Origin of the sequence: Biformimicrobium ophioploci (assembly GCF_030270605.1) — a bacterium.
Taxonomy (GTDB): Bacteria; Pseudomonadota; Gammaproteobacteria; order Pseudomonadales; family Cellvibrionaceae; genus Biformimicrobium; species Biformimicrobium ophioploci.
In genome coordinates this window covers 173015-230685 of sequence record NZ_BSYJ01000005.1, presented here as the reverse complement: position 1 = coordinate 230685, position 57671 = coordinate 173015, and the positions used below count along the sequence as shown (strand labels likewise).

The 57671-nt window shown below is 58.1% G+C and carries 52 protein-coding genes and 3 tRNA genes (2 of these 55 running past the window's edge); 34 read left to right on the top strand and 21 right to left on the bottom strand.

Annotated elements, in window-relative coordinates; genetic code table 11:
• The 9 genes from msbA to QSJ80_RS12830 form a co-directional block, all read left to right on the top strand.
• Nucleotides 1-581, top strand: partial view of a lipid A export permease/ATP-binding protein MsbA gene (msbA, locus tag QSJ80_RS12870; RefSeq protein WP_285764867.1) — the end only. It extends 1240 nt beyond the left edge of the window; only the last 581 of its 1821 coding nucleotides appear in the window; the start codon falls outside the window, past its left edge; the stop codon is at nucleotides 579-581.
• A 16-nt stretch (nucleotides 582-597) separates the two neighbouring features.
• Nucleotides 598-1626, top strand: coding sequence for a tetraacyldisaccharide 4'-kinase (gene lpxK / locus QSJ80_RS12865; protein WP_285764866.1), 1029 nt, complete (start codon nucleotides 598-600; stop codon nucleotides 1624-1626).
• Entirely contained in the window at nucleotides 1616-2395 is a 780-nt protein-coding gene (kdsB, locus tag QSJ80_RS12860; protein WP_285764865.1) for a 3-deoxy-manno-octulosonate cytidylyltransferase, read from the top strand. Before lpxK ends, kdsB begins: the two co-directional genes overlap by 11 nt.
• Nucleotides 2396-2398: 3 nt before the next feature.
• Entirely contained in the window at nucleotides 2399-3433 is a 1035-nt protein-coding gene (gene murB, locus QSJ80_RS12855) for a UDP-N-acetylmuramate dehydrogenase (RefSeq protein ID WP_285764864.1), read from the top strand.
• A complete protein-coding gene (locus tag QSJ80_RS12850; protein WP_285764863.1) occupies nucleotides 3421-4107 on the top strand; it encodes an alpha-ketoglutarate-dependent dioxygenase AlkB family protein in 687 nt (228 codons plus the stop codon). The genes murB and QSJ80_RS12850 overlap by 13 nt, the downstream gene beginning before the upstream one ends.
• A gap of 297 nt (nucleotides 4108-4404) precedes the next feature.
• Nucleotides 4405-5058, top strand: coding sequence for a response regulator (locus tag QSJ80_RS12845; protein WP_285764862.1), 654 nt, complete (start codon nucleotides 4405-4407; stop codon nucleotides 5056-5058).
• A 121-nt stretch (nucleotides 5059-5179) separates the two neighbouring features.
• Nucleotides 5180-6937 carry an excinuclease ABC subunit UvrC gene (gene uvrC, locus QSJ80_RS12840; RefSeq protein ID WP_434219184.1) on the top strand — a complete coding sequence of 586 codons (1758 nt, stop codon included), beginning with the start codon at nucleotides 5180-5182 and terminating at the stop codon, nucleotides 6935-6937.
• 86 nt (nucleotides 6938-7023) lie between these two features.
• Entirely contained in the window at nucleotides 7024-7584 is a 561-nt protein-coding gene (gene pgsA, locus QSJ80_RS12835; RefSeq protein WP_285764939.1) for a CDP-diacylglycerol--glycerol-3-phosphate 3-phosphatidyltransferase, read from the top strand.
• 117 nt (nucleotides 7585-7701) lie between these two features.
• A complete protein-coding gene (locus tag QSJ80_RS12830; protein ID WP_285764860.1) occupies nucleotides 7702-8064 on the top strand; it encodes a glutaredoxin family protein in 363 nt (120 codons plus the stop codon).
• A 70-nt stretch (nucleotides 8065-8134) separates the two neighbouring features.
• Here QSJ80_RS12830 and QSJ80_RS12825 read toward each other — a convergent pair.
• Together QSJ80_RS12825 and QSJ80_RS12820 are read right to left on the bottom strand one after the other, a co-directional pair.
• Nucleotides 8135-8221, bottom strand: a tRNA-Leu gene (locus tag QSJ80_RS12825).
• Nucleotides 8222-8259: 38 nt separating this feature from the next.
• Nucleotides 8260-8333 (bottom strand) — tRNA-Cys (locus QSJ80_RS12820).
• A gap of 177 nt (nucleotides 8334-8510) precedes the next feature.
• On the opposite strand from QSJ80_RS12820, the gene trmH reads away from it, so the two are divergent.
• Entirely contained in the window at nucleotides 8511-9194 is a 684-nt protein-coding gene (gene trmH / locus QSJ80_RS12815) for a tRNA (guanosine(18)-2'-O)-methyltransferase TrmH (protein ID WP_285764859.1), read from the top strand.
• Between the two features lie 340 nt (nucleotides 9195-9534).
• Here trmH and QSJ80_RS12810 read toward each other — a convergent pair.
• A tRNA-Pro gene (locus tag QSJ80_RS12810) sits at nucleotides 9535-9611 on the bottom strand.
• A gap of 95 nt (nucleotides 9612-9706) precedes the next feature.
• Complete coding sequence (locus tag QSJ80_RS12805) at nucleotides 9707-10549, bottom strand: acyl-CoA thioesterase (protein WP_285764858.1); 843 nt, start codon at nucleotides 10547-10549, stop codon at nucleotides 9707-9709.
• A 66-nt stretch (nucleotides 10550-10615) separates the two neighbouring features.
• Here QSJ80_RS12805 and QSJ80_RS12800 point away from each other — a divergent pair, with 66 nt between their 5' ends.
• Together QSJ80_RS12800 and QSJ80_RS12795 are read left to right on the top strand one after the other, a co-directional pair.
• Complete coding sequence (locus QSJ80_RS12800; RefSeq protein WP_285764857.1) at nucleotides 10616-11293, top strand: TetR/AcrR family transcriptional regulator; 678 nt, start codon at nucleotides 10616-10618, stop codon at nucleotides 11291-11293.
• Entirely contained in the window at nucleotides 11274-11828 is a 555-nt protein-coding gene (locus QSJ80_RS12795; protein WP_285764856.1) for a DUF1285 domain-containing protein, read from the top strand. Before QSJ80_RS12800 ends, QSJ80_RS12795 begins: the two co-directional genes overlap by 20 nt.
• A 62-nt stretch (nucleotides 11829-11890) precedes the next feature.
• Here the strand turns inward: QSJ80_RS12795 and QSJ80_RS12790 are convergent, their stop codons facing one another.
• A complete protein-coding gene (locus tag QSJ80_RS12790) occupies nucleotides 11891-13513 on the bottom strand; it encodes an electron transfer flavoprotein-ubiquinone oxidoreductase (RefSeq protein ID WP_285764938.1) in 1623 nt (540 codons plus the stop codon).
• A gap of 472 nt (nucleotides 13514-13985) precedes the next feature.
• Here QSJ80_RS12790 and QSJ80_RS12785 point away from each other — a divergent pair, with 472 nt between their 5' ends.
• From QSJ80_RS12785 to QSJ80_RS12710, 16 genes are all read left to right on the top strand, one after another.
• Nucleotides 13986-14735, top strand: coding sequence for an electron transfer flavoprotein subunit beta/FixA family protein (locus QSJ80_RS12785; RefSeq protein ID WP_285764855.1), 750 nt, complete (start codon nucleotides 13986-13988; stop codon nucleotides 14733-14735).
• On the top strand, nucleotides 14735-15664 hold the full coding sequence (locus QSJ80_RS12780) for an electron transfer flavoprotein subunit alpha/FixB family protein (protein WP_285764854.1): 930 nt from the start codon (nucleotides 14735-14737) through the stop codon (nucleotides 15662-15664). The genes QSJ80_RS12785 and QSJ80_RS12780 overlap by 1 nt, the downstream gene beginning before the upstream one ends.
• 149 nt (nucleotides 15665-15813) lie before the next feature.
• Entirely contained in the window at nucleotides 15814-16485 is a 672-nt protein-coding gene (locus QSJ80_RS12775; protein ID WP_285764853.1) for a type II secretion system protein N, read from the top strand.
• Nucleotides 16486-16548: 63 nt separating this feature from the next.
• On the top strand, nucleotides 16549-18534 hold the full coding sequence (gene gspD / locus QSJ80_RS12770) for a type II secretion system secretin GspD (RefSeq protein WP_285764852.1): 1986 nt from the start codon (nucleotides 16549-16551) through the stop codon (nucleotides 18532-18534).
• Nucleotides 18531-20012, top strand: coding sequence for a type II secretion system ATPase GspE (gene gspE / locus QSJ80_RS12765; RefSeq protein WP_285764851.1), 1482 nt, complete (start codon nucleotides 18531-18533; stop codon nucleotides 20010-20012). Before gspD ends, gspE begins: the two co-directional genes overlap by 4 nt.
• A 3-nt stretch (nucleotides 20013-20015) precedes the next feature.
• Nucleotides 20016-21224, top strand: a complete 1209-nt coding sequence (gene gspF / locus QSJ80_RS12760; RefSeq protein ID WP_285764850.1) for a type II secretion system inner membrane protein GspF — start codon at nucleotides 20016-20018, stop codon at nucleotides 21222-21224.
• A 52-nt stretch (nucleotides 21225-21276) separates the two neighbouring features.
• Nucleotides 21277-21708 carry a type II secretion system major pseudopilin GspG gene (gene gspG, locus QSJ80_RS12755; RefSeq protein ID WP_285764849.1) on the top strand — a complete coding sequence of 144 codons (432 nt, stop codon included), beginning with the start codon at nucleotides 21277-21279 and terminating at the stop codon, nucleotides 21706-21708.
• Nucleotides 21709-21717: 9 nt separating this feature from the next.
• The gene (locus QSJ80_RS12750) at nucleotides 21718-22332 is read left to right on the top strand and encodes a type II secretion system protein (protein ID WP_285764848.1); all 615 of its coding nucleotides are present in this window, start codon (nucleotides 21718-21720) and stop codon (nucleotides 22330-22332) included.
• Nucleotides 22322-22777 carry a type II secretion system minor pseudopilin GspI gene (gene gspI / locus QSJ80_RS12745; RefSeq protein ID WP_285764847.1) on the top strand — a complete coding sequence of 152 codons (456 nt, stop codon included), beginning with the start codon at nucleotides 22322-22324 and terminating at the stop codon, nucleotides 22775-22777. The genes QSJ80_RS12750 and gspI overlap by 11 nt, the downstream gene beginning before the upstream one ends.
• Nucleotides 22777-23430: a type II secretion system minor pseudopilin GspJ gene (gspJ, locus tag QSJ80_RS12740; protein WP_285764846.1), complete on the top strand. Its 654-nt coding sequence runs from the start codon at nucleotides 22777-22779 to the stop codon at nucleotides 23428-23430. Before gspI ends, gspJ begins: the two co-directional genes overlap by 1 nt.
• Entirely contained in the window at nucleotides 23427-24518 is a 1092-nt protein-coding gene (gspK, locus tag QSJ80_RS12735; RefSeq protein ID WP_285764845.1) for a type II secretion system minor pseudopilin GspK, read from the top strand. Before gspJ ends, gspK begins: the two co-directional genes overlap by 4 nt.
• Nucleotides 24519-25697: a type II secretion system protein GspL gene (gspL, locus tag QSJ80_RS12730; RefSeq protein ID WP_285764844.1), complete on the top strand. Its 1179-nt coding sequence runs from the start codon at nucleotides 24519-24521 to the stop codon at nucleotides 25695-25697.
• A gap of 14 nt (nucleotides 25698-25711) precedes the next feature.
• Complete coding sequence (locus QSJ80_RS12725; protein WP_285764843.1) at nucleotides 25712-26203, top strand: type II secretion system protein M; 492 nt, start codon at nucleotides 25712-25714, stop codon at nucleotides 26201-26203.
• A gap of 105 nt (nucleotides 26204-26308) precedes the next feature.
• Nucleotides 26309-26578, top strand: coding sequence for an acetyltransferase (locus QSJ80_RS12720; protein ID WP_285764842.1), 270 nt, complete (start codon nucleotides 26309-26311; stop codon nucleotides 26576-26578).
• 81 nt (nucleotides 26579-26659) lie between these two features.
• On the top strand, nucleotides 26660-26863 hold the full coding sequence (locus QSJ80_RS12715) for a DUF2788 domain-containing protein (protein WP_285764841.1): 204 nt from the start codon (nucleotides 26660-26662) through the stop codon (nucleotides 26861-26863).
• Nucleotides 26864-26899: 36 nt separating this feature from the next.
• Nucleotides 26900-29128: a hybrid sensor histidine kinase/response regulator gene (locus QSJ80_RS12710; protein WP_285764840.1), complete on the top strand. Its 2229-nt coding sequence runs from the start codon at nucleotides 26900-26902 to the stop codon at nucleotides 29126-29128.
• 54 nt (nucleotides 29129-29182) lie between these two features.
• Here the strand turns inward: QSJ80_RS12710 and xthA are convergent, their stop codons facing one another.
• The 5 genes from xthA to QSJ80_RS12685 form a co-directional block, all read right to left on the bottom strand.
• On the bottom strand, nucleotides 29183-30004 hold the full coding sequence (gene xthA / locus QSJ80_RS12705; RefSeq protein ID WP_285764839.1) for an exodeoxyribonuclease III: 822 nt from the start codon (nucleotides 30002-30004) through the stop codon (nucleotides 29183-29185).
• A 212-nt stretch (nucleotides 30005-30216) separates the two neighbouring features.
• Complete coding sequence (locus tag QSJ80_RS12700) at nucleotides 30217-32346, bottom strand: carboxy terminal-processing peptidase (protein WP_285764838.1); 2130 nt, start codon at nucleotides 32344-32346, stop codon at nucleotides 30217-30219.
• A 336-nt stretch (nucleotides 32347-32682) separates the two neighbouring features.
• On the bottom strand, nucleotides 32683-34143 hold the full coding sequence (cls, locus tag QSJ80_RS12695; protein WP_285764837.1) for a cardiolipin synthase: 1461 nt from the start codon (nucleotides 34141-34143) through the stop codon (nucleotides 32683-32685).
• A 16-nt stretch (nucleotides 34144-34159) separates the two neighbouring features.
• Complete coding sequence (locus QSJ80_RS12690) at nucleotides 34160-34747, bottom strand: DUF411 domain-containing protein (protein ID WP_285764836.1); 588 nt, start codon at nucleotides 34745-34747, stop codon at nucleotides 34160-34162.
• Nucleotides 34748-34923: 176 nt separating this feature from the next.
• Complete coding sequence (locus tag QSJ80_RS12685; protein WP_285764835.1) at nucleotides 34924-37548, bottom strand: TonB-dependent receptor; 2625 nt, start codon at nucleotides 37546-37548, stop codon at nucleotides 34924-34926.
• Between the two features lie 309 nt (nucleotides 37549-37857).
• Here QSJ80_RS12685 and QSJ80_RS12680 point away from each other — a divergent pair, with 309 nt between their 5' ends.
• On the top strand, nucleotides 37858-40227 hold the full coding sequence (locus tag QSJ80_RS12680; RefSeq protein WP_285764834.1) for a penicillin acylase family protein: 2370 nt from the start codon (nucleotides 37858-37860) through the stop codon (nucleotides 40225-40227).
• Nucleotides 40228-40283: 56 nt separating this feature from the next.
• Here QSJ80_RS12680 and QSJ80_RS12675 read toward each other — a convergent pair whose 3' ends face one another.
• From QSJ80_RS12675 to QSJ80_RS12640, 8 genes are all read right to left on the bottom strand, one after another.
• A complete protein-coding gene (locus tag QSJ80_RS12675) occupies nucleotides 40284-40550 on the bottom strand; it encodes a hypothetical protein (RefSeq protein ID WP_285764833.1) in 267 nt (88 codons plus the stop codon).
• A 94-nt stretch (nucleotides 40551-40644) separates the two neighbouring features.
• Complete coding sequence (cysG, locus tag QSJ80_RS12670) at nucleotides 40645-42036, bottom strand: siroheme synthase CysG (protein ID WP_285764832.1); 1392 nt, start codon at nucleotides 42034-42036, stop codon at nucleotides 40645-40647.
• Between the two features lie 82 nt (nucleotides 42037-42118).
• Complete coding sequence (gene serS, locus QSJ80_RS12665) at nucleotides 42119-43396, bottom strand: serine--tRNA ligase (RefSeq protein WP_285764831.1); 1278 nt, start codon at nucleotides 43394-43396, stop codon at nucleotides 42119-42121.
• Between the two features lie 18 nt (nucleotides 43397-43414).
• The gene (gene crcB / locus QSJ80_RS12660) at nucleotides 43415-43789 is read right to left on the bottom strand and encodes a fluoride efflux transporter CrcB (RefSeq protein WP_285764830.1); all 375 of its coding nucleotides are present in this window, start codon (nucleotides 43787-43789) and stop codon (nucleotides 43415-43417) included.
• 3 nt (nucleotides 43790-43792) lie between these two features.
• On the bottom strand, nucleotides 43793-45136 hold the full coding sequence (locus QSJ80_RS12655) for a replication-associated recombination protein A (protein WP_285764829.1): 1344 nt from the start codon (nucleotides 45134-45136) through the stop codon (nucleotides 43793-43795).
• Nucleotides 45136-45753, bottom strand: a complete 618-nt coding sequence (gene lolA / locus QSJ80_RS12650) for an outer membrane lipoprotein periplasmic chaperone LolA (protein ID WP_285764828.1) — start codon at nucleotides 45751-45753, stop codon at nucleotides 45136-45138. Before lolA ends, QSJ80_RS12655 begins: the two co-directional genes overlap by 1 nt.
• 113 nt (nucleotides 45754-45866) lie before the next feature.
• Nucleotides 45867-47828: an acyltransferase family protein gene (locus QSJ80_RS12645; RefSeq protein ID WP_285764827.1), complete on the bottom strand. Its 1962-nt coding sequence runs from the start codon at nucleotides 47826-47828 to the stop codon at nucleotides 45867-45869.
• 120 nt (nucleotides 47829-47948) lie between these two features.
• A complete protein-coding gene (locus QSJ80_RS12640) occupies nucleotides 47949-50276 on the bottom strand; it encodes a DNA translocase FtsK (protein WP_434219182.1) in 2328 nt (775 codons plus the stop codon).
• 333 nt (nucleotides 50277-50609) lie between these two features.
• On the opposite strand from QSJ80_RS12640, the gene trxB reads away from it, so the two are divergent.
• The 4 genes from trxB (at nucleotide 50610) to infA (ending at nucleotide 53389) form a co-directional block, all read left to right on the top strand.
• Nucleotides 50610-51563: a thioredoxin-disulfide reductase gene (trxB, locus tag QSJ80_RS12635; protein ID WP_285764826.1), complete on the top strand. Its 954-nt coding sequence runs from the start codon at nucleotides 50610-50612 to the stop codon at nucleotides 51561-51563.
• Between the two features lie 30 nt (nucleotides 51564-51593).
• The gene (gene aat / locus QSJ80_RS12630; RefSeq protein WP_285764825.1) at nucleotides 51594-52295 is read left to right on the top strand and encodes a leucyl/phenylalanyl-tRNA--protein transferase; all 702 of its coding nucleotides are present in this window, start codon (nucleotides 51594-51596) and stop codon (nucleotides 52293-52295) included.
• Entirely contained in the window at nucleotides 52288-53010 is a 723-nt protein-coding gene (locus QSJ80_RS12625; RefSeq protein WP_285764824.1) for an arginyltransferase, read from the top strand. The genes aat and QSJ80_RS12625 overlap by 8 nt, the downstream gene beginning before the upstream one ends.
• 160 nt (nucleotides 53011-53170) lie before the next feature.
• A complete protein-coding gene (infA, locus tag QSJ80_RS12620; RefSeq protein WP_285764823.1) occupies nucleotides 53171-53389 on the top strand; it encodes a translation initiation factor IF-1 in 219 nt (72 codons plus the stop codon).
• A gap of 94 nt (nucleotides 53390-53483) precedes the next feature.
• Here infA and clpA read toward each other — a convergent pair whose 3' ends face one another.
• Complete coding sequence (gene clpA, locus QSJ80_RS12615) at nucleotides 53484-55760, bottom strand: ATP-dependent Clp protease ATP-binding subunit ClpA (RefSeq protein ID WP_285764822.1); 2277 nt, start codon at nucleotides 55758-55760, stop codon at nucleotides 53484-53486.
• A 38-nt stretch (nucleotides 55761-55798) separates the two neighbouring features.
• A complete protein-coding gene (gene clpS, locus QSJ80_RS12610; RefSeq protein WP_285764936.1) occupies nucleotides 55799-56146 on the bottom strand; it encodes an ATP-dependent Clp protease adapter ClpS in 348 nt (115 codons plus the stop codon).
• Nucleotides 56147-56526: 380 nt separating this feature from the next.
• On the opposite strand from clpS, the gene cspD reads away from it, so the two are divergent.
• Nucleotides 56527-56802 (top strand): cold shock domain-containing protein CspD, encoded by a 276-nt coding sequence (cspD, locus tag QSJ80_RS12605; protein ID WP_285764821.1) that lies wholly within the window; start codon nucleotides 56527-56529, stop codon nucleotides 56800-56802.
• 97 nt (nucleotides 56803-56899) lie between these two features.
• Here the strand turns inward: cspD and icd are convergent, their stop codons facing one another.
• Nucleotides 56900-57671: the 3' portion of an NADP-dependent isocitrate dehydrogenase gene (icd, locus tag QSJ80_RS12600; protein WP_285764820.1), read on the bottom strand. The gene runs 485 nt beyond the window's last position; the window shows 772 of its 1257 coding nt (coding positions 486-1257); its start codon lies beyond the right edge, outside the window; it ends in the stop codon at nucleotides 56900-56902.

Genomic DNA, 57671 nt, shown 5'->3' with positions numbered 1-57671 from the left:
TCGCGCGTTTCTATGAGCCCGATGCTGGTCGTATCCTGGTGGACGGCAAGGACATCAGTCGTATGCCGGTGAAGGATTATCGCCGCAATATCAGCCTGGTCTCGCAGAATGTGATCCTGTTTAACGACACAGTACGCAGGAACATTGCCTACGGCGAATTGTGTGATGCCAGTGATGAGGCGGTAGAGAATGCAGCGCGCCTCGCGCATGCGGACCGGTTTATTGAGGCATTGCCGGACGGTTACCGGACTGAGCTGGGCGATAACGGACAGTTGCTGTCTGGCGGCCAGCGTCAGCGCCTTGCCATTGCGCGGGCGCTCCTCAAGGATTCGCCAATCCTGATTCTGGATGAAGCGACTTCCGCTCTGGATAATGAATCAGAGCGCCACATACAGGCGGCGCTGGATGAGGTGATGAAAGGGCGCACAACCTTTGTGATTGCCCATCGCCTCAGCACCATCGAAAAAGCGGATCGCATCCTGGTCATGGAGCAGGGCGCCATTGTCGAATCCGGTACCCATACAGAGCTGCTGGAAAAGGGCGGGCGCTATGCTGCCTTGCACCAGCAGCAGAGCCATTGAACGGAAGCATGCCACGGTGTCACTAGAGAGCTGGATCAACAGGCAGTGGTATGAGAGCAAAAGTGGCGTTCGCTGGATGACGCCGCTCGCCGCGCTATATCGCAAGGTAGTGAACAAGAAGCGCGCACAGTATCTGGAGAACCCGCCCCTGCCATTGCGGGTGCCGGTGGTTGTGGTTGGGAACCTCACTGCCGGGGGCGCAGGCAAGACACCGCTGGTGGCGGAAATTACCCGACAGTTGCAGGCCCGTGGACACCGCCCGGCAATCATCAGCAGGGGCTACGGCGGCAAGGCGCCGAGTTACCCTTATGCCGTTACAGAGCAATCCCACCCGCTGGAATCCGGTGATGAACCGCTACTCCTCCGGGTCGTTACCAGTGCGCCGGTGTACGTGGACCCCGAGCGGGCTCGCGCGGCGGAAGCGGCCATCGCGCACAGTCAGTGCGATGTTCTGGTCGCCGATGACGGCCTGCAACATTACGGCCTGTGGCGTTCGGTTGAGGTTTGTGTTGTCGATGGCAGTCGCGGTTTCGGGAATGGCAAGCTGATTCCCCAGGGACCGTTGCGGGAACCACTGGAGCGCCTGGACAGCGTCGACTTCATTGTGGTCAATGGTGCCCCGGAAGCCTCAGTCGCTGCGCAGCTCAGTGGCAGGGAAACCCACGAAATGCATGTCGCGCCGGCGCGCTGGCATCAGTTCAGGCTCGACCGGGAAAGTGACATCGAGATTGAAGAGGGCCCACGCCCCGGGCGCTGTCATGTGGTTGCGGGCATCGCGAACCCCGGGCGGGTTTTCCGTACGGTAGAGCAGATGGGCTTCGAGGTAATACCCCATCCGTTTGACGATCACCATGAATTCACCGCCAACGACCTGAAGTTCGGCGACGACTACCCTGTAATTATGACAATGAAAGATGCGGTGAAGTGCCGTGCTTTCTGGCAGCCGCACTGGTGGGCGCTGGAGATCAAGGCGGAATTGCCGGATGCCCTGCTGGAGGAATTGATGGCCGCCATTGGGATTACGAAAGAAAGCGATGAGCAATAACCAGTTTGATGTAATTATCCCGGCGCGTTTCAGCTCCACGCGTCTGCCGGGCAAACCGCTTGCGGATATAGCCGGCAAGCCGATGATCCAGCGTGTGTACGAACAGGCCGGCAAGAGCGCGGCGCGCTCTGTCATCGTTGCAACCGATGACGCGCGTGTGGAAGAAGCTGTAAAAGCATTTGGTGGTGAGGTCTGCCTGACATCGCCGGATCACGCATCCGGCACGGACCGGCTGCAGGAGGTTGTACAACAGCTGGGCCTGGCACCCGAGGCAATCGTCGTAAATGTGCAAGGTGATGAACCCTTCATCCCGCCACAGGTAATCAACCAGGTGGCTGCCAACCTTGCCGCCAACCCCACTGCGAGTGTGGCAACACTGGCTGAGGAAATACTGCATACAGAGGACTTCATCAACCCGAATGTGGTGAAGGTGGTCTGTGATCGGCATGGCATGGCCAGGTATTTCTCACGGGCGCCGGTACCCTGGCCGCGCGATGCATTTGCGGTCGAGCATGCACTCATGCCAGCGGGATTGCACCCGAGGCGACATATCGGCATCTATGCCTACCGCGTCGCACTCCTGAACCGCTTTGTTACCTGGGACATGGCCCCCATCGAGAAAATGGAAGCCCTGGAGCAGCTGCGCGTTCTTTATGAAGGTGAGCAGATCCATGTGGACGATGCCTGCGCGGAAGTGCCCGGCGGTGTTGACACCCAGGCGGACCTGGAGATGGCACGCAACCTGATCAGTGCCGGCGAGGCACCATAACGCATGCCATTTTTGGTCCAGGAAAATGTGAACCTCGCGCCGCTGAACACCATGGCGGTGCCCGCGAGGGCGCGCTGGTTCGTCCGGGCGACAGACCTGGAGTCCCTGTCCGAGGCACTGGCCTTTGCACACCAGCGCGATTTGCCGCTGCTTGTCCTGGGTGGCGGCAGTAATATGCTGCTATGCGAGGATTTCCCCGGGCTGGTCGTACAGGTTGCCAACGCAGGCGTGAAGCAGGTGCGGGATGCCTCCGGCTGGCGGGTAACCGCATCCGCCGGTGAAAACTGGCACAGCCTGGTGATGGAGACTGTCGAGGCTGGTATCGGTGGCCTGGAAAATCTGGCGTTGATTCCCGGTAATATCGGCGCGGCCCCCATCCAGAACATAGGCGCCTACGGCGTTGAGCTGGAGTCGGTTTTCAGCTCCCTGCGCGCGATGGAAGTAAGGACCGGTGAAATGGTGACCTTCTCGCGCAATGATTGCGACTTTGGTTATCGCGATAGCGTCTTCAAAAACGCTGCGCGTGATCGCTATATCATCACTGAAGTCGAAATGCATTTGCCGGATCAGTGGGTGCCGCGGCTCGGTTACCCCGCACTGCAGGAAGCCGTTAGCGGTGTTGCAGAGGATATTTCCCCTGCAGCCGTGGCGCAGGCGGTTATCAAGGTCCGCCAGAGCAAGCTGCCGGACCCTGCCACCTTGCCAAATAGCGGCAGTTTCTTCAAAAACCCGGTGGTGTCGGACACTAAGTACAGGGCCCTGAAAGAATCCTGGCCGGATCTTGTCGCCTACCAGCAGGAAAACGGCTGGAAGCTTGCCGCGGGCTGGCTGATCGACCGGGCCGGATGGCGTGGTCGCCGGCGCGACGGGGTAGGTGTGCACGAGGCGCAGGCGCTGGTGCTGGTTAACCCGGGGCATGCTCCCGGGGCAGAAGTTGCGGCGCTTGCTGCAGAAGTGGCCGCAGATATCGATGCGCGCTTTGGCGTGAGGCTGGAGCCGGAACCGCGGTTTTATCCCGAACAGCCGTGGATGAAGTAGCTTTTGGCGATGCCATCAGTGGTCTGGCGGCATGTCATGAGGGGGCGACCACGCCGGGCCTGAGCCCCGGTAAGGCCCTCTATATCCCGCACTGGGTTTCGCCCCATGAAGCCGGGGTGCTGCTCCATGCCCTGTTGCAATCCCATCTGCAGCCCGGTGCATCTGGTCCTGAGTGGAGTCAGCCCGAGCTCCGCCTGTTTGGCAAGTCCCACCCAATCCCCAGGCTGCATGCGTTTGTGGGCGATCAGGGCGTCAGTTACCGATGGTCCGGGTTGGTCCAGCGCGCACAGCCCTGGCCGGCAGCGCTGGTTCCGCTTCGTAGCAGGCTTCAGGCAGCCGGATTCCAGTTCAATGCTGTGCTCCTGAACCTCTACCGGGACGGTGTAGATAGCATGGGGCTGCATGCGGATAACGAGCCGGAGCTGGGCGCATCTCCGGTTGTGGCCACCGTCAGCCTTGGTGCGGCCAGGCCACTGCGTTTCCGGCCAAACCCCTCAGCTTCAGGCGCCGGGCGAACGGCCGACGGTAGCCGTTATCTCGACCTGGATCTGGATCATGGGTCACTGCTGCTCACCTCCGGGCTGGTGCAGCAGGCCTGGAAGCATGAGTTGCCACGGCGCAAGAGGGTGGGGGATCCGCGGATAAGCCTGACTTTTCGATATATCTGCCAGTAGGGGTCAGAGCGCCAGCTCTGACCCCTTTAATCCGAGCCCTGGGGGTCAGAGCTAGTGCTCTGACCCTTGCAAATCGATTCCGGGGGTCAGAGCCTTGGCTCTGACCCCACTAATCCGACCCAATGTCACATATTTGGCATAAACCTCGCGTATTTCTGTGACTAGGCAGAGTACCTATTGTTTGGTATGTTTCTGAGAGGGCTCTGAAATGGATCTCCGCTGGCTGCTTACGCCGGCGGGTTTGGGCTGTAGTAAGAAAAATCAGAAAAGCATTCCATTGAACGGGTCGGGTGAATTGTGATTAATGTACTGGTAGTCGACGATCACGACTTGGTAAGAACCGGTATCGTGCGCATGCTTGCGGATATCCCGGATATCGATGTCGTGGCCGAGGCAAAAAGCGGCGAAGAAGCGCTCGATAGAGCGAGGGACCACGAGCCGCACGTCATCCTTATGGATGTGAAGATGCCGGGCATGGGCGGCCTTGAGGCTACCCGTAAGCTCCTGTTGCGCAACCCTGAATGCCGCGTTGTCGCGGTCAGCGCGCTTGAAGACGACCTTTACCCTGGCCGCCTGATGGGCGCCGGCGCCAAGGGGTACGTCACCAAGGGCGCAGATATCGATGAAATTGCCACGGCAATTCGCACTGTATTCAAGGGCGAAATCTACCTGAGCGCACAGATCGCCAAACGTATCGCCTTGCGGGTCATACCGGGCCATGCGCCAAAATCCTCACCATTCGACAGTTTGTCGGAGCGTGAGCTGCAGACGGCCATGATGATCGTGAACAGCCACAAGGTGGCCGAGATTGCCGATACGCTTTCGGTGAGCCCCAAAACCGTCAATAGTTATCGCTACCGCATTTTTGAAAAGCTCGACATCAGCAGTGATGTCGAACTCACGCTACTGGCCATCAAGCACCAGCTACTGGATCCGGAATCCGTCGTCTAGGTGCTGTAGGTATGCCGAGGTTCTGTTGAGCAAACCGGAAGCCGCGCCTGATGCCGAATCCGGTGCGTTCAACTACAAGCGATTCCTGCAGACGGTTACGCGCAAGCCCGGTGTCTACCAGATGTTCGACGCTGAAGGGCGGATCCTTTACGTCGGTAAGGCCAAGAACCTGAGGGCGCGCCTCTCCAGTTACTTCCGGGCCAGTGGTCTCACCACAAAGACCATGGCGCTGGTCCAGCGCATCGTCAATATCGAAGTCACTGTCACGCGCAGCGAGACGGAAGCGCTGATTCTCGAGCAAAGTCTGATCAAGTCCCAGCGGCCACCCTATAACGTGCTGCTGAAAGATGACAAAGGCTACCCCTACATATTTGTCTCCACCGCGGATGCGTACCCCAGAATCGCGTTCCATCGCGGCGCCAAGAAACTCAAGGGTATGTATTTCGGGCCATACCCGAACGCCTCCTCGGTGCGTGACAGCCTGAACTTCCTCCAGAAGACTTTCCGTATCCGACAGTGTGAAGACAGTGTCTTCCAGAATCGGTCACGGCCCTGCCTGCAATATCAGATCCAGCGTTGTAGCGGCCCCTGTGTCAACCTGATATCTCCGGAGGAGTACGCGGAAGACGTGCGCCACACCGAGATGTTCCTGAAGGGCAAAGGCAATGCGGTGATCACGGAACTGGCCGATGAGATGGAAGCCGCTTCCGCCGCCCTCGATTTTGAGCGTGCGGCCATTTTGCGGGACCAGATTGCGGCGTTGCGCCGGCTGCAGGCTGATCAGGTAGCTGAGGGTACCAGCGGTAATGTGGACGTGCTGGGTATTTCCACGAGTGCGGGCATTACCTGCGTGCACGTACTGTTTATCCGGCAGGGACGAATCCTGGGTAGTCGCAGCTATTACCCAACTGAAAAACTGGGCATCGACGAAGTGCAGCTGCTGTCCGCATTCGTGCCGCAGTTTTATCTCGCCGGTGACAGGGAAATACCGCGCGAGGTGCTCTGTGCTGCGCCGGTTGAAGATACCGAGCTACTTGAAGGCGCGCTGGCGGAAAAGTCAGGTCACGAGGTACGCCTGCGTCACAACCTGCGCGGTCATCGATCCACCTGGGTGGAGATGGCCAGCCAGGCTGCGGACCAGAACCTGCAGAGCCGCGTTGCCACTCGCAAGAAGTTGCTGGACCGTTTCCTGGATCTGCAGAAGGTCCTCAACCTTGAAGAGCTGCCGGACAGACTCGAATGTTTTGATATCAGCCACAGCGCCGGTGAGGAGACAGTGGCCTCCTGCGTAGTGTTCGATACTGGCGGTGCGGTGAAATCAGATTACCGGCGCTTCAATATCAAGGACATTACTCCGGGCGATGATTTCGCGGCCATGGCGCAGGCACTGAAACGGCGCTATACGCGCCTGCAGAAAGGCGAGGGCAAGTTTCCCGGTGTACTGTTGATTGACGGCGGCAAGGGCCAGGTTTCCCAGGCGGTCTCGGTGCTGGGTGAGCTGGGTGTTGTCGGGGTGCAGATTGTGGGTGTGGCGAAAGGGACCACCCGCAAAGCCGGATTCGAAACACTGCATATTGTCGACGAAGGGCGCGAGACCGTGCTCTCTGCCGATTCGCCCGCACTCCACCTGATTCAACAGGTTAGGGATGAGGCGCACCGATTTGCAATAACAGGCCACAAACAGCGCCGGGACAAAAAGCGAAAACGCTCAACACTGGAGGATATTCCGGGCGTCGGACCCAAACGACGGAAGGAATTGCTGCGTCAATTTGGCGGGCTCCAGGAATTGCAGCGTGCCACCGTCAGCGAGTTGGCCCAGGTGCCCGGGATTAGCAGGAAATTGGCAGAAGATATTTACAGCGCGCTGCACAATCAGTAACTTAGCGGCAGCCACATAGCGCGCCGCCACCCGGGTTTGAATCGGGCGGCCACTACCGAGCAAAGCAGGACTTTAGGATGAAGAATTTGAATCTGGCCAATATGATCACCCTGGGGCGTATTGTGCTGATTCCTGTCTTCGTGATCGTCTTTTACCTGCCGTACGGCTGGAGTTATTTCGCGTCCGCTGTCATTTTCGCAGCGGCAGGCGCGACCGACTGGCTCGACGGTTATATTGCCCGCAAATACAACCAGAGCACGCCTTTCGGGGCCTTCCTGGACCCTGTTGCCGACAAATTGATGGTAGCCACCGCGCTGGTGCTGCTCGTCGGCGTCATCAATAACGTCTGGTTCACAATTCCCGCAGCGGTGATCATCGGTCGGGAGATTGTCATTTCAGCATTGCGCGAATGGATGGCGGAGCTGGGAGAGCGCGCCAGCGTTGCGGTTTCAATTATTGGGAAGCTCAAGACGACCGCGCAGATCGTTTCGATTATCGTATTGCTGGCCTTCGATTTTGACCTCTACCCCTGGGCAGAGACGCTCGGCTACGTATTGCTGTATATCGCAGCGATCCTCACTATCTGGTCCATGTTCGCCTATCTGAAAGCGGCCTGGCCAATGCTGAACCCCAACGCCAAGCTCTGAGCCTATCGTCCGCACCGCCTGTACCGTCTGTACAGGCCGCGTGCCCGCGTCTACATTTACCCGGCCTGAATGGATTCAGGTGCTGTTCCGTAACCAATACCAAACGCACGGAAGCCCATGAAGCCTTGTACCTATCCTATTGCGCTGATCGCTCTGGCGTTTTTGCTTGCCGGCTGCGCGGCAACGCCCCTCGATGGCCAGATAAAACCTGAGCGCCCCGACCACTATCTGGTGGTGTACGGGAAGAACTCCTGTGGTGCCACCACGGGCCTGATGGCGGCACTGGACAAGCAGGGCGTTGACTACGAGTACCGCAATATCAGCGACGAAGCTAACGCGGCCATGCTGTTTCAGCGCATGGCCAATGCCCGTTTTGCCGGCAGTCGGGTCGATATGCCAATTGTTGAGACCGATGGCAGAATCCGCAGCAGACCAACGATGGCCTGGGTGCTGGAGGGAGATGGTGACAGCGGGAAATAGCGGTGTGTCGCGGATTGGCGCGAAAAATTCAGGGTTGATTATCCGGGGCGGTTAATAGCCGGGTAATAATTGGTGCCCGGGGCCGGACTCGAACCGGCACGCTCTAACGAGCGGGAGATTTTAAGTCTCCTGTGTCTACCAATTTCACCACCCGGGCGCAGGTGCTTCCGGTAGCAGAACCAGAAGAGGGGGAGATGGAGGCACCGACCGGAATCGAACCGATGTCACGCGAGTTGCAGTCGCGGGCATAACCACTCTGCCACGGTGCCTTCAGGTGCGGGATTCTACCTAAGAAGCGGAAAAAATCCCAGAAAATCCTGCACTTAGGTGAACACCGTCGCGCAGGGAAGTTGCGTATTCTAGGCACGCGACATAATTAGTCAAGCGTAGATTTCCAGAAACGTGCGTCTAAAATACGCGACTGATCAATTCAGAAGCGATTCGATATGACCCCGGAACGATATGCCCGAATACGCCAGGTGCTTTCCTGGCGCCAGCCTGACCTTACTGTCATTACCGATGGTGTCCACAAGACCCAGAACCTCTCCGCGGTTATCCGCACCTGCGATGCGGCCGGGGTCGATGAAATCCACTGTGTGCGGCCTGACACCGGCTTCCGTACCCACCGGGGAACCATGGGCAGCCACAAGTGGGTCAACACGCGTCTGTATGACGACATCGGGACGCCCGTCACCCAGCTCAAGGAGCGGGGGTTTCACGTGGTGGCGGCGCACCTCTCGGATAAGGCGGTCGATTTCAAATCGTTTGACTACACCCAGCCAACCGCGGTGCTACTGGGTGGGGAACTGGAGGGGGTCAGTGATGAGGCCGATCGCCTGGTCGACAGCCACGTGATTATCCCGATCATGGGCATGGTGGAGTCGTTCAACGTTTCCGTTGCGTGCGCTTTGATCCTGATGGAGGCGCAGCGCCAGCGCTGGGAGAAGGGACTCTACGACGAGAATCAGCCGCGCCTGCCAAAGGAGCGCTTTGACTACCTGATGTTCCGGGGCTGTCAGCCCGTGGTTGCGCGTTACTGCGATATGCGGGGGCTCGAGTATCCGCCCCTGGACGATGAGGGGGAGATCGTCGATGGGGTGGGCTGGAGCAGGCGGGTCGGCGCACGCTGAGCCCGCTACCCGGGCTCTGGTTATAACTAGCGCCAATAAAAGTCAGTTGGTTATCCCAAATTGATCTAACAATGTGGTTTGCGCCACTGGCATTTTGCGAATGGTGGCTAATACTTGAAGTAACCGGCCGGTCGCAACACTGGCCAACGGGGTCGAGTCACCCCGAAACGGCTGCAGTGTTTCTCAGCCCTCTCGAATCACTCCTAATGGTCTTGGCCCTGACGCTCTCCCCCCCGTCGTCAGGGTTTTTTTTTGGCTGCCCAAAACTACCCAGAACGACCCAAAAATCCAACGACCGGACACAAAAAAAGCCTGCAGAATCTGCAGGCTTTCTTGAAATTGGTCGGGTATGCAGGATTTGAACCTGCGACCCCTTCGTCCCGAACGAAGTGCGCTACCAGGCTGCGCTAATACCCGAAAGTTCGTCAGTGCTTTGACGGGCGGGAATTATAACGATCTTTTCCGCTGTGTAAACCGCTCAAAACAAAGAAAACTGTAAAAATTTTAATGGCTTATGGAAGCCGTCGCACCAGTCCTTCCTGTGCCGTTGAGGCCACCAGAATACCGTCGCGAGTGAAAAACTGGCCGCGATTGAAGCCTCTGGCACCAATCGCAGTGGGGCTGTCGGTTTCGTACAGTAACCAGTCATCCGCGCGGAAATTCCGGTGGAACCACATGGCGTGGTCAAGGCTTGCCGCCATCATCTTCGGGTCGAACAGGGTGATCGGATGTGGCTGCAGGCTGGTGCCCAGCAGGCCCATATCCGACGCGTAGGAGAGGGCGCAGCGATGTTCTACCGGGTCGTCCGAGAAAGAGCCCAGGCAGCGCAGCCAGAAGTAGCACTTGGGCTCACGCGTGTTGGGCGCGAAGTAGCTGTTCGGGTCCACCGGGCGGAAATCCACCATAAAACGGCGCTGGTCGTTCTGTTTGGTCGCGAGACCGGCCTGCTCCAGCACCTCCTGGGTGTTTTTCAGGGATTCGGGATCCGGCAGGCCCCTGACCATCTCGGACTGGTGCTCAAAACCCTGTTCTTCCACCTGGAAGGAAACAGACATGTTGAAAATGGCGCGGCCCTTCTGCCGTGCCACCACCCGTCGTGTGGTAAAGCTGCCGCCATCGCGAATGGGATCGACATCGTAGATGACCGGCATTTCGCTGCTTCCCGGCCTGAGGAAGTACGCATGTAGCGAATGTGGTAATCGTTGGACTACAGTTCTAGTAGCGGCCATTAAAGCCTGCCCAAGTACTTGCCCGCCAAACAGGGTTTTGCGGTGGTTCTCGACATGTTGCTGGCTTCGGAAGAGGTTCGAATCGAGTTGCTCAACGTCCAAGAGCTTGATCAACTTTTCCAACATGCGCGATACTGCCTACAATTTATGAACGAGTAGTCAATCGGTAGACCCGAAATTAAGGTTCGTAGAATGGATAAGGCAAAGGAAAAAGTCCAGCGCTTCCGCGCTCGTGAGCAACGTATTCTCGATGCGGCGTTGGAGCTCCTGCTCGAACACGGCGAGGAGAAAGTCACTGTCGAGCAGATTGCTGAGCGCGTCGACATCGGCAAGGGCACAATTTACAAGCATTTCGTTTCCAAGACAGAGATTTACATGCGACTGTTGATGGATTACGAAAAGCAGCTGACGGAGCGCCTGAAGGTCGCGCTCTCTGAAGCAGAGAAGGGCGATATTACCGCGCCTGCGCGGGCTTATTTTGAATCCCGTATGGCGGACCCTTCCAAAGACCGGCTGTTCCAGCGGCTAGAGGAAAAGGTTATCGCCCTCAACCTCGCGCCAGAGATGGTGGAGGAATTGCACGGCATCCGTAATTCCAACGTGACGGCCCTGAACAGGATTTTCGAACGTCGCATGGAGCAGGGTGTGCTCAAGCGCGTGCCGGCATATTTTTACTATTCCTCCTACTGGGCCATAGTGCAGGGCGCCGTCGAGCTTTATCACTCTCGCTCCTTCTCCGAGGTGATTGAGGACATGGATGGACTCATGGAGTTCATCATGGATATCGGCGTCAATATCGGTAATGTGTCGGCGAAGCAGTCTGCGCCGGAGACCCCGCCGATGAGTGCCAATGGCCCAAGACCTTTTTAAACAGCTCGAAGACCTCAAGTCTCAACTCGAAGGTTCCGCCCGACCCGTGTCGGAGTGGAACCCGCCCCTGTGTGGCGATATCGATATTCGTGTCGGCCGCGACGGACAGTGGTATCACGAGGGAACACGCTTTGAGCGGCAACCCCTTGTCGACCTTTTTGCGTCCATCCTGAAACGGGAAGGCGACGACTTCTTTCTGGTGACGCCAGTCGAAAAATGGCGCATTCAGGTGGACGATGCGCCGCTGTCTATCGGCGGGGTCGCGCGTAAAGGTGAGGGCGCCACCCAGGTTATCCTTGCCAGCACCACAACCGGCGATGTGGTGCAGGTCGATGCCGAGCATCCGTTGCGGGTAGAGTTTGCCGAAGACGGAGAGCCAGCTCCTTATATCCACGTACGCGATGGATTGGACGGAAAAATACAGCGCGCCGCTTTTTATGAACTCGTGGACTGGGCGGAGCGTGAGCAAAATGGTGGGCTGGATAAGCTCGTGATCCACAGCGCGGGCAACCGCTTTTTACTGGGAAAGCTCTGATTTTCTCATGAGCAAAAAGAAGGCCCGCATAATGCGGGCCTTCTTGCTATAACGCGGCAACCTTACATGTTCGGGTAGTTGGGGCCGCCAGCACCTTCCGGGGTCACCCAGACAATATTTTGGGTCGGATCCTTGATGTCACAGGTCTTACAGTGCACACAGTTCTGCGCGTTGATCTGGAACCGCTTGCCATCTTCCGCTTCAATCACTTCATACACGCCCGCAGGGCAGTAGCGCTGTGCTGGCTCATCGTAAACCGGCAGGTTGTGATTGATCGGCACCTCACTGTCCTTCAGGGTGAGGTGTACAGGCTGGTCTTCCTCGTGGTTCGTGTTGGAGATGAACACGGAAGAAAGCTTGTCGAAACTCAGCTTGCCATCCGGCTTGGGATAGTCGATTTTCTTGCAGTCCGCAGCCGGCTTCAGCGTGGCGTGGTCGGGCGTCTTGTCGGACAGGGTCCAGGGCAGCTTGCCCTTGAAAATGTTGATATCGATAAACGCATAGGCGGAGCCCAGGATGTTGCCCCACTTGTGCTGCGCCGGGCCAAAGTTGCGCTGCTTGTGCAGCTCTTTCCAGGCCCAGCTGGCACGGTAGCGTTCAGCGTAATCGCTCAGCTCGTCGCTGGAACGGTCTGCAGCAATTGCATCCACCACAGTCTCGGCAGCGATCATGCCGGACTTCATCGCCGTGTGAGTGCCCTTGATCTTGGCGAAGTTCAGTGTGCCTGCGTCATCGCCGATAAGCATGCCGCCCGGGAAGGTCATTTTCGGCTGCGATTGCAGGCCGCCTTTGACAATTGCACGTGCGCCATAGGATATGCGCTCGCCGCCTTCCAGATACTGGCTGATTACCGGGTGGTGCTTGTAGCGCTGGAACTCGTCAAACGGGCTCACATGCGGATTGGAGTAGGAGAGGTCGGTGACCAGGCCTACGGCAACCTGGTTATCCTCCAGGTGGTACAGGAAGCCACCGCCGAAAGATCCGCTTTCATCCAGCGGCCAGCCGGCGCTATGCACGACCAGGCCCTGTTGGTGTTTGTCGGCCGGAATCTTCCACAGCTCTTTGATACCGATACCGTAATGCTGTGGATCCTTGCCTTCGTCCAGACGGAATTTTTCGATCAGCTGCTTGCCAAGGTGTCCGCGACAGCCTTCAGCGAACAGCGTGTAGCGAGCGTGCAGTTCCATGCCCGGGGTGTAGCTGTCTTTCTGCTCGCCATTAAGCCCGATGCCCATGTCACCGGTTGCGATACCTTTTACTGAGCCGTCTTCGTGGTAGAGCACTTCCGAGGCAGCAAAGCCCGGGAAGATCTCGACTTCGAGGGCTTCCGCCTGCTCGGCGAGCCAGCGACAGAGGTTGCCAAGGCTGATGATGTAGTTGCCATCATTGTGCATGGTTTCCGGCACGAACAGATTGGGCACCCTGGAGGCTTTTTCGGCATCCTTGAGTACGTAGATGTCGTCGCCTTTTACTTCTGTGTGCAGCGGCGCTCCGCGCTCTTTCCAGTCGGGAAAGAGCTCGTTCAGGGCCGAGGGTTCCAGCACCGCGCCAGAGAGGATATGGGCGCCCACTTCGGACCCCTTCTCAATGACACAAACAGAAACTTCAGGGTTTAACTGGCGAATACGGCAGGCTGCGGCCAGGCCAGCCGGGCCTGCACCAACAATGACTACGTCGTATTCCATTGAATCGCGTTCCACGGCGCGCTCCTTCTGTTTGCTGCAACTCATGGGAGGCAGGTTATTCGGGGTGTGTGGTGTTAAAGTCGGTGCAGCGGCAGGCGCTGACCAAATTTAATACGACCGTTTCCTTATATTGGCACGGATTATAATTACCTTTCTGTTTAGCCACCAATTGCAGTTTGACCCAGATATGTTGGCAAATAAGCCTACCGGAGCGGCGCTTTGGCGGACGCCCTGGCTGGCCCGTACTACCAATGAACCGCTATTCACGGCCGCTTTTGCTATTGATTTTGGTGGGGTGAGCCTGCACCATACCACCCGCTCGAACAACTGTTCGAATTTTTCGACCGGTCAGGCACGGCCCAGCGTCCTGCGTGACTTCTGAAACGGTCACAGTACAGCCTGTGCTCGTGACTGAACCTCAGATCAGGGTCGTAATAGTGCTCAAATCCAGAATTGCTGAGACGGGAATTCCATGAAAGTTCTAGTAGCTGTAAAGCGCGTTGTGGACTACAACGTCAAGGTTCGCCCGAAGGCGGACGGTTCCGACGTTGATATCGCAAACGTCAAAATGTCCATCAACCCCTTCTGTGAAATCGCGGTCGAGGAAGCGGTACGCCTGAAAGAGAAAGGCGTCGCCTCTGAAATCGTGGTGGTCTCCATGGGCCCGAAGCAGTGCCAGGAGCAGATCCGCACCGCACTCGCGCTGGGTGCCGATCGCGGCATCCACGTTGAGACCGATGCAGAGCTGCAGCCGCTGGCCGTAGCCAAGTGCCTGAATGCACTGGTTGCCAAGGAGAGCCCTGAACTGGTCATCATGGGCAAGCAGTCCATTGACGGCGACAACAACCAGACTGGCCAGATGCTCGGCGCACTGTCCGGCCTGCCGCAGGGTACTTTTGCCTCTGAGGTCAATGTTGCTGATGGCAAGGTTGCCGTGACCCGCGAAGTCGACGGTGGCCTGCAGACCGTATCTCTCAGCCTGCCGGCGATTGTCACCACGGACCTGCGCCTGAACGAGCCGCGCTATGCCAAGCTGCCTGACATCATGAAGGCCAAGCGCAAGCCGGTTGAGAATGTGTCTCCGGAAGACCTGGGCGTGGATGTTGCGCCACGCACCAAGACCCTCAAAGTCGAGCCGCCGGCGCAGCGTCAGGCTGGAATCAAGGTCTCTGATGTGTCAGAGCTGGTAGAAAAACTGAAAAACGAGGCGAAGGTAATCTGATGAGCATCCTGGTAATTGCTGAACACGACAACGCTAGCCTCAAGGGCGCAACCCTGAATACCGTGACTGCCGCCCAGTCCATCGGTGGTGACATCGACGTCCTGGTAGCCGGTGCCGGTTGTGGCGCTGCTGCGGAAGCTGCAGCCAAGATTTCCGGTGTGAACAAGGTTCTGGTTGCGGACAACGCGGCCTACGGACACCAGCTGGCGGAAAACGTTGCGCCGCTGATCGCTGAAATCGGCAAGGCGTACACCCACATCCTTGCGCCGGCAACCACCACAGGCAAGAACATCATGCCGCGCGCCGCCGCGCTGCTCGATGTACAGCCGATCTCCGACATCATCTCGGTCGAATCCGCTGATACCTTCAAGCGCCCGGTATATGCGGGCAACGTGATTGCCACTGTACAGAGCGCCGATGTAACCAAGGTCATCACCGTGCGCGGTACCGCGTTCGATGCGGCCGCCGGTGAAGGTGGCTCAGCTGCAGTAGAAGCCGTAGACACCGCCCACGACAGTGGAGTCTCTTCCTTTGTCGGTGAAGAACTGGCCAAGTCGGACCGCCCGGAACTCACCGCCGCGAAGGTGGTCATATCTGGTGGCCGCGGCATGCAGAATGGCGAAAACTTCGAGATGCTGTACAAGATTGCGGACAAGCTGGGTGCAGCGGTTGGTGCCTCCCGCGCGGCCGTCGATGCCGGCTTCGTACCAAACGACATGCAGGTAGGCCAGACGGGCAAGATCGTCGCACCGGAGCTGTACATCGCAGTAGGGATTTCCGGCGCTATCCAGCACCTGGCCGGGATGAAGGATTCCAAGGTCATTGTTGCCATCAACAAGGACGAGGAGGCCCCCATCTTCCAGGTGGCGGATTACGGGCTGGTAGCCGACCTGTTCGAGGCCGTGCCAGAGCTAGATGGAAAGCTCTGATTTAGGGGCATTCACGGGTTACAAAGGGCGGTTCATACCGCCCTTTGTTGTTTTTTTAACCAATAAAACGTTGCGTTTCCGCTACTCAGGCATGAAAATATGCGCCACTGAGAAATTGACGCAACGGACAAAGAGAGTCGCAAAGCCTGATGACCGTCTGGTTCGAGAGAATAAACAATACCAAAACCGGTCGCTGGGGTTTGCTCGCTGTGGCAGGCCTGCTATTCGTGGGCGCCAATGTGCTCGCTTATGGCGACCTGTTTACAGGCGGTAAGGAAGACAGCGGCTTGCTGGTGACACGCAAGGCTGTGCTGCCCCAATCCAATAGCAACCTCCCGCGCACGTCTTTCTTCGGCACAGCGAAGGTTGAGCAGAGTAAGAAGCCTAAAGTGCCCGCACCAGTAGCAGAAGACCTGCCGGTTACGCGCCTGAACCTGGTTCTGAGCGGCGTGCTCAGCCATACACAGGCCGATCGCGCGAGTGCGCTGATCGCAGAAAAGGGCAAGGCCGCGAAACGCTACTTTGTCGGCGATGCCATACCGGGTGGTGTGCAGTTGCACTCGGTCGATGTCAATCATGTGGTTTTGCAGCGCGCTGACCGACTGGAGCGCTTGAACTATCCGGATTACAGTGGGCGAGCTAGCTTGCCACAAAACACGAATACAAGCAGTGCGCCGCGTACCGCGCGCCGTATAGATACTGGCGCTAACTCGGCCGTCCTGAGCCCCGAGCAGCGCCGCCAGTCCATGAGGGAACGGCTGAAGCAGCGCCAGGCCGCTGCGCAAGAACGAATGAAAGGAAATCGGCAACCGGACCTGTAGACGGACCTGAAAACTAGAAAGAACACTGCGTAACGCGGTAGTCAATCAAAACGAGCAGTTTCAATGCAGCATTTTTTCAAGCGTGGTTGTGCGACGCTGTTGATCTCCGTCGCGCTTCTTGGCGCTCCGCATATCAACGCCCAGCAAGATGTCCAGGGTGCCGACCAGGTCACCCTGTCTCTGGATAATGCAGATATCCGGGACCTGATCAATTGGGCTGCCGACTTCACGGGCAAAAACATCATTGTGCACCCGAATGTAAAGGGTAAGGTCACTGTGGTCGCCGGTGACCCGATGTCGCCGGACGAAGCCTTTGAAGTCTTCATGTCCGTGCTACAGGTCAACGGTTTCACGCTTGTGGAATCCAATGAGACCTGGAAAGTGGTGCCGGACTCTCTCGCCAAGCAGCAGGCTATTCCTGTGATCAATGGCGAAAGCCACAAGCGTGGTGAAGAGCTGGTGGTCCGTACCGTACGTGTTGAAAACATTTCCGCGGCGCAGTTGATTGCCATGTTGCGTCCGCTCATTCCGCAGACTGGGCATCTGGCTGCCTATGCCGATACCAACACTCTGATCATTGCCGACCGCGCGGCCAACATTGATCAGATTACACGGCTGATCAAGCAGCTGGACAAGGCTGGTGCGATCGATATCGAGGTGGTGCCGCTGATGTTCGCGAGCGCCAAGGAAGTGAAGCAGATCGTTAACGAGCTGCTGCAGAGCGGCGGCAAGACGGCCGGGAGCGATGCGCATCCTTTGAAAATAGCCGTCGACGAGCGTTCCAATAGCATTCTGCTCACCGGAGACCCGGTGACGCGCCAGCAGCTCAAGAACGTGATTCGACGTCTGGACCAGCCCCTGCAGGGTGACGGTAACACTGCAGTGGTATACGTTCAGTACGCCAACGCCTCCGATATCAAACCTATCCTTGAAGGGATGAGCGGGAGCATCCAGAAGTCGGAAAAAGACCAGCAGGTTGCGGATGTCGAAGTGAGTATTCAGGTGAATGAGGCGCTGAACGCAATCGTCATCACCGCGCCACCTGCGCTCACCGACACCATGAAAGGCGTGATCGCCAAACTCGATGTGCGCCGTGCTCAAGTTCTGGTAGAGGCAATGATTGTTGAGGTCGCTAATGGCTTTGGCAATGAATTGGGTATTAGCTGGTTTGGTGGTGACAAAGGTAATGTCGCTGCCGGCTTTGATACATCTATAGATCCGCGGGCCTTGACGAATAACGGGGACAACGGCGACGACAACGGCGGCTCAAACGGCAGTCTGGACTTTGGCTTGAACCCGCTGAATTTCATCGGTAAAGGCTTGTCTATCGGCTACATCGAAGGCGAAAACCTGCGCGCTGCCATCCGTGCGATCGCGACGGAGGGCAACAGCAATATCCTGTCTACGCCGACCATTATGGCTCTCGACAACGAAGAGGCAGAAATCCTGGTCGGTGAAAACGTTCCGTTCATTACCGGCTCGCAGCTGACCAACGGCGCTGCCCGTGATCCCTTCACCACTATTCAGCGTGAAGACATTGGTATCTCGCTGAAAGTTACACCGCGTGTGAACAACAACAACTCGGTGACACTCGACATTGAGCAGAAAGTCGAGAATGTGAAGGCCAGCAGTGGCGACGCCAGTGACATCGTGACCGCCAAGCGCGAGATCAAGACCAAGGTCCTGATCGATGACGGTGAGGTGCTGGTGCTGGGCGGTCTGATCGAAGACCAGGTGACTGAGAGCAAATCCAAGGTACCGCTGCTGGGCGATATCCCGGGCATCGGCCGCGCTTTCCGCAGTACCAAGAAAGATACGGTCAAGAAAAACCTGATGGTCTTCATCCGACCGAAAATCCTCAGTACCCAGTACGCTGGATACGAGGAAACCCGCCGTCGCTACTACGACGTGCAGGACAGCCAGATCCGCTTCCGCGACAATACCAGCCCGCTCTGGGACTGGGAGAAGGGCGCGGTGATTCCAGACCTGGTGCCACCAAAAGGCAAGGAAGACCTGCCAGTGCGTGTCATCGAGGAAAACACCAAATGACGGAAGCGGAATCCGTCGTGCGTTTGCCTTACGCCTTTGCAAAACGTCACAAGGTGCTCTTGCAGGAGGCCGATGGCGAGCTGATTTGCCTGTTTGTCGCGCCGCTGGATCCCAGCGTGCTGGTGGAAGTGCAGCGTATTTCAGGTCGCCTGCTCAAATTTGAGCAGGCTGACGACGACACCTTCCAGCAGGCTTTGCAGGTGTTTTACGAAAACCGCGACGGAAATAATCTCGAGGGTGCGGAGAGCATCGGCGAAGAGCTCGACCTCGCGGCAATCGCGGATTCCCTGCCGCAAACCGAAGACCTGCTGGAGCAGGAAGACGATGCCCCCATCGTCAAGCTCATCAACGCAATCCTGTCTGAATCCCTGAAGCAGGGTGCTTCGGATATCCATATCGAGACTTTTGAGAAGCGTCTGGTAGTGCGCTTCCGCATCGACGGCGTACTGCGCGAAGTGCTTGCGCCGCGCAGGGAGCTGGCACCGCTGCTGGTGTCGCGAATCAAGGTCATGGCGAAGCTGGATATCGCAGAGAAGCGGGTACCGCAGGACGGCCGTATTTCACTGCGTATTGGCGGCCGTGAGGTCGATGTGCGTGTGTCGACCATGCCTTCCAGCGCCGGTGAGCGCGTTGTGCTGCGTCTGCTCGACAAGCAGGCCGGCAGGCTCGATCTGCGTCACCTTGGCATGAATGAGCGTGATTACCGGCTGATTTCCAACCTGCTGAACCGTCCACATGGCATTCTGCTGGTGACGGGTCCGACGGGCTCCGGTAAGACGACCACCCTGTATGCGGGCCTCGGCAGTATCAACAGTAAGGAAAAGAATATCCTGACTGTGGAGGATCCGGTGGAATACAACCTGGAGGGCATTGGCCAGACCCAGGTGAACACCAAGGCCGATATGACGTTTGCACGCGGGCTACGCGCGATTTTGCGTCAGGACCCTGATGTGGTCATGGTTGGTGAAATCCGCGACCTGGAAACCATGCAGATCGCAATCCAGGCCAGTTTGACCGGTCACCTGGTGCTCTCCACGCTCCATACCAATACCGCGCTGGGCGCAGTGACGCGTCTTGCGGATATGGGCATTGAGCCGTTCCTGTTGTCATCCAGCCTGGTCGGCGTGCTTGCACAGCGCCTGGTACGCGTTCTCTGTGACGAATGCAAGGTGCCGCACAGTGCCGATGCGGGTGAAAAGCGCCTGCTGGGCGTGGCGCCCGATGCAGACCAGGTGATCTATCGCCCGGGCGGCTGTGCCAAGTGCAACCACACCGGATATGTCGGCCGCGTGGGCATTTATGAGCTCGTGGAGATCGATGAAGAGCTGCGCGAACTGATTCATGACAGGGCATCCGAATCCGCCCTGGTCAAGGCAGCGCGTAAACGCGGCCCGGGCATCAGCGATGACGGCATGCAGAAGATTATCGCTGGCGTGACCTCAATCGAAGAAGTGCTGCGCGTTACCCAGGAGTCGTAACGGATGGCGGCTTTTGACTACCTGGCACTGGATGGCAACGGTAAGAAGAGCTCTGGCACCATCGAGGCGGACAGCGCACGGAGTGCCAGGCAGTTATTGCGCGCAAAGGGGCTGATGCCGGTTGAGGTCGAAGTCGCGGCCGAAGCCACCAGAAAGCAGGGGCTCTTTTCCTCTCCCGGCCTGAGCGTAAAAGAGCTCGCACTCTTCACCCGACAACTGGCAACACTGTTGCGCTCTGGCCTGCCGCTGGAAGAATCTCTCTCCGCGATTGCCAACCAGTCGCGCAACAACCGCGTGCGCGGCATCGTGTTGTCGATCCGCGCCAGGATTCTGGAAGGTAACAGTCTTGCCCAGGCACTTGGCAGCTATCCCCGTGCTTTCCCAAAACTCTATCTTGCGACGGTCGAGGCCGGTGAGCATTCCGGCTTCCTGGACTCCGTGCTGGACCGATTGGCGGACTACACCGAGAAGCAACAGGCGTTCCGACAGAAAGTACTGCTCGCTTTGATTTACCCGCTGGTACTGGTTTTCGTCTGCATACTCGTCGTAACCGGGTTGATGGTATTCGTCGTCCCGGACGTCATTGAGGTATTTACGGGCACCGGGCAGGTATTGCCTCTGCCTACGCAGATACTGGTCGGCATGAGTGATTTCATCGCTAACTGGGGCTGGCTTGTGCCGCTGGTGATCGCGGCTCTGGCAGGGGTGTTCTCGCTGCTCTACAAAAAGCCCGGCTTTCGTGTGCGGGTACACCATAAACTTCTGGATATGCCGGTCATTGGCTGGCTGGCACGGGGCACCCAGAGCGCCCGCTACGTCAGCACCCTGGCCATCCTGACCGGCAGCAGTGTGCCGCTGGTTGAGGCTATGGGTATCGCCAATGGCGTGACCTCCAATGATTACCTCAAGGGCAAGCTGACCGAAGCCCAACGTCATGTGCGCGAGGGTGGCAGCCTTCGCAAGGCACTGGAAGACGCCGGCTATTTTCCGCCGATGATGGTCTATATGATCGCCAGTGGTGAATCGTCGGGAAGCCTGGATGAAATGCTTGCACGGGCCGCAGAGAGCCAGGAGCAGGACCTGGAGTCTGCGGTCAGCGCGTTTGTGAGCCTGTTCGAACCCGCTATGCTGCTGGTGATGGCAGCCATTGTATTATTCATCGTGATGGCAATCATGTTGCCTATCATGGGCATGAACCAGATGGTAGGGTAATCCCCGTACTGCTGGCCCGTATTGCTGGAAAGTTACTCAGGAAGTGAACGTTATGCGGAATATTAAGAACAGTCAGGGCTTTACCCTGATCGAAATCATGGTGGTTATCGTCATTCTTGGCGTGCTCGCCGCGCTGGTCGTGCCCAATGTGATGGGGCGCGCTGGAGAGGCGCGTGTAAAGGCTGCCATGGCCGACCTCAGTGCAATCGATACTGCATTGAAGATGTACAAAATGGACAACTTTGTCTATCCGAGTAGCGACCAGGGGCTGCAGGCGCTGGTTTCCCGCCCGAGTGGTTTCCCGGAGGCCAAGAACTGGTCACCGGATGGCTACCTGGGCAAGATGCCAAAGGATCCGTGGGGGAATGAGTACCAGTACATCAGCCCGGGTAGCAACGGTGCCTACGACCTGTTTTCACTGGGTGCTGACGGCAAGCCTGGCGGGGAAGGCGAAGCCAAGGATATCAGTGTAGCGGAACTCTGATTTTTCCTGATGCAGACTCAAAGGGGCTTTACCCTTATCGAGCTGCTGGCGGTCGTATTGATCATTGCGACCCTGGCATCCATGGCCGTATTGTCCCTCGGCGCGACTGCCTCACGGGGCTGGGCCAATGAGACCGAGCGCCTGCGACGGGTTATGGAACTCGTCGCGGACCGCGCCCTGATCGACAACCAGAACTACGGCGTGGCCATTTCCGAAACAGGTTACACAGTAGTGATTTTCGATCGATCCGCCGAGCGCTGGATTGATTTTCCCTCGGTTGCCTTCCTTGCGGCCGAGGCCGGCTCAGAGCCAGGCAATGTAAGAGAGATTTTCCTGCCTTACAGTGTCCCACCCAATATTTCCCTCGACGTCATTTCCAAAGCCCAGCTGTTACCCGGCAACAGGGATGATGAAGATGAAGAAGCGGCGCGCGACGAAGAGGAAGAAGAAAATTCCCTCCCCGCCTATACGCCGGATTTTGTTGCGCTTGCCAGCGGTGAGGTATTGCCGGTAGAGGTTTCTGTGCAACTGCTGGATAGTGGCAACGCCACCAGCTCCGCCGTAGTCACCTACAACAACCTGACTGGTTTCCTGATCAGCTGGGGAGATGTCGATGCGCGGTAGCAGCTGGCGCAGATACGGGATTCGCTTCCAGACGTCGGAATGCCCGTTTGATAACACGGTTCAGGCAAAGATTGCTTTTACTCGATCCGCTGGCTTCACCCTGATCGAGGTCCTGGTTGCACTGGTTATTTTCAGTGTAATCGCTGTTTCGCTTAGCCAGGTAATGGCTGAGAGTATCCGCACCCAGACATCGCTGGAGGAGCGCCTTACCGCGAATATTGTGGCGGAAGCAGCAGTCGACCAGGTGCGCGTGGCGGCGCCATGGCCTCCGGTAGGCCAGCGCACGGAGCGGGTGACTTTGGGCGGGCGCGACTGGCAGGTGACGGCTACTGTGGAATCCACCGCGGAGCCCGCCATGCGTAAACTCACGGTTAAGGTGGCGCGTGCACAAAGTGGCGATGTCATCCGTACCCTGGAGACCTGGCTTGCCGAGGTAAAGCAATAATGGCGGCCTCGCTCGCACCTCGCGTAATCAAGAAGCAGGCCGGGTTCACGCTGCTGGAATTGATCGTGGTAGTCATGATCGTGGCAGTCATCGGGATCTATGCCAGCCAGTTTCTCGACCGCTTCGCAACGGCCAACACCGTGCTCGAAGAGCGCGCAGATGAATCCCGGCGCCTTTCACTCGCCTTCTATCGCATGACCGATGACTTCAGCCAGGTGAGTGCACGGGCCATCCGCGATGAATACGGCTTTGAATTGCCGGCCCTGCAGGGGGATTCGGACCGTGTCAGCTTCACCCGTCTGGGTTACAGCAATTTTCAGGGTGAGCCCCGCGGCGTATTGCAACGCCTGGACTATGGCGTGGATTATGATCAGGAGATCGGCGCCGTTCTGAAGCGCGTCCGCTGGCAGTCGCTGGACCGCGGTCCGGACAGTGCCTTCCAGAACGAAAACCTGCTCGGTGGCGTGGACGCTTTGCGTTTCCGCTATATGAACGCCAACGATGTCTGGCTGTCGCAGTGGCCCCCGCTGGCTACAGGGGAGGAAGCGAAGGCGGGCAGGTACAAATTACCAAAGGCCGTGGAGGTCTCGTTACGCCTTGCAAGCTTTGGCGAGGTAGTGCGTGTCTACCACCTCGCGGGAGGTGAGCAGTGAGCCGCCGCAGGCGGGCCACACCGCTGCAACGCCAGCAGGGCGTCGCGCTGATTACCGTGATGCTGGTTTTCTTTATCGCGGTCACTATCGCGACCCAGGTGCTGACCCGCAGCCACCTGACTATCGCGCGTACCAACGCCCTGCTTGCAAACAGCCAGCTGCGCGGCTTCGTTGCCGGGGCTGAGGCATGGAGCATCGTGGCACTGCAAAATGATTTCCAGTCTGATCAGGATCGCAATGCCCAGGGCGACCATGCGCAGGAACCCTGGGCGCAGGTTCAACGAACCTTCAATCCAGACAACGGCAGGATCCGTATCCACCTGCGCGACATGCAGGCCTGTTTCAACGTTAACAACCTGGCTGTCGGCACCGGCACCGGCACCGGCACCGGCAACAGCGGCGGAAACGGGGGCGGAAACGGAAGTGGTGCATCGGACGCTGGCGATGGTGGCGGCAACGGGGCTACCAATGCCGACCAGTTTCAGATTCTCAGGAACTACCTGACCCGCAATCAGGTGGACCCGAATCTTGCAAATGCCATTGCGGACTGGGTTGATCAAGACGACACGCCACGCGGTCTGGATACCGAGGATGACGGCTACCTGGGTATGGATATTCCATACCGGACCCCGGACACCTTTATCACCGATGTTTCAGAGCTCCGGCATGTCAAAGGCATGACCGAGGAAGCCTGGGAGAAACTGGACGGGCTCCTTTGTGCACTGCCGGGCGCACAACAAACCCTGATTAATGTAAACTCGGCGCCAGAGTCATTGCTTTCTGCAATCGCCCCGTCGGTGGACGGTGCTGCTATTGGCTATGCGCGGGAATTCGGGGGTTTCAATACCTTTGATGAACTGCTGCAGGACCAGGGCCTGGGCATAAAGCAGGAAATGGCAGGGGTGCTCGGCGTCGAGAGCCGCTACTTCGAAGCACTCATTGCCGTCGAACTCGGGGATGAGCTCGCACACCGGCAATATTGGAAAACACTGCTTGCCCTGCAGACGACTACCGGCCGGGTAACAATTGTTCACAGGCAACGTGTGGAATTTGCCGGTGATCTTTTCAAGGAACTCCTGGAGGAGTAGGTGACGACAGAGCGGATTTACCTGCGTCTTAGGCAAGGTACCGATTTCTCTTTCTCACTGGAGCAATTCAGTGAGGGGAACGGGTCATGGGTCGACTTTGACCGGGTCGAACATGATGACGTAACAGAGGTATGTGTTTTCGTGCCCGGCCACCTGGTGTGGAACGGCGTGCTGGAGATTCCCAAAGCCATCCGCAAACAACCGGCGGCTGTGGCCTACGCTGCAGAGGACCTGATTGCGGGGGATGTCGAAGACCTGCACCTTACCTGGCATGGCCTTTCGGGGAGCCAGTGTCGCTTGCTGGCGATTGCGCATAGCCAGCTCCAGTCCATCATTGCCTACCTGCAAGAAAAACAGGTAAACCCTGACGTTCTGCTTCCGGAATACTTTCTGGCCGACCACGAAGATGGTGTGTTCTCGGTGCATCTTGAGGGGGAGCGTGCACATGTGTGCACACAGACAGGTAAGTGGGTAACTGTCCAGGCCTCCGAAGTGCCGACCCTTGTCGCGGTCAGCGTGGCACCGGAAGAACCGCTGCAGGTGCGGCTTACCGGAGAAAGCGATACGTTCGATTTGCTTGCAGGGCAGCTGGAAAGCCTGCCCGGTGTCGCGCTGGAACGCACCAGACGCGATGCTGGCGATTCGATGGAGAGCGCGGTGCGGGATTTCGCAAATCTTAACCTGCTTTGCCGCGATTACGCTGTAAAAAAACGGGGCAAGTCTGCGGACTGGAAGACCGGGCTCGCGGTAGCGGCTGCGATCCTGTTCAGCCTGCAGGTGCTTTTCTACGTAGCCGGCGGTGCCTGGTTCAGCTTCCAGGCCGCGCAGCAGGAGAAACAGGTCAATGCTTTGTTCCAGGAAATATTCCCGGGTACGCGACAGCAGGCGGACCTGCAGCGTCAGCTGAAAGGTTACCTGAACCAGGGCGGCTCTGGTGAATCCGGTTATCAGGCAAAAATACAATTGCTCTCCAGCAGCTGGAATTCTGTGCCGGGCCTCGTACTGGAATCCCTGCGTTATGATGCGAATCGCAACGAGATGGTCATCCAGTTGAAGGCAAAAAGCCTGTCAGACCTGGATAAGGTGGTGAGCAGGCTGGGGCAGGGGTCGCACCAGGTTGAGCTGATGGCGGCAAATGAATTGGAACGCGGTGTGCTCGGTCGCATCCGTATTCGTTGACAGGAATCCGGTAGATGAAAGATTTCCGACAACAAATGCTGAACAAGTGGCATGCAATCTCTGATAGCGATCGCAGGGCGCTGATGCTGCTCTCATTGTTTCTGGGCGGCATAATCGCTGTATACGGGGTCCTGTTGCCGGCAAGGGGCTTCTTCCTCAGTGCACACGAATCCCTGGATGATCAGAAGGCGCTGATCAGCTTTATGCGCAGTAACGAAGCTGTTCTGAAAAAGGCAGCGAGTGCCAGCGGCAGTGCCAACCCGACTGCAGACGGTACCATGCTCCAGCGCGTCACTCAGGCCGCCAAGCTGCACAATCTCACCATCAAGCGCTTCGAACCGGAGGGCGACAATCGTATCCGCCTTTGGGTTGAAGAAGCACGCTATGACGCGCTGAATCACTGGCTGGACGGTCTTCTCAAGGAGGGCTTCAATGTGCAGAGCATGAATCTGGACGCACTGCCCAAAGAAGGCATGGTGTCTGCCCGCCTTACCCTGGACCGCTAGTCACAGAACCCTCCCGACCCAATAACCGCTTATGGTCGCTGTTATTGGCGCTGGCGCCTATCTATACTTTTTGGGTGAGTTGCCAATGCGCCGGGGAGGCCGTGCATGTTATTCAAAGACGCCGAAGTTGGTCATATCGTCGAGGTTGCGGATATCGCCACACTCGCGAACCCCTATGAATTGACCGTGATCGGGCGATTCCTGTGGGGCGAGGAGGTGCAGGAACCGGAGGTTTTCGAGAAGAGCCAGCTCACTTTCCTCTCTGGTGAGGCCCTGCCGAGATGCTGGCTGGACAGCAGTTACCGCCAGCGCGAGGTGCGCCGGCTCAAATGTGGTACCCGTGCCGACGACAGCGAGTATTATCACGGCGCCTGATTTCTCTGTTCAGTGCGCAGCTAGCGTCACCCGGGGCGCTGCTTTAGAATACGCGCCACTTCAAAAGGTATTATTGACGCTGTGACATTTGAACAATTCGAGACCCTGGGGCTTTACATCGGTGTAGGCGGTCTCATCGCCTTCATGGTCTTTATCATGTGGAACCTGGCAAAGGAGTCCAATGCCGGTAAATTCGGAACCATCATCCTGTTTACCGCACTGGGTCTTGGCTTGCTGGGATTCCTTATCAAGACCGTCATGGTGGAGTTCCTGACCGGATCCTGAAGATTCGGCCCGGACAGAACGTCAGGAAAAATCTGAATGCGCGTGTTTGATCGCCCGGAGTTAAAAGTACAAAAAGACCGCCGGGTATGTCGTGCTACCGACTCGCGAATCGCAAAATATAGCCGTCGCGGGCTGCTCATCTCTATTGTTGCGTTTCTGCTGGCCATCGGGATCGGCGGCCTGAGAGACGTCGTTCCCAAGCTCTCGCTGGTACTGGGGCTGGGCCTCGTGTTGCTGACCGTACTGCGTGGCTATTATCTGTTTCGCTTCAATAGCATGTATGCCACCGGACCGCACCGGTGGCGCAGTCGGTACTTTACTGTCTCCACATTGGGTGCGCTCTGGTGGGGGCTGATCGTTGCCGCACACGCTTACTTTGTCGGCTTCTCACCGGAAACCCACTTCCTCTGGCTGTATACCGTCATTTTCTGCTCCAGCGTAGCATCGGTATTTGCGCCATATCATCGATACCCCGGTATCTATATCACTGCCGCCGCAGGCCCGGCAGCGGTGGTCGGTTGCCTGTCTGGCAATTTGATTGGGTACATTTACGGGCTTTCGACGCTCGCCTTCATCTGGTTGCTAGCCCACCAGGGGCGACGTGAATCGGAAAATTACTGGGATCGCATATCCGCGATGCAGGAGCTGAAGCAGCGTGCCAGTACCCTCGCAGCCGCGCACCGGAAATCCGAGGCGGCCGTAGAACTGACCAATGAATTTATTTCCAATGTCGGGCAGGAATTCCGCAGCCAGCTGTCGGATACCCTTGGTGCCCTGGCGCTGCTGCAGGATGACAGCCTTACCCAACGGCAGGAGGAGTGGGTAAAACTCGCCAGGGATGCCAGTGACACGCAGCTGCAGCTGGTGGACAACGTGGGACTGTTTACCCGGGTCGCGCGCAAGGATATACGCTTGCGCCACAGCCAATTCAACCTGGTCAAGAAGATCCAGAAAACCCTGAATGCCGCCGCAGAAGTGGCGCAGCAACAGGGCATCGAATTCAATTTCCTGCTCGATGAGGACCTGCCGCGCGCCGTTGTTGGTGACAAACAAAAAACGGCGCACCTGCTCAGAAACCTCACACGCTCGGTAATAACCATTGCAGGGCAGGGGGAAATTTGGGGGCAGGTACGTTACAACATCGGCAGCGATGGCGAAGGTCTCGTTGAACTGATCCTCGAGGACGACGGTAAGGGCGAGATTCTTCCGGATGAGTCCGAGCTGTTCAAGGCCTTCACCAGGGTGAGCACCACCCAGGTCAATACCGGGCTCGGTCTCTCCATCGCCAAGGGTCTGGCTGAAGCCATGGGCGGCTACCTGCAGGTCAATTCCGGTGAAGACGGCAACCACTACAAGATCGCGATCAAGTACGAGGTCGACCACAACCAGCGCGCCTATTTCAAGCCAGACCCGCGCCTGCGCGGTATGCGCTTTTCACTGATTCATCAGCGCGGGCTCTACGTCAACGGCATGGTGCAGGCACTGACCTCCCTTGGCGCGGATGTGGAGACCTATTCGGCGTCGCGGGAGGACGGCACCCTTGTGCTGGATTCGGACCCACTGGTAACGCCTCTACTCAAGGGCGACGTCGTGCTGCTAGCGCCGGCACTGGGCGACCAGGCCATGCTGGAGTCTGCCCTGGAAAAACTGTCTGTAATCCGGCTGGATTTTGGCGAGGGCGGTTACCTCGGCATTATCGGTACGCCCGAGCATGCGGACCAGCTGGAAGGGTTTTCCCAGATCCCGTCGCTGACCGCGTTTTTCAGCAAACGCCCGCTGAATATCGTAGCCTTTCATGATCAGGTCCTGGAAGCGCTTTTCGGGGAATCCAAAAAAGCCAGTCGCCGGGTCGAACGTGAGCATGAATCAGTGATGGAGAGGATCCGTCGTATTTTGCTCATCGAGGAATCGCACGAGCACCACGAGGTAACCGAGGAGATGCTGCATTCGCTCGGTTACCAGCTGCAGATTTGTGAAAATACCGAGTCTGCGCTGGCCGCGCTCTCGCATAAGGAGTACGACCTGGTGCTGGTGGACTGCCAGCAGAACGCCAGCAACAGTGCGGAAATTATCGAGGCGGTGCGTCAGTGGCAATCCGTCAATGACCCGACCGACCACCTGCCTATCGTTGCGCTTACCAGCACAACCGACGAACGCTTCGAAGGAACCTGTCTGGCCGCCGGCATGGACGACTACCTTACCAAGCCGTTAACCCAGGCGGACCTGAAGGCGACCCTGGAGCGCTGGCTCGGATCGGTGCAGTGAATGCTGCTTGCATAGGCACTGCACTGACACCGGGCCCGGAAGAAATTCGTTTGCTTACCTGCTGATATCGAAGCTGGACCAGACTGGCGCGTGATCTGAAGGCTTCTCCATCCCACGAATCTCATAGTCGATGCCGGCACCGGTACATACATCGGCCAGGCACTTTGTTGCCATCACCAGGTCGATCCTCAGCCCACGCTTGGGGTCACGGTCGAAACCGCGGCTGCGGTAGTCAAACCAGCTGAACAGGTTGTTCTCTTCCGGGTAAAGCTTGCGGAAAGTATCTTCCAGGCCCCAGCCTTCGACTTTCTGCAGCCACTCGCGCTCCTCGGGCAGGAACGAGCACTTGCCGTCGCGCAGCCAGCGTTTGCGATTGCTATCACCAATGCCGATATCCAGGTCGGTCGGGGAGATGTTCATATCACCGATCACCAGCACTGGCGCATCCGGGCTGCAATGCATGTCCAGGTAGCTGGACAGGTCCGCATAGAACCGGGTTTTGGCCGGGAACTTCACCGGGTGCTCACGATTTTCACCCTGAGGAAAGTAACCGTTGATGACGGTCAATGGTTGCTCCCAGCCAATATCGAAACGCCCGATTACAATTCGGCGCTGGGCGTCAGCGGTATCCCCGGGAAAGCCATACTCCTTTTCAAGAAATGGCAGGCGGGAAAGCATGGCCACACCGTAGTGCGTTTTCTGGCCAAAGTAGATGACCTCGTAACCCAGCGCCTTGATATCTTCCAGCGGAAAATCTTCGTCTGTCACCTTGGTTTCCTGCAGGCCAATAATATCTGGCGCCTCGCGGTCAACCAGGGCCTGAAGTTGATGCATACGCTGGCGCACGCTATTGACGTTAAAAGAGACAACTTTCACTGGATTCCCCTCTATGCACTTCGCTTTTGATGGGCGGGCACAGGCCGCCCCGGCATGTTGCGCCAAATTATACGCGCAATGAACGCCGGCCAATAGCACAAGACCCTATCTGGAAATCACAATTGGGTAAGGGCGAAGATGAATGGGGAAGGAAGTGGGGTGGGCGACAGCACGGGCCCCGCGTTGAGGCCCGCACAATCATGTTGTGAACGTTAGAAGTTTGCCACTTGCGGGGCGTTTTCCAGGCGGCTGGACATATTGATCAGGTCCACCAGGATATTGCCGGTCTCCGACAGGATCGGATCATCATCGAGACTGATATCCACCGGGCCACCAACCGGAGCCGTATCCTCGCTGTCCGACTTCTCCAGCTCCTCAAACGTCAGGTAGGGTGGCAGCCCTTTGGCCGTGCGACGCGCGTTTTCGATCTCGAGCGTGCGATTCTTGTATTCCTCACGTTCAGCCAGGCGTTCCTCTTCATTGAGTGACAGGGTCTTGTTTTTCGAACGGCTCAGGTCGTAATCGAACTGCTCCTTGAGGTAAACAAGATCCGGGTCCTTGTTCAGCCGCTGCTCATGATTACTGAGGAGTGCGGGAAGTATCGCCTTGAGGTTGAAATACTTGGCATGCTGTACCTCGTGGATACGATCCCAGGGCAGGGCAGTGTCATAGGCACTCTCACCTACCATCTCCTTGTCCACCATCGGCGGCATATAGATGTCTGGTGTCACGCCCGCATGCTGCGTACTCTCACCGGAAACCCGGTAGAACTTCGACTGGGTGATCTTCAGCTGGCCTTCTTTCAGCGGGGCCATGGTCTGCACCGTGCCTTTGCCAAAAGACTGTGTGCCGACGATCAGGCCGCGATTGTAGTCCTGGATAGCGCCCGCGAAAATTTCAGAAGCCGAGGCGGAAAGGCGGTTGATCAGCACCACCAGAGGCCCGCGATAGACTGCGCGCGAACGCGAGCGGCTATGCCGGGAAATCTTTTCATTGGCATGGCGAATCTGCACAACCGGTCCCTGGTCAATAAACAGGTCCGTCAGCATGGTGGCTTCCTGCAGGGAGCCACCGCCATTGTTGCGTAAATCGAGCACGATACCGTCTACGTTTTCCTCCTGCAGCTCCTTGAGGAGACGATGTACATCGCGAGTGGTGCTCTTGTAGTTCGGATCGCGGCGACGATAGGCTTCAAAATCGATATAGAAAGTAGGTAGGTTAATTACCCCAACCTTGTAAAGCTTGTCGCCATCGGAGTATTCAAATACCTCTTTCTTTGCCGCCTGGTCTTCCAGCTTTACTTTCTTGCGCTGGATAGTGACCTGCTTCTGCTTGCCATCGCCCCCGGCAGGAATGACTTCCAGGCGCACATAGCTGTCGGCATCGCCGCGAATCAGTTCTACCACGTCGTCAAGGCGCCACCCAACAACATCGACCAGCTCACCGGATTTACCTTCACCGACTGCGACAATCTTGTCTGCCGGCTTCACCTCGCCGCTGCGATCCGCAGGGCCACCCGCGACCAGGCGGACGATCTTGGTGTATTCATCTTCGGTCTGCAGCACAGCGCCGATACCCTCGAGGGATAGCGACATGTTGATATTGAAGTTTTCCAGGGTACGCGGTGACAGGTAGTTGCTGTGCGGGTCGTACAGGCGGGTGAGGGAGTTCATGTAGACTTCGAACGCATCGTCACCGTCCTGCTGGCGCAGGCTTTTCAGCTGACCGGAATAACGCTTCTCAAGCAGGTCACGGATTTCCTCGTCGGTCTTGTCCGCAAGCTTCAGGTTGAGAACGCTGGACTTCAGGCGCTTGCGCCAGAGCTCGTCGGCTTCGGCACTGTTTGCCGGCCAGCGATTATCCTTGCGGTCCAGGTCGAGAGATTCATCGACGGTATAGTCATAATTTGGCAGACCGTTGCGCAGTTCACCCAGAAGACGCTCCAGGCGATGTTCAACGCGTTCGCGATAACGGTTAAAGATTGCGAAACCGTGGTCGATATTGCCTGCGCGTATCGCGTCATCCAGGGTGGTGCGCCAACCCTTGAATTCACCGATATCCGCTGCTGTGAAATAGCTCTTGGTGGGATCCAGGGATTCAATATATTCATGCCACAGCTTGGTGGACATGTCATCGTTCAGGTTGAGTTTGTTGTAATGCAGGACTTCAAGCTTGGCGACGATCTCTCGCGCCGTGCTGGCTTGTTCCTTGGTCGGGCGCAGTTTTTCCTCAGTCTCGGCAAGGACGCTCGCCGCGCCGAAGGAAATACCCAGAGTACCCATGGTAAGGGAGGCCAACAAAAGCAGGCTGTTGGAGAATCTGCCGTACCGCATATTTATCATAATGAATCTCTATTCAACGTCTGACCGACGGTCCGGAAAAATCCGTTCCGATCCGAAGTTCGCGTAATTCCGCGAGCCCCAAGTTTTGACAAGTATAAGGGCTGATTTATCCCTTAGATATGAATTGCGCCCAAGCGTTACGCATATGCCACTAAAATGCGCCTAATTACGCGTGTCATGGATATTATCCAGCCAGCTATCGTTTGCGGGCTTGTTCGCGCGGGTATGGAGGCCTTGGTGGGTAGAGCGAAATGTTGGCCCGGCCACGCACCCTTTGGATATAGAAGTTCGCATAATATAGATTATGTTAAATAGGATATCTGGCTCCCGGGGCCCTCATAGCAGCGGCCCCAGCATGGCAATGGTGTTGTTCCAGAGGCGCTGCCCCGTGGACCAGCCTTCGACATCACTGAGTTCAACCAGATCCGAACTGTCCAGATAGACCTGCTGCCGCGCCTCCATATCGCGTGTGAGCTCGGCATCGTATAGCAGTACGTTACTTTCATAGTTCAGGTCGAAACTGCGCCTGTCCATATTGGCCGAGCCAATCAATGTCATTGCGCCGTCCACTGTGATGGATTTGGTATGCAGTAGACCGTCCCTGTATTCATAGATGCGAACACCGGCTTCCAGCAATTCCAGGTAGTAGCTCCTGCTGGCGGCGGCGACTACGAAAGAATCGTTCCTGGACGGGAAAATGATCTCGGTATGGACTCCTCGTCTTGCAGCAGCACATAGCGCGGCCTGTAACGATTCGTTCGGGACATAGTACGGCGTTGTGATCGTCAGTTTTTCCCGTGCGGTATAGATCAGTGCCTCAAAAATCTGCGAAGGCGAAAATGTTGCGGTCTCCGGGCCGCTTGCAAGCACCTGCGCAATAATGCCCGGGACACTCCTGCCAGACGCCTTGAACGGTAGCGGGCGCCTCAGCATTGCGCTCAGGTCCTCGTCCGTATAGGTCATCCAGTCGCTCAGGAATATGAACTGGTTTTGACGCGCTACAGGCCCCTCAAACCGCATCACCGCGTCGACCCAGGGCGCGTACTTTGGTTTAACCCTGAACTCCGGATCCGCGCAATTCTGGCTGCCGCAATAAGTAATCCAGTCGTCAATCACTACGATTTTACGGTGGTTACGCAGGTCGATTCGGCCATTCAGTGGTCCCATAATTGCCGGGCCGATAGGCAGCGAAACCGCTGTATCCACCCCGCTCTCTCGCATCACCTTCCAGTGTCTTGATTTGATCAGGGCATGGGAGCCGAGATTGTCAGTCATCGCGCGACATGACACGCCCCGCGCCACCGCGCGCTTTAATGCCTCGATCAGGGCGAGGCCACTGTTGTCGGACAGCCAGATATAGAAACTGACGTGGACATGGTGTTTGGCGGCGTCGAGATCGGCAATCAACGACTCGATCGTGTCGTTCGAGTCCTTCGTCAAATGACCGGTGTTGCCGCCAATGGGCCGGAAGCCATTGACCTTTTCACCGAGGCGAAACATCGCGGCATAGCGGCTGGGTAAACCCGATACATCGCGCTCGAAGGTGCCTGCGAGGGTTGAGGGCTTCGGTAGAGTCCCGATTACCTGCTGAACGTCGCGCATGCGCCGGAAGCGCTTGCGGTTGATGTAGGTTTCACCGAAAAGCAGGTAGGCTCCGACTCCCACAATGGGGACCGCAAGAATGACAATGGCCCACGCCATGCGCGAAGCCGGCTCGCGTCTCTTCCGCAATAGTGCCCGACCAACAAAGAGCAACTGGATCAGGAAGATCGCGAGCAGAATCATGGACGTGAACATGCCCTGCTCTTTCCTTTCAGAATTGCTGCTGGTAAGTCTCTATTTTTTCGTAGGTGCGGATACTGCCGTCGTTCTTGAGGATGAAGACCCGGTAAGGATCAAACTTCTCTCCCCGCTCCATGCCGGCGCTGCCGATTGGCATGCCCGGAACAATCAGGCCCTTCGCGTCTTGGGGTGGATTCGCGAGAAATTCGCGCACCATTCTCGGCGGCACATGCCCCTCAAATACAAACCCCTCTCGTGACACACCGGTGTGGCAGCTCTGGTAGCCATTCGGAATCAGGTGCTGGCCTTTGATTTGCGCAAGCTTTCGTGTGCTTTTTCCCTCTGCGTCCAGACCCTGCTTTTCCAGGTGATCAATCCAGCCTCCACAGCACCCGCAGAAAAGTCCCTTGTAGACCAGGATTTTCTCGTCTTGCGGAAAGGTGCGCTGCTCCGCCCTCTTTTCCTCGCCCTCGTTCTTCTCCATGCCCTCGCCGACGCCCTCACCCTGCGTGGCAGTCGCACCACTCCGGCCAGGGCCCTCAACTTCGTCCTGCGCAAAAGCAGGTGCGACAAAGAGAGTGGTCAGTAGCAAGAGGAGCCCGGGAAAGAGTCTGGTCATCTGGTAAACCTGAAAGCTTTCAATGATCTCCGCAGCATAACGCAAGGGTGCGCGCCCTGCCCCGGCCTCCGGGTGCTGGCGCACTAATTCTGGCGCCAGTTGCCGCCTGATACATTTTCGCGGCGCAAAAAAAAGGCCGGCACCAGGCCGACCTTTTTCTTCTTCAGGCTGCTTGCTTAGAAGCGAACAGTGAAGTCTGCACCGTAGGTGCGTGGCATGTAGCGCCATGCCGGGGAGGAACCGATTGCAGCGCCTGTGCCGCCGATGCCACCGTAGATTTCCTCGTCGGTCGCGTTCTGTACCCACAGGGAAGCAGAGTAGCGATCGCTCGCGGAAGTCCAGCCAGCACGCAGGTTCAGCAGCTGGTAGTCCTCGATGATACGCGCAGCGTCAGTGATGGAGCCAACACGCTCGTCAGTCCAGTTGTAATCCGCACGCAGTTTCAGCATATCGCCAGAAGCCAGGTCAACGGTGTATTCACCCATGATGTTGAACTTGTGCTCCGGCGTACCTACACGCGGCTGACCAACCTTGGAGTCAGCTTCGGTTTCACCGATCGCTTCGATGATCTGGTAACGGGTGAACTCGGTGTCCAGGTAGGAGTAGTTACCGGCAACGAAGAAGTTATCGGTTACAGCCCACTGCATTTCGATTTCACCACCCAGGCCTTCGGCATCACCGTTACGCAGGTTGTAGCTCGGGATCGGGGTACCAACCAGGTCCAGGGTCTGCAGGTTCTCGTACTCGTAGAAGTACACAGACGCGTTCAGGCGAACACTGTTGTCAAACAGGCTGGACTTGATACCGGCTTCGTAGTTGGTGACGTTTTCCTGGTCGAAGGACTGGTCAACACCCGGACCAAAGTTCAGGGAGTTGAAACCGCCTGCCTTGAAGCCAGTGGAAACAGATGCGTAAGTCATTACGTCATCGTTCCAACGGTAGTCAACAACCAGACGACCGGACAGGTCTTCCCAGCTGTCACTGATGCCGCCATCGGCGTCAGAGTTCAGGGACGGGTTGCCATTATTGAAGAACGCCAGGCCCATCGGCAGCTGGGTGTTCAGGCCCATCGGGATAGCCGGCGGCAGCATGCCACCTGCAACCAGAGCGGAAACAGGAACCACGGAACCATCAGCCAGGGTGACGTTGCCGGTCAGGCCAACGTTGCCCATGCCCATCAGCGGCAGTGCGTTCTGGTAGGCGGTAACAACGCTGAAGTCTTTTTCGTCGTAGGTGTAACGCGCACCGAAGGTGATATCCATGGCCTCGGTTACAGACCAGGTGAAGTCACCGTACACAGCGGTAGAGCGGTAGTCGCCCGCGTTGAATACGTCTTCTTTCCACTTGGCGTCAGACTGGACCCACGGCTGGATGCCCTGCATCAGTACGGCAATCATGTCGTCGCGGCTCAGGTTGCCGGATGCGGTCAGCATGCCCAGGCCATTGGCAGCCAGAGTCGGGTTGATCGCTGCATCCAGGATGCCGGAGCTCGCCAGCAGGTCGTAAACAAAGGTGGAGATCGCGGCACCTTCGAGGCCTGCCATCTTCATCAGCTCACGCTGCTGAACGGCCATGGACTCCTGCTGGGACTGGGTCAGACCCATGCCAGCGGTTGCAGCCTTGATACCTTCGTAAACTGCGAAGGATTCCAGGGAGCCGGAAGTAAACTCGGCAAAAGTGGTGTGTTCCAGCTCTTCCTGGGAGTAAGAAGCGCCGAGGGTCCACTTGAGGGAATCGGTCGCACCATTCAGGCGGAATTCCTGGGAGAACTGCTCCTGCTCGTCAGTATTGGAAGACCAGAAGTAGTAGTCCGGGTTTGCGGTACCGTCTTCATCCTGCTCCAGCACAGCGTCAAACTTGCTGAAGGACGTGATGGAGGTGAAGGTCACGTTCTCGAAGTCGTGCGTTACGCTCAGGGAGGTGCCGAAGCTGTCACGATCTTCTACAGTCGGGCTGTCCAGTGCGTAGTCGCCCATCGGATCGGAGCCGTCGATGGCCTGGAGTTCAGGAACCACTACGCTGCGCAGCGCGCTGCCCTGGTCCATTACGCCGTAATAGGCACGCCAAAGAACTTCGGTGTCCTGGGTCGGTTCGAACAGCAGGCTTGCACGGTAGGTCTGGGTGTCGTGGTTACCAACGGTGAAATCGTTCGCAACATTGTCAGCCCAGCTGTCACGCTTCTTGGTGCTGGCGCTCAGGCGCAGGAAAGCGTTATCAGTCAGCGCGGAGTTGGCGATGATGTCGGTGTTAACACGGCCATAGTTACCAACGGAAACTGTGGACTCAAAAGAATTCTCGTCCTGCGGCTTTTTGCTGATCAGGTGGATCGCGCCACCGGTAGCGTTACGGCCAAACAGGGTGCCCTGCGGGCCCTTCAGGATTTCAACACGCTCGAGGTCAGCCAGCGGTACTTCTGCACCTGCGCCACGACCGGCGTATACGCCGTCAACGTAAACAGCAACAGCCGGGTCGGAACCAACGGTGAAGTCACCGGTCTCAATACCACGGATGCTGTAGGTCGGCTGCAGCGGAGTGTCATTGTTCATCTCAACGCCCGGGGTGAATTTACCCAGGTCGGTGAGGTTCTGAGCGCCCATATCCTGAATGCCTTCACCGGTGAAGGCGGAAATAGCGATCGGTACTTCCTGCAGGTTTTCCGCACGTTTCTGGGCGGTTACCACCACTTCTTCGATTTCTGCGGCGTAGGCGGATCCACTGATGGCGGTGGCGAAGCCAATGGCCATGGAGAGTGTGGTCTTGGAAAAGTTGCGGCTCACGCCGGCAAACTTGGCGTCTTGCATCATCGCTTCCTCGCGTATTTGTTGTTATATCACTGCGTATTTATGTTGTTTTAGGTTACGCCGGATGGCGGCATAGTATTCGCAATTTGGTACGAATAAAAGCACAGACGGTGACCTTTGGCCACCCTGTGGTCATAATAAAATGCGCATTGTCACATTAGTCAGGTCTACTGGCGCAAAACTCTATTTAGCCGGTTAATAAAGGACCAGAGCGCCGTCCCGAATTAACCAACTTAATGGTACTCCAGTTGATATCCTCACTGCGCAAACCGTATTAGAAGGCATCGCCGACAATAAAGGAACCCGTCCATGCCCGTCCTGAAAAAACGCCGGCTTCCGGCCTACCTGCTCCTCGTGACTATTTCTGCCCTCTTGCTGGTCGGGATCACTGGCTACAGCATCCTGCACGGCTCCCTGCCCCAACTGAACGGGGAAATTACCAGCGCCGATATTCCGGCAGAGGCAACAGTTACCCGCGATGCGCAGGGTATCGCTTTCATTGAGTCTGAAGACCGCAACAGCAGTGCGTTCGCCCTGGGATACCTGCACGCACAGGAACGCTTCTTCCAGATGGACCTGTTGCGCCGCAATTCGGCCGGGGAGCTTTCGGCGCTGGTCGGCGCCGCCGCCCTGCCCCACGACCGCAAGATTCGGGTTCACCAGTTCCGTGCGCGGGCGGAGCGCAATCTGGACGCCATGCCGGCGATACAGCGCAAGATCCTCAAGTCTTACGTGAAGGGTGTGAATCAGGGGCTGACGGACCTCGACAGCGCGCCATGGGAGTACACCCTGCTCGGACAGGATCCAGCGCCCTGGACCGAAGCGGACAGCAGCCTGGCCATTTTCAGTATGTATCTGGCACTGCAGAGCCCCACGGCCAGCTATGAATTCCGCGATACCGCGCTGGAGGACCTGTTGCCGACAGATCTGTACCAGTTTTTCTTTCGTGAGGGCGGTCGCTGGGATGCACCGCTGATCGGTGATGCCCGCACCGGTGCGCCGCTGCCCGACACGCCGATTGCCGCGCTGCTGCAGGATGGTGATGACATTGCCTATATACCGTTTGGTAACGACGACAAGGTCTACGGGAGCAATAACTGGGTTGTCGGCGGCGCCTTAACCGACCACGGCGGCGCCATTCTCGCAGACGACATGCACCTGGAGCTGAACGTACCGAACATCTGGTATCGCGCCGGCTGGACAGTGCCCGGAACCACCAATGAAATGCGCGGTGCCACCCTGCCCGGCGGCCCGATCATGGTGGTTGGGTCCAACAGTAAAGTGGCCTGGGGTTTCACCAACACCATGGGTGACTGGGGAGACCTGGTTGTGCTCGAGGTGAGCGACGACGGCAAAACATACCGCACACCAGACGGCTTCCGGCCTTTTGAACTCGAACAGGAGCAGCTTGCCGTCAAGGGCCAGGATGCCGAGACCCTCACGGTGAAAAAGACCATCTGGGGTCCGGTGGTTGCTGAGAACCATCGCGGTGAACTGCTGGCGCTTCGCTGGGTTGCGCACGACAGCCGCGGGGCAAACCTCAACCTGCTGAACCTTGAAAAGGTCTCAAGCACCCGCGAAGCACTGGATTTGGGGCCGACGCTCGGCATCCCTCACCAGAACCTCGTTGTCGGTGATGCCAACGGCAACATCGGCTGGACAGTAGGCGGAGCCATCCCCAAACGCGCCGGTTTCGACGGTGCACGCAGCACATCCTGGGCGGACGGAGACAAGTACTGGGACGGTTACCTCGATGTATCCGAGCAGCCACGCGTCTACAACCCACCCTCGCACCGCATTTGGACAGCCAATGCGCGGACCATGGATGGCGAGTTCCTGCGGAAGATGGGCGATCACGGTTACGCACTGGGTGCGCGCCAGCAGCAAATCCGGGATGGCCTGTTCGCGCGCGAGCGCTTTGATGAACAGGGCCTGCTGGATATCCAGCTGGATGACCGGGCTGTGTTCCTGCAGCGCTGGCAGGCGCACCTGTTGTCGCTCCTGGATGCGCAATCGAGTGACAATTACGCAGAGGCGCGCGAGCTGGTTGCCAACTGGGGTAGCCGCGCATCGAGCGATTCCGCAGGTTACCGTATTGTGCGCAACTTCCGCCTGGAGGTGATCGAAATGGCCACCGCACCGGTGGTCACCTATATGCGCAAGCAGCTTCCGGACTTCGAGTTCGGCTCAGTGAAACGGCAGATGGAGTACCCGGTCTGGGACCTGATCACCCAGCGCCCGGCACACCTGCTCAATCCGGATTTCGAAAGCTGGGAAACCCTGCAGCTGGCCGCACTCGACAAGGCCCTGGACAAGATCCGCACCAGGGATGGATCCCTGGCCCAGGGTACCTGGGGCGTCCAGAACACTGCCCAGATCCAGCACCCGCTCGGCCGGGTAATTGCACCGGTCAACTGGCTCACAGCAATGCCTGCCGACCCGCTCCCGGGCGACAGCCACATGCCTCGCTTCCAGTCCCCGAAACACGGAGCCTCGCAGCGCATGGTGGTTTCACCCGGGCGCGAAGACAGTGCCATCTTCCACATGGCTACCGGCCAGAGCGCCAACCCGCTGTCACCGTTTTTTGGCAATGGTCATGAAGACTGGGCGGCGGGCAAGCCATCGCCGCTGAAGGAGCAGGAGGCGACATACACACTGGTGTTCAAACCGGAACGATAAGTCACTCAGTATTTGGATACAGGGCGCCTGCGGGCGCCCTTTCTGTATGTCAGGGGCTATTGCCCGCTCTCGTCCAGGATAGTGAGACTAAGGAATGTCAGCCCCAGCAACGCGGCCACCAGCAACGGCAACACGGGGATCATCAGGAGCGGAATGGCGGCAAAGAGCCAGATCTGGCCAACCCAGCGCCGGCGCGTACGGTAGATGGCGCCATAGCGACGCAGGTGGGGGTCGGTGTCATCGGGTAGGACAATCTCGCCTGCCAACGGGCGAAAAAAACACGGCAGTGCCGAGACGTAAAACCGGATAAGCGCCAAAAACATCCTCACCTCCACCAAGCAACGGCCGTAGAGGCAATTATAGTAAGGCGAGCGCGCTCACCCCTGTTGAGCGCATGTCAGTGGTACAGGGGCGGCTTCAGTCCAGGGCCGGCGAATACCAGTTGAGAGTATCGTGGAGGCGTACCACGCCACCGATAATAGTCAGGGCTGGCGCGGAAACCTCTTCTTCGACTACCCGCCGGGGCATGTCCGCGAGCGTCCCTATGACCACCCGCTGCTGTCGTGTGGTGCCCTTTTCGATAACTGCAATCGGGGTATGCGCCGGCATACCGTGCTCAATCAGCTGGCCGCAGATAATTTCGAGACCAGTCAGGCCCATATAGAACACCAGGGTCTGACCGGGACTCGCCAGCTCTACCCATGGCAGTGCCAGCTCACCTTCCTTCAGGTGCCCCGTGATAAAACGTACTGATTGCGCGTGGTCGCGATGTGTCAGGGGAATGCCGGCGTAGCTGGCACAGCCGGCTGCTGCAGTGATGCCGGGCACAACCTGGAACGGGATGCCGGCCTGCGCCAGCTTGTCGATTTCCTCGCCGCCACGGCCGAAGATAAACGGATCGCCGCCCTTGAGCCGGAGTACCCGCTTGCCCTCTTTCGCCAGGTCCACAAGCAACTGGTTGATGTCGTCCTGCGGCACAGCGTGAAAGGCTTTTTTCTTGCCCACGTAGATTCGGTCCGCGTCGCGTCGCACAAGCTCCATGACTTGATCGGACACGAGCCGATCATAGAGCACCACATCTGCCTGCTGCATCAACCGCAGCGCACGGAACGTCAACAGGTCCGGGTCGCCGGGTCCCGCGCCTACAAGGTATACCTCGCCAGGGTTGGGCGCACCGGATGCCGCCTGCTCAAGCATGCGTTCCAGTTGCGCGCTGGCAGCGACTGAATCGCCGCGCTCCACCAGCGCCGCGACCTCGCCATGGATCACGGCTTCCCAGAATGCGCGGCGCGCGTTTTCCGGCAAGCGGGCTTTTACTTCGGGGCGGTAACGGTCGCATAGCTCGGCCAGCTCCCCGAGCGATGGTGATAGCTGTGTCTCCAGTTCTGCGCGGATCTTGCGCGCCAACACCGGCGCACTGCCACCGCTACTGATACCAACGGCCAGCGGCCCGCGCTCTACCATCGAAGGAAAGGTAAAGGTACAGAGTGCGGGTTGGTCAACCACATTGACGGGAGTGCCGGCACGTTTGGCTTCTACAGCCACCTGCTCATTCAGCGCGGTATCTGCCGTAGCTGCAATGACCAGGGTTGAGTCTGCGAGGTCTGCGCTGCGATACGTGCGCACTGCAACGCCACCCCCGGAGGATGCTGCGATATCCGCGAGTTCGGTCTTAACTTCCGGGGCGACCACGTGGATCGCGGCCGAGGCTTTCTGCAGCAGCCGAGCCTTGCGCAGGGCCGTCGAGCCACCACCGACAATCAGGCACTTCCTGCCGGCAACATCAAAGGCAATGGGGAGATAACGCATTCAGGCTTCCTGCCGTACAAGGAGAGAGGCGGCCGGGCGCTGCGTGTCCCGGCCTGCTCAGGGGTATTCTTCTTTGGGCGGTTCAGGCGATCCGCTCAATACCGCCCATATAATTACGCAGGACTTCCGGCACCAGAATGCTGCCATCCGCCTGCTGGTAGTTTTCCAGCACAGCGATCAGCGTGCGACCAACCGCAAGTCCGGAACCATTCAGGGTGTGCAGCAGCTCCGGTTTGCCGCTTTCCGCGTTGCGGAAACGCGCTTTCATCCGGCGAGCCTGGAAATCGCCCATCAGCGAGCAGGAAGAAATCTCACGATATTTATCCTGGGACGGAATCCACACTTCGATATCGTAAGTCTTGCGTGCACCAAAGCCCATATCGCCACCGCACAGTACGACTGTGCGATACGGCAGGCCGAGCTTCTCCAGGATCTTCTCAGCGTGTCCGGTGAGCGTATCCAGCGCCTCCCCGGATTGATCCGGCCGCGCAAACCAGACCAGCTCGACCTTCTCGAACTGGTGCTGGCGAATCATGCCGCGGGTATCGCGACCGTGGGAGCCCGCCTCGGAACGGAAGCAGCAGGTGTGGCCGGCAAACTTGTGCGGCAGGCTCTCCGCGTCTTCCACAATTTCATTGCGGTACAGGTTGGTAACCGGTACTTCAGCAGTCGGTATCAGGTAGAAACCGCGCTCATCTGTCAGCTTGAACAGATCGTCCTCGAATTTCGGCAGCTGCGAGGTACCGAACAGGGAATCCTTGTTGACGATGACCGGCACGTTGATCTCGGTATAGCCGTGTTCCAGCGTATGCACGTCCAGCATGAACTGTGACAGCGCACGGTGCAGGCGCGCGACGCCGCCACTCATCACTGCAAAACGGGAACCGGTAATTTTGCTGGCGGTATCAAAATCCAGTCCGCCGAGGGATGCGCCGAGGTCGACATGGTCCTTGACCTCAAAATCAAAACTGCGCGGCTCGCCCCACTTGCGCACCTCGACGTTGTCATCCTCATCCGCACCTTCCGGTACGTCATCCGCGGGCAGGTTCGGGATGCCGAACAATATGTCCTCAAGCTCCGCCTGCAGGTTGTGCAGCTCCGCAGAGGCGGCGGAGAGCTCACTGCCAAGGTTTTCGACCTCCTTCAGCAGCGGCGCGATATCCTGGCCGGCTGCCTTGGCCTTACCGATATTCTTCGACTTGCTGTTGCGTTCGCTCTGCAGGGTTTCAGTACGGATCTGAATCTCCTTGCGGCGTTCTTCCAGGGCGTGCAGGCGTGCGGTATCAAGGGTAACACCGCGTTTCTTCAAGGCTTCTGCAACGTCGTCCAGTTGGTTGCGGATGAGCTTGGGATCGAGCATGTCAGTCTCTTTACAACGTTAGAAATATTTGAACCCCAGCCATAGCGCCAGACCAGTGGCCGCCAGGCAAAGTATCAGGGTCAGTATCAGGTAGGCCAAGGCCAGATAAGGTTGGCCATTGTGCCACAGAAGCAGGGTTTCTAGGGAATAGGTGGAGAAAGTTGTCAGGGCGCCAAAAAAGCCGGTCATTAGTATCAACCGCAGTTCCTGCGGGAGCAGTCCCTTTTCGACAATCAGGACATAGCACAGCCCTATAAAAAATGACCCGACAGTATTAACCAGCAGGGTGCCAAGCGGGAACTTGGCCCCCCACACGCCATAGGACCAGACCGTAACGGCGTGTCGTAACAGGGCTCCCAGCGCACCACCCAATGCGATTGCAAGCAGCTGCATACCCTACCCCTCATCCTCGTAGCGCCGCTGGGTACTCGCAGCATCCAGCTCCGCCAGGTGCGCCAGCTTCTCGCGGATCTTGATCTCCAGGCCCCGCGGCACAGGCTCGTACCAGCGTTGCCCGGCAATCTCTTCTGGCAGGTAGCATTCGCCCGCGGCGTAGGCTTCCGGTTCATCGTGCGCATAGCGGTACTCGGCACCGTGACCGAGGGACTTCGCCAGCTTGGTGGGCGCATTGCGCAGGTGCTCCGGCACATCATAACCGGGCATGCTGGCCACATCCGCCCGCAGACTTTTGTAGGCTGAGTAGACGGCATTGCTCTTGGGAGCGACGGCGATGTATGCCAGCGCCTGCGCAATAGCCAGTTCACCCTCCGGGCTGCCCAGGCGCTCCTGGCACTCCCAGGCATTCAGAGCCAGCTGCAATGCGCGCGGGTCTGCATTGCCGATGTCCTCCGTGGCCATGCGTACCACACGACGAGCGATGTAGAGCGGATCACAGCCGCCATCGAGCATGCGCGCAAACCAGTACAGGGCACCATCCGGACTGGAGCCCCTGACCGCCTTGTGCATGGCGGATATCTGGTCGTAAAAATAATCTCCACCCTTGTCGAAGCGCCGCACATCCGCCTGCATCACTTCGGAGAGTACGGCCTCGTCAATGACACGCTTGTCGCCTGACGCAGGCGCGAGATCCGAAGCGATCTCCAACAAGTTCAGTGCTGTGCGGGCATCACCGTCTGCCGCATTCGCTATGCGCTCCAGCGTTTCCTCGGTGACGGAGATGTTCGCATCTTTCAGTGACTGATCCTGCTGCACTGCACGCTGCAGCAGATTGACCAGCGCCCCGGACTCGATCTTGCGCAGCACATAAACCCGGCAGCGCGACAGCAATGCATTATTCAGTTCGAATGCCGGATTCTCGGTAGTGGCACCGATAAAGGTGATGGTGCCGTCTTCCACAAATGGCAGAAAGGCATCCTGTTGCGACTTGTTGAACCGGTGCACTTCATCCACGAACAGGATGCTGCTGCGACCGGTCTGCGCCTGGTGCTGCTGTGCTTCGGCGATCGCCTGGCGAATGTCTTTGACCCCGGAAAGTACTGCGGAAAGCGTCGCAAAGCGCGCGTCGCACTCCTCAGCCAGAAGCCGGGCGAAGGTGGTTTTGCCCACCCCGGGCGGGCCCCATAGCACCATGGAGTGCAGCTGGCCGCGCTCGACCGCTTCCCGCAGGGGTTTTCCGGGCCCTACCAAATGCGACTGGCCGACATAGTCGGCCAGTGTGGTCGGGCGCATACGGGCCGCAAGCGGTTGATAGCGTGGCTTTGGCTCAAACAGGTCAGGCATTATTCTTTGATGATGTCTGTACCGGGCGGCGGTGTAAACTGAAACAGGCCGGCATTGAGGGAGGGGTTCGCCTTTACCCGGCTGAAGCGGATCTTCGTGGTCTGCCCCATGGAGTCGCGCACGGACATATTCTTTGGCAGGCCCTTCTTGTCAAACTCGATTTCGAGAAAACGGAAGGGAGAACCGGATTTCTTCGGACTCAGCTGGAAACGCTTGCCAGCCTTGCCAACGTGGAACGCGCTGGCAATTTCCGCCGGATTGCCACCCAGCAACAGTGCCGGCGTTTCATGCAAGCCCCGGTCCGTCTTGCGAACCGTTACCTGCTCCAGATCCGGGTCGTACAGCCAGATGGTGCTGTTATTGGTCACCAGCAACTGCGGAAACGGCTCATTGCTCTCCCAGCGTATTCTGCCGGGCCGCTGCACATGGAACTTGCCATTGCTGGACTGCAGCTCTTCGCCGGACTCGTCAAAGATCTGCTGCCGGAAACTACCCTCGAGGCTGGCCAGTGGCCCCAGCAGCGCACTGAGTTCTGAGACCGCATCCTTGGCGACCACCGGCAGACTGAAAGGCAGTAAGAGCGCCAGGATTGCAATTACGCGGCTTGAATACGACATACTGTTCCCTCTTGCGTTTTCCTTTTACCGTGCCCAGTCTGGTCCAGCCAGGCTGAAGCGGCGCTGAACGACCTGCCCTCTGGCCGCAAGGCCATCATCTTTCCTTAAGCCTGTTATTCGCCTGCCGTATCCCCGCTGGTCCCCTGAACTGCAGCGCTTACCGGCACCAGCGGGTTGCCATATTGGGCGACAAACGCTCGCCCGAGTTCCATCGCGCCGCGATGATTGAGGTGGCTGTCATCGCGGTAGAGCGGGACGCCGTTCAGCACCGTCTGGCAGCGGTCGCTGTCGCACATGGCCAGTGCGGGGCTCAGCCACTCGAGCTGCGGGAACCTGGCGGCTGTCCGCTGCTTGAACTGACTGAACGGTTCGACCGCAGATTTAACCCCGTTGACCGGCAGAGAACAATCACTTTTTCCCTTAAGTACGCAATGTGCGAAAGACGCAGTGGGTAACTCGGGGATGGCCTCAAGCACAATGACCCTGTGCCCTTTGGAAAGGAGCCATGCAATCGCATTGTGGAAATAGCCTTCAAATGCCGGGTTGCGCAGATAGGAGTTCCACCAGGCGCCCACGAACACAGTCTTCGGTGGGCCGGAGAGGTATTCCATCAACGCCAGGTTGCGCAGGCGCTTCTCCTCATTGCCCGGGTAGGCGCGCCGGGTGTCGTCTTCCGTGATAAACGGTGTTGATGCCTGCGTAACCAACAACAGGGACAGGTCCGCATCTTCCAGCAGCTGGTCCACAAAACCCATTGCCGCAGTGGCATGGGAGTCACCGATCAGCACACTGTTTTCCGGTACACCCTGCCGCGCCACGCCAAAGCGACAGGCGTCACCGCGCTCAAAGGCATAGAAATCCCCGCGAAAACACGGCTTGAACAGCGCGCCGGCATTGCTCTGGGAAATCGCCGCATACAGCTCGCGCTTTGCCTCCGGTATCCGGAAACTCAGGTCGTCGGCAACGCGGATGGTCGTCTGGACTGACCAGATAAAGACGAACGGAATCGCGAGTAGCCACACCACAGACCGGCGCAGGCTCCAGCTGCGGTAACGGAACCGGTTCTCCACCAAGTGGTAGCTGGCCCAGGACAGGCCGATCAGCACGGCGACGAGGAGCAGCTTCTGTATCAGCGTCAGTTCCACGAGCTGATAGTTCAGCAGCGCGACAGGCGGCCAGTGCCACAGATAGAGTGAATAAGAAATGCCGCCGAGGAACACCATGGGCCGGCTGCCGAGTAGCCTGCCGAGATGGGTAGTACTGGCCGATTGGCCACCAAAAATTGCGAGCGCGGTACCGAGCGTTGGCCAGAGCGCATTGTAGCCCGGGAAGTGATCCGCACTGGTCAGGGAAAACGCCGATACGCCGATCAACACCAGTCCTGCGGCGACCAGCCACTGCCCTGCCCGAGGCGATACCGCCGGCAGGCGCCCGCGCGCCATTGAAAGCGCCAAACCGGCACCGAGCAGCAGCTCGAACGCCCGCGCCGGCAGCAGGTAGTAGGCTGCGGACGGATTTTGCTCGGCTAGGTGAACGGAAAGTGCGAACAGCACCAGCCAGCCGACAACGAGGCAGCTGACCTGGCGTGCCCGCGGCACCCATCGATACAGCGCAAGCATCAGCGCCGGCCAGAGCAGGTAAAACTGCTCCTCGACCGCCAGCGACCAGGTGTGCAGGAGCGTGATGGCCTGGGTATCCGGGGCAAAATAGCGGCTCAGTTCCGCGTAGTAGTAGAAATTGCTCAGCCCGAACAGGGAATAAACCCAGCTCTTGGCAAAGATGTAGTAGTCGTCGTCCATATAGAACGGCGAGATCATCAGGAAACTGGCAAAGGAAACCAGCAGGAAAACCGGGACCAGCCGCTTGACCCGCCGCCCGTAGAAATCAGAAAACGTGAAGGTACCGTTGCTGATACTGCGATCCAGCAGGCGCGTGATGACAAAACCGGAGATGACAAAGAAGACATCGACCCCGACAAAGCCCCCGGATATCCCGGGAAAGCCCAGATGGTAAAACACCACCAGCAGGACTGCGATTGCTCTCAGCCCCTCAATATCCCTGCGATACGCCTGCATAATCGATTATCTAAACGCCAGTTGATTTGGCGCGAATCCTATCATTTTGCAGGGCCGCTTTCACCGGGAGTCCGCCGGTCCACCTCCGCCCTTGCGTTACAGGCGGCCTGAGCGTGCGGGTCAGGCCGGCGGCGGTGCCAGTACCTCCCGGTTGCCGTTGATGCCCGGCTCAGAGACGACGCCCGCCGACTCCATCGCCTCAATCATGCGGGCTGCGCGGTTATAGCCGATGCGCAGTTTACGCTGCACGGAGGAAATGGAGGCCTTGCGGGTCTTGGTCACGAATGTCACGGCCTCGTCATACAGGGCGTCGCCCTCGGGGTCATCCCCTTCGCCGCCCTCGGACTGGATGCCCGGAACCGGAATGGAATTGTTCGAATCGTCGATGATGCCATCGATGTAATCTGGCTTGGCCCGGACCTGCCAGTCCGCCACAACCTTGTGGACTTCGTGGTCATCAACAAAGGCGCCATGGACCCGCACCGGTACCGCCGTTCCCGGGGGCAGGTAGAGCATGTCGCCGTGGCCGAGCAGCTGCTCTGCCCCGCCCTGGTCGAGGATGGTGCGCGAGTCCACCTTGGACGACACCTGGAAACCGATTCGGGTCGGCACATTGGCCTTGATCAGGCCGGTGATGACATCCACGGACGGGCGCTGGGTGGCGAGAATCAGGTGGATACCCGCCGCACGAGCCTTCTGCGCGATCCGCGCAATCAGCTGCTCCACTTTCTTGCCGACAATCATCATCATGTCGGCAAATTCGTCGATCACCACCACAATGGCGGGTAACGGTTGCAGCTCCGGGCGGTCTTCTTCGGTTTCCGGCTCCAGCAGGTCCACATTGGGTTGCCAGATCGGGTCCTTGAGGTGCTCGCCTTTCGAGGCCGCGTCCTTCACCTTGCGGTTGAAGCCGGCGAGGTTGCGCACACCCATCGCCGCCATCAGCTTGTAGCGCCGCTCCATTTCCCCCACGCACCAGCGCAGGCCGTTGGCGGCATCGTTCATATCGGTGATGACCGGGGTCAGCAGGTGCGGGATACCCTCGTAGACCGAAAGCTCCAGCATTTTCGGGTCCACCAGGATCAGTCGAACCTCTTCCGGCGTGGACTTGTAGAGCAGGCTCAGCAGCATCACATTGATACCGACAGATTTACCAGAGCCTGTGGTCCCCGCCACCAGCAGGTGCGGCATCTTGGCAAGATCTGCCACCACCGGCTGACCGGAGATATCGTGCCCCAGCGCCAATGTCAGCGGCGAGGCGGCGCGATCGAAAGCTTCTGCGGAGAGGACTTCGGACAGCCTCACCATCTGGCGGTTTTCATTCGGGATCTCGATCCCCACAACGGACTTGCCGGGGATGACCTCCACCACCCGCACGCTGATCACGGCGAGTGAACGTGCCAGGTCCTTGGCCAGGTTGGTAATTCGGCTGACTTTGACCCCCGCCGCCGGCTGGATTTCAAAACGCGTAACCACAGGGCCAGGCAGCACGGAAACCACTTCGGCGATTACGCCAAAGTCCTTGAGCTTCAGTTCGAGCAGGCGCGACAACGCCTCCAGCGACTCGCGCGAAAAACCGGCTTTCTGGTTGGCATCCGGCTCGTCCAACAGTGCGATGGGCGGCAGAGTGCCCGTCACCTCGGCGGGCGGCGCAAACAGTTCTTTCTGTTTTTCCCGTGCCGCGCGCGGGCTGATTTTCGGTTTGGGGGCGACAGGCTTGATGGTTGGCGGCTTGCGCTCGGCGACCCGCTTCTTCTCCTTCTCAACCACCACGGTACGTTCGATACGCGCACTCTCAGCAACCTGGCGCTCCTGGCGGCGCTGGCGCGCGCGCCGGATTCGACTGGCTACCCAGCCAGCGAGGGCCAGGGTCAGTGCGCCGATCCGGTCCATGAGGCGCAGCCAGGACAGGCCGGTAAACACAGTGATGCCGATCAGTACACCGGCCAGCAATATCACAGTGCCGCCGACATAGCCCATATTGGTTTCGAGCGCGGTCGCAACCGCGGCCCCGAGAATCCCGCCATTGGAGAAAGGCAGTGGCGCGGCGGCTTCTGCAAAGCAGAGGGTGCTAAGCCCGGCGCCAGCGGTCATCAGCAGCACCAGACCGCTCACGCGAATTGAGAACATCAGGCCGTTGAAGCCGGACACCTGCGCACGCAGGAGGCTTGCCGCGCGCATGATGATGAGGGCGGGGAAAAAGTACGCCATCCAGCCGAACAACGACAGGCAGACATCAGCCAACCAGGCCCCCATCGGACCGACGGCATTCATCACCTCAGCGCCGGTGCCGGTATGAGACCAGCCGGGATCGGCCGCGGAGTAACTGCCGAGACTGATGCCAAGCAGGACTGCACCGGCAATCAGCGCGATCAGGCTGCCTTCCGTCGCTATGCGATTGACGGTTGTACGGGCTTCAGTTGTCCCTGCGGTATCTTCGGCCTTCACGCGGCACCCCATTGTTATTCTTGAATCCAGGGCTCGAAATGGCTGGCGGCGCAGCCTCTGTGCCCTGCGCAGAATCCACTTTAACTGTCTTTTCCGCGCCGAATCAGCAGCTTACCAGTCTTTCCTCATGCGGACTACGAGGTCAAAAACTAGACAACCCCGGAAAGCGGGGCCCCACAATGCGCCCGGCCGCCATAGCAGCCGGCAAACAGGACGATAAAGGGAAACTATTTGGTGGATATCCACGCATCCCCTATCATACCGCCCTAATTTCGATCTGTAGCGCCGGATTATGTTCCGGGTTTCACAAGAGTTTTAGGTATCGAGGTCTAAATGAGCAACGCGAACCATCACCGCCTGATTATTCTCGGTTCCGGCCCCGCCGGATATACCGCCGCCATCTACGCAGCGCGCGCCAACCTGAACCCGGTGGTCATCACCGGTATGCAGCAGGGTGGCCAGCTGACCACCACCACCGAGGTGGAAAACTGGCCAGGTGGCGTTGCCGACCTGCAGGGTCCGGACCTGATGGTACAGATGCAGCAACATGCCGAGCGCTTCGATACCAATGTCATTTTCGATCACATCCATGAGGTGGATCTCAAGCAGCGTCCCTTCACCCTGAAAGGGAACGAAACCTACACTTGTGATGCTCTGATTATCTGCACCGGTGCATCCGCGCAATACCTCGGACTGGCTTCCGAGGAGGCTTTCCAGGGTCGCGGGGTTTCAGCCTGCGCAACCTGCGATGGCTTCTTCTACCGCGACCAGAAGGTGGCTGTAGTAGGCGGCGGTAACACTGCCGTGGAAGAAGCGCTTTACCTGTCCAATATCTGTAGCGAAGTGACCCTGATCCATCGCCGCGAGGAGTTGCGTGCGGAAAAGATCCTGCAGCAGCGCCTGCTCGACAAGGCAGAAAACGGCAATATCAAGCTTTGCTGGAACGCCACCCTGGACGAGGTACTCGGTGACGAAGCTGGCGTGACCGGTGTGCGCGTGCGCAGCACCAAGGATGAGAGCACCCGTGAACTGGACGTCTCCGGCGTATTCATTGCCATCGGCCACAAGCCGAACACCGATATCTTTGAAGGACAGCTGGAAATGAACGGTGGCTACATCATCGTCAAGAGCGGCATTGAAGGTAATGCAACCGCCACTTCGGTGCCGGGCGTATTTGCCGCAGGTGACGTGGGCGACCACATCTACCGCCAGGCAGTTACCTCTGCGGGCTCTGGCTGTATGGCAGCACTGGACGCCGAGCGTTTCCTCGACGCAGAAGGCGAGTAACGCCTTTAGGCCGGGACACGGGTATCGCCGATGCTTGAGCTGCTCGATCCCGATGACCCGGCCTATTTCCCCCCATCCGAGCATGCGCTGGACGACCCCAACGGCCTGCTGGCCGTCGGTGGTGACCTCTCCCCGACTCGCCTGATCAACGCCTACAAACGTGGCATTTTTCCCTGGTATTGTGACGGCCAGCCAATCCTGTGGTGGTCTCCCGATCCACGCTGTGTTGTTATCCCGCAAGATTTCAGGATCCGACGCAGTTTGCGCAAAGTCCTCCGCAAGGGCCTGTTTACCGTCACGTTCGACCGGGCATTTGATGCGGTCATGGCCGCATGCCAGGAGCCGCGCAGCTATGAGAGCGAAACCTGGATCACGCCGGATATGCGCACTGCCTATAACCGGTTGCACGAGATGGGGGTCGCCCATTCGGTGGAATGCTGGCACCAGGGGGCGCTGGTTGGCGGCATTTACGGACTGGCCATCGGGCGTGTGTTCTTCGGCGAGTCGATGTTTCACCGTATGACCGACGCGTCCAAAGTAGCCTTTGTGCATCTGGTGGAGCAGCTAAAATTATGGGAATACCACCTGATTGACTGCCAGGTGACAAACGATCACCTGCTGAGCCTCGGCGCGTGCGAGATTCGCAGGTCGGAATTTGAAGCGCTACTCAGAGAGCATTTGCCGGAGCCGTCGTTTCCCCAGCCCTGGCAGCTGGAATGGCACTATGAGTAAAATTTCCCCGCTCGACTCGATCAGGTTGCTGGCAACCCTCCCCCACCCTTGCGGCTACCTCGATGGTCGCGAGTCCACGACCGTGTTTGTCGATCCATCGTTCGATATCGAAGCGCGCACCTACGGCCATCTCACCACCCTGGGCTTTCGGCGCAGCGGTGAATACCTGTATCGCCCGCATTGTGCGGACTGCTCCGCCTGCGTGCCATCGCGCATTCCTGTGGGCAGGTTCCAGCCGAGCCGGCAACAGCGCAAGACCCTCAAGCGCAACCGCGACCTGGTACCAACGGTGCTCGACGATATCGTCACGGATGAACACTACGGCCTGTATGCGCGATATATTGAGGGTCGCCACAAGGACGGGGAGATGTACCCGCCCTCACGCGAGCAGTTTGATAACTTCCTCGCAACCAGCGGCTGGGGGACAGCTGCGTTTGTCGAGTTCCGAAAGGACGGGCGCCTGGTCTGCGTGGCAGTTACCGATATCACCCCGGCTGGCCTGTCGGCCGTGTATACGTTCTACGACCCGCTCGAAGTTCGACGCAGTCTCGGTACCTTCTCCATACTTTACCAGGTCGAGTGGGCGCGGGAGCTGGGCCTGCCCGCGGTCTACCTGGGTTACTGGATCGAGGAGTGCCGCAAAATGGCCTATAAACAGCAGTTCCAGCCGCTCGAACTCTTCCGCGACATGGAATGGCGCCAACATATCCCCTAATATCCCCGTGGCTATTGGCCTGAAGCGCTTTTTCGGGCAAAATGCACGCCCGTCGGTACCGCGGTATACAATTTCAGGTGCCGAACAAGCTCACAGCCCGGATGTAGGCGGCTGGTGAAGCGCACTAACAGGATTAAAGCAATACCGAGGTTTATGCCGCATGGCAAAAGACGATCAGATTGAAATGGAAGGTGAGGTCATCGACACCCTGCCGAATACCACTTTTCGCGTAAAGCTGGAAAACGGCCACGTCATCACCGCCCACATTTCAGGAAAGATGCGCAAGAACTACATCCGCATCCTGACTGGCGACAAGGTCAAGGTTGAAATGACACCTTACGACCTGTCCAAGGGCCGCATCACCTATCGCGCCCGCTAAAGGCAAGCCTGTCATCAGGCTCCTTGCATGAAACGCAAAAAAGGCCGCCCGAATAATCGGGCGGCCTTTTCTTTTACGTGCCGGATGGTAGGTGTCAGGCCGGGACTGCGGCGCCGAGCTTGAGCTCCCCATCCTCGATTGTGACATGCACATGCCCACCCTCGGCTGCCATATCGCCAAAGAGCACCATTTCGGCCAGGGGCTTCTTCAGTTTTTCCTTGATCAGGCGAGCCATCGGGCGCGCGCCCATTCGCTCGTCGTAACCGTTCTCTGCCAGCCAGACCCGTGCCTCCTCGGACACATGTAGAACAACACCGCGATCGTCCAGTTGCGCCTGCAACTCGACCAGGAACTTGTCCACCACAGTCTTAACGGTGTCCATATCCAGCGCACCGAACTGGATAATGCTGTCCAGGCGATTCCTGAATTCCGGGGTAAACAGTTTCTTGATCTCTTCCATCCCATCGCTGGTGTGATCCTGATGGGTAAAGCCAATTGAACGGCGGCTCATGACTTCAGCACCGGCGTTGGTGGTCATGATCAGGATGACATTGCGGAAATCGGCCTTGCGCCCGTTGTTGTCCGTCAGGGTGCCGTGATCCATCACCTGCAGGAGCAGGTTGAAGACTTCCGGGTGGGCCTTCTCGATCTCATCGAGCAGCACCACACTGTGCGGGTGCTTGGTAACCGCATCCGTCAGCAGGCCGCCCTGGTCGAAACCCACATATCCCGGTGGCGCGCCAATCAGGCGGGAAACCGTGTGGCGCTCCATGTATTCGGACATATCGAAGCGAATCAGCTCGATACCCATCACTTCTGCCAGCTGTCGGCAGAGTTCGGTCTTGCCGACACCGGTAGGGCCGGAGAACAGGAAGGATCCGATCGGTTTTTCTTCCGAACCGAGGCCCGCACGGCTCAGCTTGATAGCCGTGGACAGTGCACCGATGGCTTCGTCCTGCCCGAAAACCAGCATCTTCAGATTTTTGTCGAGGTCCGCCAGCTGCTTTTTGTCAGACGCGGACACGCTCTTTGCCGGAATCCGGGCCATCTTGGCAACCACATTTTCAATGTGGGTCACGCCGATGATGTCGGTCCGGTCTGCTTCCGGCAACAGCACCTGGAACGCACCCGCCTCATCAATCACGTCGATCGCCTTGTCTGGCAGGAACCGCTCGGTGATATGGCGATTGGCCAACTGGGCGGCTGCGAGCAGTGCCGCATCCGTAAACTGCACCTTGTGGTGATCCTCGAAACAGGTTTTCAGACCCTTGAGGATCTCGTAGGTCTCATCCACCGAAGGCTCGTTCACATCGATTTTCTGGAAACGGCGAGAAAGCGCCCTGTCCTTCTCGAAAATCCCACGGTATTCCTGAAACGTGGTCGACCCGATACAGCGCAGTTCACCGCTGCTCAGCAAGGGCTTCAGCAGGTTGGACGCATCCATCACACCACCGGAAGCGGCACCTGCGCCAATGATGGTATGAATTTCATCGATAAACAGAACGGCGTGCTGGCGTTTCTTCAGCTCCGCAAGCAGCGCCTTGAAGCGCTTCTCGAAATCACCGCGGTACTTGGTACCCGCCAGCAGGGAGCCTAGGTCCAGCGAATAGATGATTGCATCGAGCAGCGGCTCCGGCACTTCCTCATCGACAATGCGGCGCGCTAGGCCCTCGGCGATGGCGGTCTTACCGACACCGGACTCGCCCACAAGTAACGGGTTGTTCTTGCGGCGGCGCGCCAGCACCTGGGTAACGCGCTCTACTTCAGGCGCGCGCCCCACCAGCGGGTCGATACGACCCAGAATTGCTTCCTGGTTTAGATTGGTCGCGTAGGCTTCCAGCGGATCGCTGCCGCCGGATTCATTACCGGTGTTGAGATCTTCGTCGACATTGTGTTCCGGCGCAGGGTCCACGTTGCCATGATTGTTGCCGGAACTCACCCGTGAAATACCATGGGTGATGTAATTCACCACATCGATACGCGCAACGCTCTGCTGCTTCAGGTAATAGACGGCTTGGCTTTCCTGCTCACAGAAAATAGCGACCAGCACATTTGCACCGGTAACCTCTTTCTTGCCGGAGGACTGCACGTGAAAAACGGCGCGCTGCAGCACGCGCTGGAACCCCAGGGTCGGCTGGGTTTCGCGCTCGGCATCAGCTTCCGGAATCAGGGGGGTGGTGGAATCGACAAACTCGAGCAATTCACGGCGCAGGGTACTCAGGTCAGCACCACACGCACGCAGAACTTCCGCTGCAGATTCGTTGTCCAACAGTGCGAGCAACAGGTGCTCGACCGTCATAAATTCATGACGCTTGGCGCGGGCTCCCTTAAATGCCAAGTTCAGCGTAACTTCCAGATCCTTACTAAGCATTTGCTACAACCTCGCACCCCACCGCAAACAAGTATTTGCTAATCTTCTTCACCCTCGTCAGCCTCAATCTCGCAAAGCAGCGGATGTTGATTATCGCGAGCATACTGGTTGACCTGGGCGGCCTTTGTTTCCGCTATATCTCGAGTATAGACACCACACACCGCTTTCCCTTTGGTGTGTACACGCAACATGATCTGAGTAGCACGCTCGCGCCCAATCGAAAAAAACAACTCCAGTACTTCGACGACAAAATCCATCGGCGTGTAGTCGTCGTTGAGCATCACCACCTTGTACATGGGCGGACGCTTGAGTTGGGGCTTCGCTTCCTGTACGGCCGTTTCGCCGTCACCGAATGGCAGCAGCGGGTCATCGTCACCGGACTGCATACGAATAGCCGAGAATTCACCAAATTTCTTCATTAGCCCGAATTATTTCCCATTTTATTTCGGCAACAGCAACAGCATAACCGTTACCGTGCAAATTGCATTACACCTTCATCGCCAATGTTACTTGCTGTGATCCTCTCAAAACAACGAGCAATCCCGGTTATCTGAGACTCACCGGTTATGGCGGGCCGCCCCATTTTAGGTCGCCTGGCGTCGGCTTGACTTATATTTCGCGTTTCGATACAAGAGGACATGCCGATAGGGATCTTGGCTAAAAAATAGTAATAAAAACGAATTACATTAATAAAGTTTGTAATAAGGGCGGGCCCGTCCAACCTGATTGTGACCCGGGCACGTCTTGGCAATAGAGGGATTTCGTCATGCCAACAGGCACCGTCAAGTGGTTCAACAATGCCAAGGGGTACGGTTTTATCCTCTCCGACGAGGGTGGCGAAGACCTCTTCGCGCACTACTCCTCCATCCTTATGGATGGCTACCGCACACTCAAGGCCGGCCAGCAGGTAACGTTTGACGTTATCAAGGGCGACAAGGGCCTCCACGCGACCAATATCGGCCCCGTGACCGCCGTCCAGGCCAAGGCGCCTGCCACTGAAAAGACAGAATCGGCGGAACCGGCCGAGGAAGCGCTGGGCTAATTCCAGCAGGCATAAAAAACCCCGGTAAGACCGGGGTTTTCTGTTTCCGGAATTGCCCGGAAGCTGGCAAGTGCGCCGGGAAACCGGCGCGCCGTCATCAGCCCATGTGCTTGATGACTTCCTCACCGAATGCAGAGCAGGACTTCAGCTCTGCATCATCCATCAGGCGCTCGAAGTCGTAAGTGACGGTCTTGGCGCTGATTGCACCTTCCACGCCCTTAACAACCATGTCTGCCGCTTCGTTCCAACCCAGGTGGCGCAGCATCATCTCCGCAGACAGGATCAGGGAGCCTGGGTTTACCTTGTCCTGGCCAGCGTACTTCGGTGCAGTACCGTGGGTCGCCTCGAACAGGGCAACGGCGTCAGACAGGTTTGCACCCGGCGCGATACCGATACCACCAACCTGTGCGGCCAGTGCGTCAGACAGGTAGTCACCGTTCAGGTTCAGGGTGGCGATTACGCTGTACTCTGCCGGGCGCAGGATGATCTGCTGCAGCATCGCATCGGCGATAACGTCCTTGACCACGATTTCCTTGCCGGTCTTCGGGTTCTTGAAGGAGTGCCACGGGCCGCCGTCCAGCGGCTGCGCACCAAACTCGTCACGAGCCAGTTCATAGCCCCAGTCACAGAAGGAACCTTCGGTGAACTTCATGATGTTGCCCTTGTGAACCAGCGTTACGGAGTCGCGGTCCTGGTCAACAGCGTACTGGATCGCCTGGCGAACCAGACGCTTGGTGCCTTCTTCGGAAACCGGCTTGATGCCGATACCGCAGTTCTCCGGGAAGCGGATCTTCTTAACATCCATTTCTTCCTTCAGGAACTTGATGACCTTGTTCGCCTCATCGGTACCAGCTTTCCACTCGATACCC

Coding starts and splice junctions, on each gene's coding strand:
- QSJ80_RS12675 (WP_285764833.1), bottom strand. CDS start 40,550: ATGTTTTTGGCGCTTATCCGGTTTTACGTCTCGGCACTGCCGTGTTTT.
- QSJ80_RS12690 (WP_285764836.1), bottom strand. CDS start 34,747: ATGACCAGACTCTTTCCCGGGCTCCTCTTGCTACTGACCACTCTCTTT.
- infA (WP_285764823.1), top strand. CDS start 53,171: ATGGCAAAAGACGATCAGATTGAAATGGAAGGTGAGGTCATCGACACC.
- QSJ80_RS12655 (WP_285764829.1), bottom strand. CDS start 45,136: ATGCCTGACCTGTTTGAGCCAAAGCCACGCTATCAACCGCTTGCGGCC.
- gspD (WP_285764852.1), top strand. CDS start 16,549: ATGCAGCATTTTTTCAAGCGTGGTTGTGCGACGCTGTTGATCTCCGTC.
- cspD (WP_285764821.1), top strand. CDS start 56,527: ATGCCAACAGGCACCGTCAAGTGGTTCAACAATGCCAAGGGGTACGGT.
- trmH (WP_285764859.1), top strand. CDS start 8,511: ATGACCCCGGAACGATATGCCCGAATACGCCAGGTGCTTTCCTGGCGC.
- QSJ80_RS12830 (WP_285764860.1), top strand. CDS start 7,702: ATGAAGCCTTGTACCTATCCTATTGCGCTGATCGCTCTGGCGTTTTTG.
- trxB (WP_285764826.1), top strand. CDS start 50,610: ATGAGCAACGCGAACCATCACCGCCTGATTATTCTCGGTTCCGGCCCC.
- QSJ80_RS12775 (WP_285764853.1), top strand. CDS start 15,814: ATGACCGTCTGGTTCGAGAGAATAAACAATACCAAAACCGGTCGCTGG.
- crcB (WP_285764830.1), bottom strand. CDS start 43,789: ATGCAGCTGCTTGCAATCGCATTGGGTGGTGCGCTGGGAGCCCTGTTA.
- clpS (WP_285764936.1), bottom strand. CDS start 56,146: ATGCAGTCCGGTGACGATGACCCGCTGCTGCCATTCGGTGACGGCGAA.
- gspJ (WP_285764846.1), top strand. CDS start 22,777: ATGGCGGCCTCGCTCGCACCTCGCGTAATCAAGAAGCAGGCCGGGTTC.
- QSJ80_RS12780 (WP_285764854.1), top strand. CDS start 14,735: ATGAGCATCCTGGTAATTGCTGAACACGACAACGCTAGCCTCAAGGGC.
- QSJ80_RS12720 (WP_285764842.1), top strand. CDS start 26,309: ATGTTATTCAAAGACGCCGAAGTTGGTCATATCGTCGAGGTTGCGGAT.
- cysG (WP_285764832.1), bottom strand. CDS start 42,036: ATGCGTTATCTCCCCATTGCCTTTGATGTTGCCGGCAGGAAGTGCCTG.
- murB (WP_285764864.1), top strand. CDS start 2,399: ATGCCATTTTTGGTCCAGGAAAATGTGAACCTCGCGCCGCTGAACACC.
- QSJ80_RS12725 (WP_285764843.1), top strand. CDS start 25,712: ATGAAAGATTTCCGACAACAAATGCTGAACAAGTGGCATGCAATCTCT.
- serS (WP_285764831.1), bottom strand. CDS start 43,396: ATGCTCGATCCCAAGCTCATCCGCAACCAACTGGACGACGTTGCAGAA.
- kdsB (WP_285764865.1), top strand. CDS start 1,616: ATGAGCAATAACCAGTTTGATGTAATTATCCCGGCGCGTTTCAGCTCC.
- QSJ80_RS12700 (WP_285764838.1), bottom strand. CDS start 32,346: ATGATAAATATGCGGTACGGCAGATTCTCCAACAGCCTGCTTTTGTTG.
- QSJ80_RS12795 (WP_285764856.1), top strand. CDS start 11,274: ATGGCCCAAGACCTTTTTAAACAGCTCGAAGACCTCAAGTCTCAACTC.
- gspE (WP_285764851.1), top strand. CDS start 18,531: ATGACGGAAGCGGAATCCGTCGTGCGTTTGCCTTACGCCTTTGCAAAA.
- QSJ80_RS12790 (WP_285764938.1), bottom strand. CDS start 13,513: ATGGAATACGACGTAGTCATTGTTGGTGCAGGCCCGGCTGGCCTGGCC.
- lolA (WP_285764828.1), bottom strand. CDS start 45,753: ATGTCGTATTCAAGCCGCGTAATTGCAATCCTGGCGCTCTTACTGCCT.
- QSJ80_RS12645 (WP_285764827.1), bottom strand. CDS start 47,828: ATGCAGGCGTATCGCAGGGATATTGAGGGGCTGAGAGCAATCGCAGTC.
- QSJ80_RS12710 (WP_285764840.1), top strand. CDS start 26,900: ATGCGCGTGTTTGATCGCCCGGAGTTAAAAGTACAAAAAGACCGCCGG.
- QSJ80_RS12750 (WP_285764848.1), top strand. CDS start 21,718: ATGCAGACTCAAAGGGGCTTTACCCTTATCGAGCTGCTGGCGGTCGTA.
- gspG (WP_285764849.1), top strand. CDS start 21,277: ATGCGGAATATTAAGAACAGTCAGGGCTTTACCCTGATCGAAATCATG.
- QSJ80_RS12685 (WP_285764835.1), bottom strand. CDS start 37,548: ATGCAAGACGCCAAGTTTGCCGGCGTGAGCCGCAACTTTTCCAAGACC.
- aat (WP_285764825.1), top strand. CDS start 51,594: ATGCTTGAGCTGCTCGATCCCGATGACCCGGCCTATTTCCCCCCATCC.
- gspI (WP_285764847.1), top strand. CDS start 22,322: ATGCGCGGTAGCAGCTGGCGCAGATACGGGATTCGCTTCCAGACGTCG.
- QSJ80_RS12625 (WP_285764824.1), top strand. CDS start 52,288: ATGAGTAAAATTTCCCCGCTCGACTCGATCAGGTTGCTGGCAACCCTC.
- gspF (WP_285764850.1), top strand. CDS start 20,016: ATGGCGGCTTTTGACTACCTGGCACTGGATGGCAACGGTAAGAAGAGC.
- QSJ80_RS12800 (WP_285764857.1), top strand. CDS start 10,616: ATGGATAAGGCAAAGGAAAAAGTCCAGCGCTTCCGCGCTCGTGAGCAA.
- cls (WP_285764837.1), bottom strand. CDS start 34,143: ATGTTCACGTCCATGATTCTGCTCGCGATCTTCCTGATCCAGTTGCTC.
- QSJ80_RS12785 (WP_285764855.1), top strand. CDS start 13,986: ATGAAAGTTCTAGTAGCTGTAAAGCGCGTTGTGGACTACAACGTCAAG.
- QSJ80_RS12805 (WP_285764858.1), bottom strand. CDS start 10,549: ATGTTGGAAAAGTTGATCAAGCTCTTGGACGTTGAGCAACTCGATTCG.
- QSJ80_RS12680 (WP_285764834.1), top strand. CDS start 37,858: ATGCCCGTCCTGAAAAAACGCCGGCTTCCGGCCTACCTGCTCCTCGTG.
- clpA (WP_285764822.1), bottom strand. CDS start 55,760: ATGCTTAGTAAGGATCTGGAAGTTACGCTGAACTTGGCATTTAAGGGA.
- uvrC (WP_434219184.1), top strand. CDS start 5,180: ATGTTCGACGCTGAAGGGCGGATCCTTTACGTCGGTAAGGCCAAGAAC.